The organism is Rhodococcus sp. IEGM 1366 (genome assembly GCF_033142425.1).
GTDB classification, from domain to species: Bacteria; Actinomycetota; Actinomycetes; order Mycobacteriales; family Mycobacteriaceae; genus Rhodococcus_F; species Rhodococcus_F globerula.
This window is the reverse complement of sequence record NZ_JAWLRZ010000007.1, coordinates 517,194-558,280: the sequence shown is the minus strand read 5'-3', so window position 1 is coordinate 558,280 and position 41,087 is coordinate 517,194. Positions and strand designations below refer to the sequence as shown.

Annotated in this window: 42 protein-coding genes (1 of these 42 only partly in view); 26 read left to right on the top strand and 16 right to left on the bottom strand. The window is 60.5% G+C overall.

The window, feature by feature from the left end; all coding sequences use genetic code 11:
- Window positions 1-106: 106 nt before the first annotated feature.
- The 5 genes from R4P64_RS23635 (at window position 107) to R4P64_RS23615 (ending at window position 5,548) form a co-directional block, all read left to right on the top strand.
- The gene (locus tag R4P64_RS23635; RefSeq protein ID WP_317822897.1) at window positions 107-1,699 is read left to right on the top strand and encodes an ABC transporter substrate-binding protein; all 1,593 of its coding nucleotides are present in this window, start codon (window positions 107-109) and stop codon (window positions 1,697-1,699) included.
- A 92-nt stretch (window positions 1,700-1,791) separates the two neighbouring features.
- Window positions 1,792-2,823, top strand: a complete 1,032-nt coding sequence (locus tag R4P64_RS23630) for an ABC transporter ATP-binding protein (RefSeq protein ID WP_051730854.1) — start codon at window positions 1,792-1,794, stop codon at window positions 2,821-2,823.
- Complete coding sequence (locus R4P64_RS23625; protein ID WP_051730853.1) at window positions 2,820-3,647, top strand: ABC transporter ATP-binding protein; 828 nt, start codon at window positions 2,820-2,822, stop codon at window positions 3,645-3,647. The genes R4P64_RS23630 and R4P64_RS23625 overlap by 4 nt, the downstream gene beginning before the upstream one ends.
- Window positions 3,647-4,588 (top strand): ABC transporter permease, encoded by a 942-nt coding sequence (locus R4P64_RS23620; protein WP_033237386.1) that lies wholly within the window; start codon window positions 3,647-3,649, stop codon window positions 4,586-4,588. Before R4P64_RS23625 ends, R4P64_RS23620 begins: the two co-directional genes overlap by 1 nt.
- Window positions 4,589-4,615: 27 nt before the next feature.
- Window positions 4,616-5,548: an ABC transporter permease gene (locus R4P64_RS23615; protein WP_051730852.1), complete on the top strand. Its 933-nt coding sequence runs from the start codon at window positions 4,616-4,618 to the stop codon at window positions 5,546-5,548.
- A 20-nt stretch (window positions 5,549-5,568) separates the two neighbouring features.
- Here R4P64_RS23615 and R4P64_RS23610 read toward each other — a convergent pair whose 3' ends face one another.
- The gene (locus R4P64_RS23610; protein WP_092805074.1) at window positions 5,569-6,351 is read right to left on the bottom strand and encodes an enoyl-CoA hydratase/isomerase family protein; all 783 of its coding nucleotides are present in this window, start codon (window positions 6,349-6,351) and stop codon (window positions 5,569-5,571) included.
- 494 nt (window positions 6,352-6,845) lie between these two features.
- On the opposite strand from R4P64_RS23610, the gene R4P64_RS23605 reads away from it, so the two are divergent.
- The 3 genes from R4P64_RS23605 to R4P64_RS23595 all read left to right on the top strand — a co-directional run bounded on the left by R4P64_RS23605 (window position 6,846) and on the right by R4P64_RS23595 (window position 9,697).
- Entirely contained in the window at window positions 6,846-7,838 is a 993-nt protein-coding gene (locus R4P64_RS23605) for a cyclase family protein (RefSeq protein WP_172937663.1), read from the top strand.
- Between the two features lie 185 nt (window positions 7,839-8,023).
- Entirely contained in the window at window positions 8,024-8,320 is a 297-nt protein-coding gene (locus R4P64_RS23600; protein WP_033237388.1) for a putative quinol monooxygenase, read from the top strand.
- A gap of 183 nt (window positions 8,321-8,503) precedes the next feature.
- Entirely contained in the window at window positions 8,504-9,697 is a 1,194-nt protein-coding gene (locus tag R4P64_RS23595; protein ID WP_172937662.1) for an NADP-dependent malic enzyme, read from the top strand.
- A 36-nt stretch (window positions 9,698-9,733) separates the two neighbouring features.
- Here the strand turns inward: R4P64_RS23595 and R4P64_RS23590 are convergent, their stop codons facing one another.
- From R4P64_RS23590 to R4P64_RS23570, 5 genes are read right to left on the bottom strand one after another with little or no spacing between them, the layout of a single operon-like run.
- The gene (locus tag R4P64_RS23590; RefSeq protein WP_317822895.1) at window positions 9,734-10,255 is read right to left on the bottom strand and encodes a nuclear transport factor 2 family protein; all 522 of its coding nucleotides are present in this window, start codon (window positions 10,253-10,255) and stop codon (window positions 9,734-9,736) included.
- Window position 10,256: 1 nt separating this feature from the next.
- Window positions 10,257-11,153 carry a TIGR03619 family F420-dependent LLM class oxidoreductase gene (locus R4P64_RS23585; protein WP_317822894.1) on the bottom strand — a complete coding sequence of 299 codons (897 nt, stop codon included), beginning with the start codon at window positions 11,151-11,153 and terminating at the stop codon, window positions 10,257-10,259.
- A gap of 44 nt (window positions 11,154-11,197) precedes the next feature.
- Window positions 11,198-11,554: an EthD domain-containing protein gene (locus R4P64_RS23580; protein WP_317822892.1), complete on the bottom strand. Its 357-nt coding sequence runs from the start codon at window positions 11,552-11,554 to the stop codon at window positions 11,198-11,200.
- 36 nt (window positions 11,555-11,590) lie between these two features.
- On the bottom strand, window positions 11,591-12,061 hold the full coding sequence (locus tag R4P64_RS23575) for a nuclear transport factor 2 family protein (RefSeq protein ID WP_317822891.1): 471 nt from the start codon (window positions 12,059-12,061) through the stop codon (window positions 11,591-11,593).
- A complete protein-coding gene (locus tag R4P64_RS23570) occupies window positions 12,058-13,719 on the bottom strand; it encodes a class I adenylate-forming enzyme family protein (RefSeq protein ID WP_317822890.1) in 1,662 nt (553 codons plus the stop codon). The genes R4P64_RS23575 and R4P64_RS23570 overlap by 4 nt, the downstream gene beginning before the upstream one ends.
- A 272-nt stretch (window positions 13,720-13,991) precedes the next feature.
- On the opposite strand from R4P64_RS23570, the gene R4P64_RS23565 reads away from it, so the two are divergent.
- From R4P64_RS23565 to R4P64_RS23555, 3 genes are all read left to right on the top strand, one after another.
- Complete coding sequence (locus R4P64_RS23565) at window positions 13,992-15,623, top strand: AMP-binding protein (protein ID WP_033236683.1); 1,632 nt, start codon at window positions 13,992-13,994, stop codon at window positions 15,621-15,623.
- Window positions 15,620-16,450, top strand: coding sequence for an SDR family oxidoreductase (locus tag R4P64_RS23560; RefSeq protein WP_317822889.1), 831 nt, complete (start codon window positions 15,620-15,622; stop codon window positions 16,448-16,450). The genes R4P64_RS23565 and R4P64_RS23560 overlap by 4 nt, the downstream gene beginning before the upstream one ends.
- A 410-nt stretch (window positions 16,451-16,860) precedes the next feature.
- Complete coding sequence (locus R4P64_RS23555; protein ID WP_255285241.1) at window positions 16,861-16,986, top strand: hypothetical protein; 126 nt, start codon at window positions 16,861-16,863, stop codon at window positions 16,984-16,986.
- A 66-nt stretch (window positions 16,987-17,052) separates the two neighbouring features.
- Here R4P64_RS23555 and R4P64_RS23550 read toward each other — a convergent pair whose 3' ends face one another.
- The 3 genes from R4P64_RS23550 to R4P64_RS23540 all read right to left on the bottom strand — a co-directional run bounded on the left by R4P64_RS23550 (window position 17,053) and on the right by R4P64_RS23540 (window position 20,352).
- Window positions 17,053-18,255 (bottom strand): ricin-type beta-trefoil lectin domain protein, encoded by a 1,203-nt coding sequence (locus R4P64_RS23550; protein WP_317822888.1) that lies wholly within the window; start codon window positions 18,253-18,255, stop codon window positions 17,053-17,055.
- Between the two features lie 279 nt (window positions 18,256-18,534).
- Window positions 18,535-19,074 (bottom strand): GtrA family protein, encoded by a 540-nt coding sequence (locus tag R4P64_RS23545; protein WP_138870431.1) that lies wholly within the window; start codon window positions 19,072-19,074, stop codon window positions 18,535-18,537.
- Window positions 19,075-19,140: 66 nt separating this feature from the next.
- Window positions 19,141-20,352 (bottom strand): enhanced intracellular survival protein Eis, encoded by a 1,212-nt coding sequence (locus R4P64_RS23540; RefSeq protein WP_317822886.1) that lies wholly within the window; start codon window positions 20,350-20,352, stop codon window positions 19,141-19,143.
- Window positions 20,353-20,463: 111 nt separating this feature from the next.
- Between R4P64_RS23540 and R4P64_RS23535 the strand changes: the two genes are divergently transcribed.
- Window positions 20,464-21,684 (top strand): fatty acid desaturase, encoded by a 1,221-nt coding sequence (locus R4P64_RS23535; RefSeq protein WP_317822885.1) that lies wholly within the window; start codon window positions 20,464-20,466, stop codon window positions 21,682-21,684.
- Window positions 21,685-21,693: 9 nt separating this feature from the next.
- Here R4P64_RS23535 and R4P64_RS23530 read toward each other — a convergent pair whose 3' ends face one another.
- Entirely contained in the window at window positions 21,694-22,146 is a 453-nt protein-coding gene (locus tag R4P64_RS23530) for a nuclear transport factor 2 family protein (RefSeq protein WP_317822884.1), read from the bottom strand.
- A 134-nt stretch (window positions 22,147-22,280) separates the two neighbouring features.
- Here R4P64_RS23530 and R4P64_RS23525 point away from each other — a divergent pair, with 134 nt between their 5' ends.
- From R4P64_RS23525 to R4P64_RS23500, 6 genes are read left to right on the top strand one after another with little or no spacing between them, the layout of a single operon-like run.
- Entirely contained in the window at window positions 22,281-23,447 is a 1,167-nt protein-coding gene (locus tag R4P64_RS23525; RefSeq protein ID WP_033236626.1) for an acyl-CoA dehydrogenase family protein, read from the top strand.
- On the top strand, window positions 23,444-24,391 hold the full coding sequence (locus R4P64_RS23520) for a bifunctional MaoC family dehydratase N-terminal/OB-fold nucleic acid binding domain-containing protein (protein WP_317822883.1): 948 nt from the start codon (window positions 23,444-23,446) through the stop codon (window positions 24,389-24,391). The genes R4P64_RS23525 and R4P64_RS23520 overlap by 4 nt, the downstream gene beginning before the upstream one ends.
- Window positions 24,391-25,506: an acyl-CoA dehydrogenase family protein gene (locus R4P64_RS23515; RefSeq protein ID WP_045064917.1), complete on the top strand. Its 1,116-nt coding sequence runs from the start codon at window positions 24,391-24,393 to the stop codon at window positions 25,504-25,506. Before R4P64_RS23520 ends, R4P64_RS23515 begins: the two co-directional genes overlap by 1 nt.
- Window positions 25,503-25,931, top strand: a complete 429-nt coding sequence (locus R4P64_RS23510; protein WP_033236629.1) for a MaoC family dehydratase — start codon at window positions 25,503-25,505, stop codon at window positions 25,929-25,931. The genes R4P64_RS23515 and R4P64_RS23510 overlap by 4 nt, the downstream gene beginning before the upstream one ends.
- On the top strand, window positions 25,931-27,109 hold the full coding sequence (locus R4P64_RS23505) for a lipid-transfer protein (RefSeq protein ID WP_317822881.1): 1,179 nt from the start codon (window positions 25,931-25,933) through the stop codon (window positions 27,107-27,109). The genes R4P64_RS23510 and R4P64_RS23505 overlap by 1 nt, the downstream gene beginning before the upstream one ends.
- 14 nt (window positions 27,110-27,123) lie before the next feature.
- Window positions 27,124-27,945, top strand: a complete 822-nt coding sequence (locus R4P64_RS23500) for a MaoC/PaaZ C-terminal domain-containing protein (protein WP_033236631.1) — start codon at window positions 27,124-27,126, stop codon at window positions 27,943-27,945.
- 114 nt (window positions 27,946-28,059) lie between these two features.
- On the opposite strand, the gene R4P64_RS23495 is transcribed toward R4P64_RS23500, so the two are convergent.
- A complete protein-coding gene (locus R4P64_RS23495; RefSeq protein WP_317822903.1) occupies window positions 28,060-28,857 on the bottom strand; it encodes an SDR family oxidoreductase in 798 nt (265 codons plus the stop codon).
- A gap of 184 nt (window positions 28,858-29,041) precedes the next feature.
- Between R4P64_RS23495 and R4P64_RS23490 the strand changes: the two genes are divergently transcribed.
- The gene (locus tag R4P64_RS23490) at window positions 29,042-29,803 is read left to right on the top strand and encodes an SDR family NAD(P)-dependent oxidoreductase (protein WP_033236632.1); all 762 of its coding nucleotides are present in this window, start codon (window positions 29,042-29,044) and stop codon (window positions 29,801-29,803) included.
- Window positions 29,804-29,808: 5 nt separating this feature from the next.
- On the opposite strand, the gene R4P64_RS23485 is transcribed toward R4P64_RS23490, so the two are convergent.
- The 4 genes from R4P64_RS23485 to R4P64_RS23470 are packed head-to-tail and all read right to left on the bottom strand — an operon-like array spanning window position 29,809 to window position 33,777.
- The gene (locus tag R4P64_RS23485) at window positions 29,809-30,537 is read right to left on the bottom strand and encodes a glycerophosphodiester phosphodiesterase (RefSeq protein WP_317822880.1); all 729 of its coding nucleotides are present in this window, start codon (window positions 30,535-30,537) and stop codon (window positions 29,809-29,811) included.
- A 2-nt stretch (window positions 30,538-30,539) separates the two neighbouring features.
- Window positions 30,540-31,913: an ABC transporter substrate-binding protein gene (locus R4P64_RS23480; protein WP_317822879.1), complete on the bottom strand. Its 1,374-nt coding sequence runs from the start codon at window positions 31,911-31,913 to the stop codon at window positions 30,540-30,542.
- Window positions 31,914-31,966: 53 nt separating this feature from the next.
- Window positions 31,967-32,821: a carbohydrate ABC transporter permease gene (locus R4P64_RS23475; protein ID WP_033236635.1), complete on the bottom strand. Its 855-nt coding sequence runs from the start codon at window positions 32,819-32,821 to the stop codon at window positions 31,967-31,969.
- The gene (locus R4P64_RS23470) at window positions 32,821-33,777 is read right to left on the bottom strand and encodes a carbohydrate ABC transporter permease (RefSeq protein ID WP_051730728.1); all 957 of its coding nucleotides are present in this window, start codon (window positions 33,775-33,777) and stop codon (window positions 32,821-32,823) included. Before R4P64_RS23470 ends, R4P64_RS23475 begins: the two co-directional genes overlap by 1 nt.
- Before the next feature lie 343 nt (window positions 33,778-34,120).
- On the opposite strand from R4P64_RS23470, the gene R4P64_RS23465 reads away from it, so the two are divergent.
- Both R4P64_RS23465 and R4P64_RS23460 read left to right on the top strand, forming a co-directional pair.
- Window positions 34,121-34,939, top strand: a complete 819-nt coding sequence (locus tag R4P64_RS23465) for a DeoR/GlpR family DNA-binding transcription regulator (RefSeq protein WP_045064910.1) — start codon at window positions 34,121-34,123, stop codon at window positions 34,937-34,939.
- Complete coding sequence (locus R4P64_RS23460; RefSeq protein ID WP_317822877.1) at window positions 34,939-35,628, top strand: HAD family phosphatase; 690 nt, start codon at window positions 34,939-34,941, stop codon at window positions 35,626-35,628. The genes R4P64_RS23465 and R4P64_RS23460 overlap by 1 nt, the downstream gene beginning before the upstream one ends.
- Before the next feature lie 56 nt (window positions 35,629-35,684).
- Here the strand turns inward: R4P64_RS23460 and R4P64_RS23455 are convergent, their stop codons facing one another.
- A complete protein-coding gene (locus R4P64_RS23455; protein WP_317822902.1) occupies window positions 35,685-36,782 on the bottom strand; it encodes a sn-glycerol-3-phosphate ABC transporter ATP-binding protein UgpC in 1,098 nt (365 codons plus the stop codon).
- Between the two features lie 156 nt (window positions 36,783-36,938).
- Here R4P64_RS23455 and R4P64_RS23450 point away from each other — a divergent pair, with 156 nt between their 5' ends.
- From R4P64_RS23450 to R4P64_RS23430, 5 genes are all read left to right on the top strand, one after another.
- On the top strand, window positions 36,939-37,577 hold the full coding sequence (locus tag R4P64_RS23450) for a hypothetical protein (RefSeq protein ID WP_033236690.1): 639 nt from the start codon (window positions 36,939-36,941) through the stop codon (window positions 37,575-37,577).
- 65 nt (window positions 37,578-37,642) lie between these two features.
- Window positions 37,643-38,662, top strand: a complete 1,020-nt coding sequence (locus R4P64_RS23445; RefSeq protein WP_317822875.1) for a serine/threonine-protein kinase — start codon at window positions 37,643-37,645, stop codon at window positions 38,660-38,662.
- 16 nt (window positions 38,663-38,678) lie between these two features.
- The gene (locus tag R4P64_RS23440; protein WP_045064904.1) at window positions 38,679-39,665 is read left to right on the top strand and encodes a hypothetical protein; all 987 of its coding nucleotides are present in this window, start codon (window positions 38,679-38,681) and stop codon (window positions 39,663-39,665) included.
- 28 nt (window positions 39,666-39,693) lie between these two features.
- Window positions 39,694-40,989 carry an adenylosuccinate synthetase gene (locus tag R4P64_RS23435; protein WP_317822873.1) on the top strand — a complete coding sequence of 432 codons (1,296 nt, stop codon included), beginning with the start codon at window positions 39,694-39,696 and terminating at the stop codon, window positions 40,987-40,989.
- Window positions 40,986-41,087, top strand: the start of a protein-coding gene (locus R4P64_RS23430; protein ID WP_317822871.1) for an NUDIX domain-containing protein. It continues 558 nt past the right edge of the window; only the first 102 of its 660 coding nucleotides appear in the window; the start codon lies at window positions 40,986-40,988; its stop codon lies beyond the right edge, outside the window. Before R4P64_RS23435 ends, R4P64_RS23430 begins: the two co-directional genes overlap by 4 nt.

Here is a 41,087-nt window from a genome sequence, read left to right as displayed (position 1 = left end):
ATGACGAAGTCGAGAAGATGGTCGAAACCAATGCCCGTGCCCTGCTGCACTTTCCCCGTACCTAAACCACTGCCGCGTACCTAACCCAATCGAGAGGAACACCAAGATGGTGATCACACGTTCCGTACGTATCGGCGTTGCCATTGCCGCTCTTAGCCTGGTGCTTTCCGCCTGTGGCAGTGGAAGTGCCGGCAATTCGTCCCCGGCGTTAGGTGGTGCCGTCGGCGCAGCGGCCGCTGACGCCGATCCGAACGGACATCTCCGGGTCGGCCACACTGTGGCGACACCGGCGCTGAACCCGCACAAGATGCCGTCTGCGCCGGCCGCGTACCCGTATCTGACTCCGGTGTACGACAGGCTCACCCAAATGGTCGACGAGGATGGGTCTCTCGCGATAGCTCCGATGGTTGCGACCGAGTGGGAGTTTTCCGAGGACGGCCGTGAGGTCGTCTTCACATTGCGTGACGGGATCACTTTCACCGATGGTGAAGTTCTCGATGCCGCCGCAGTCAAGGCAACGCTTGATCATGCGAAGACGGCGGCGGGATCGACTGTGGCGTCAACCTTTTCGATGATCGATTCGGTAGAGGTGGTCGATCCGAACCGGGTAAAGGTCATCGCTACCCGACCCGCCGCAGATTTGCCGTTTGTGCTCTCCGGTGTGGAAGCGGCATTGATCAGTCCGAAGGCTCTCGACAATCCGGATCTGGACATCAATCCGGTGGGTTCGGGTCCGTACGTCGCGACCTCGGTCCGGATAGGTGATTCGGTGACATACGAGCGTCGGGAGGGGTACTGGGATCCTGCAGCACAGTTGTCCAAGACGATCACGATCACCGGCATCGTCGACGACAATGCTCGACTGAACGCGCTGCGATCAGGTCAGATCGATCTGATGATATCCAAGATCGGTCAGTACCCGCAGGCATCGGCGCTCGGATCTGGATACGGGTTCTTTTCTTATCCGCCTGCACAGCTGTACACGATGGCCATGAATATCGACAGCCCGGAGTTCTCGGATGTGCGGGTGCGTCAAGCGCTGAACTTTGCCGTTGACCGGGAAGGTATCAACTCGTCGTTGCTCAACAATCAGTGCCAGGTCTCCGGCCAACCGCTTTCGGTCGGCGCGGACGGGCACCTTTCGGATCCGCAGATCGATTACACCTACGATCCGGATCGGGCGCGGGCTTTGCTCGCGGAGGCAGGGGTCAACGGTCTCACATTCAATACGCTTCTCGGTGCGGGACTTTCGCCGCAGGACGAGATCGCGTCGGCCCTGCAAGCGCAGTTCGCCGAAGTCGGTGTCACGATGAATGCCAAGCCGGTGGATCTGGTCGACATGACTGCTCAGTTTGCAGCGAAGGCACAACCGTCCATCGTCAGTGTGCGAGTTGGCGATCCGAGTTCTGCACAGTTCCTCAACCGCAACTACACAGTCCCACGCCTTTTTCCGGGAACACTTCCCGCGGAGTTCAAGAACTCATTGGCGCCGGCGTTTGATCCCAACGTGTCCGAGGTAGACCGTACTGCTGCTCTCGAAGCGACATCAGCCGTTGCGGTCGAGAACGCTTTCGACGTCTTCCTCTGTGCTGTAAGTACACAGTTTGCCTTCGCAGACAATGTAATCGGTGCTTCGAATATGGGCGTTTCGCATTACACCGGGGTGATGGACCTGCGCTACGTCGGTGTCGCGAAATGATTCTGCGCGAATAGTCGAAGTCTCACTCATATCCAGTTTGGGCGGTGCGCCCGTTGTCGCCGTCCACTACCTGACGCTAGGAGATCCTGTCCATGGCAACTGATCTACCGTTGTCGTCGCTCGACGCGACGGACAGCGATATCCTGCGGATCGAGAATCTCTCGGTCGACTTCGATACCGATCGCGGCTGGACTCGAGTCGTCGACGACGTGTCCTTGCGAGTAGCACCCGGCACGACGGTCGGGCTGGTGGGTGAATCCGGATCCGGGAAAACCGTAACTTCCTTGGCTGCAATGGGATTACTGCCTTCCCAGGGTTGTCGGGTAACTGGATCGATCCGTATCGCCGGCCGTGAGGTGGTGGGGTTGTCGGAGTCGGAGTTGTCCGGCATTCGTGGGGTCGACGTATCGATGGTCTTTCAAGAACCAAGGCGAAGTCTGTCTCCGGCATTCACTGTCGGGGATCAGATCGCCGAGGTTGTCCGTCGTCACCAAGGTTTGTCGAAGAAGGACTCGTTTGCCCGCGCTGTCGAGATGCTCGACGCGGTCGGTATTCCCGATGCACGCAATCGGGCAAAGGCATACCCGCACGAGTTCTCCGGTGGCATGTGTCAGCGCGTCATGTTGGCAATCGCAATGGTATGTCGACCGAAACTGCTCATTGCGGACGAACCCACGACCGCGCTGGACGTGACGGTGCAGAAAGAGATGTTGCGATTGATGAAGGATCTGCAACACGAGTTCGACGTATCGATTCTGTTCATCACTCACGATTTGGGGGTCGTTGCCGAGATGTGCGACCGAGTGGCGGTGATGTATGCGGGGCAGGTTGTCGAATCGACCTTGATCGATGACCTGTTCGACGACCCACGCCATCCGTACTCGGAGGGTCTGCTGGCAGCAATTCCCGACCCGAGGGCCAAAGGTATACGTCTGTCGTCGATTCCGGGTGCAGTTCCAGCTCCATGGGACTGGCCGCAAACGTGCCGGTTCCAGGATCGTTGCAACTACGCAGATGCTGGTCGATGCGATTCGGAACCGATAATACTGCACGACATCGCTCGCAATCGGTCAGTACGTTGCGTGCGTGAGGGCGAACTGAATCTGAAGGGACTTACCGGATGAGTCCGTTATTGGAGGTCTCCGGACTACGCAAGTCGTATCCGGTCAAGAGAGACTTTCTCGGTCGCGTGAGAGAGCGGTCCGTGGTGACCAACGATGTGAGTTTTACCCTGGAACGTGGTGAAACGCTCGGCATTGTGGGCGAATCCGGAGCGGGGAAGTCGACGATCGGACGTCAGGTTCTGCGTTTGATCGAACCCGACTCCGGCACGATCCGGTTCGACGGACACGATGTCCGTAAGTTCAAGGGCAAGGATTTGCTGTCCTTTCGGCGGCGCGCGCAGATGATCTTTCAGGATCCGTTCAGCTCGCTCGATCCGCATATGACGATTCGCAACGCGGTGGGCGAACCGTTGTCGATCCACTTCGGAATCGCTGGGGCAGAGCGTGATCGGCGTGTCGTGGAAATTCTGCAGAGGGTCGGTATGCGCGAGGACCAACTCGACAAGTATCCACGAGAGTTCTCCGGCGGTCAGCTTCAGAGGATCGCGATTGCCCGGGCGCTCACACTCGATCCCGACTTCATTGTGTGTGACGAACCTGTTGCTGCATTGGATGTTTCAATCCAAGCTCAAGTTCTCAACCTGCTGCTCGACCTGCAGGCCGAGCGCGGCTTGGCCTATATTTTCATCTCGCATGATCTCTCCCTCGTGCGATATCTCGCCCACCACGTCATCGTTATGTACCGGGGCGAGGTAGTCGAAGCCGGGACCGCGGAGGAGTTGTTCGAGAATCCGCAGCACTCGTACACCAAGATGCTGGTCTCGGCAGTTCCGGACCCGAGGAACCGTCGTCGCAGAGTTTCAGTACCGACGGGAGGGTCATAATGGCGAATCTGTTGGGAAAACGGGTGCTTTCGGCAATCCCACTGTTGCTGTTCCTCAGCTTCTTCGTTTACGTGCTGGTTGACTTCATGCCAGGAGACGCTGCAGCTGGGCTTGCCGGTGACAACGCAACGCAGGACGAAATCGCTTCGGTTCGCGAACAACTGGGTCTGGATCGGCCACTGCTGATCCGGTACGTCGAGTGGCTCGGTCACATCATTACCGGTGATTTCGGCACCTCGCTCTACAGTTCTCAGTCCGTCACTCAGATCCTCGCGGATCGGATACCGACCACTCTGTCCTTGACCGTCGTGACCATGGTAATTGTGATCTTGCTCGGTCTGCCGATCGGAATCATTGCCGCTATGCGTGCCAATTCGATGCTCGACCGCGCGTTGACGGCTGTGTCGTCGGTTGCGATGGCGGTCCCACCGTTCATTATCGGTTTGGTTCTGGTCATTGCCCTCGCAATCTCCGCGCCGGTTTTTCCGGCGACTGGGTACGCACCGCTCAGCGAAGGGTTTGGGGTTTGGCTTCAACACCTGATTCTTCCGGCTCTCGCGATTGCGGCCATTTCCACTGCGGAAGTGGCGCGCCAAACCCGTGCGGCCATGGTTGACACGTTCGCCAAGGATTTCATCCGCACTGCTCGGGCGAAGGGGCTGCGGACCAAGCAGATCGTGCTGAAGCACGCCCTCAAGGTCGCCGGAGTTCCGATCGTGACGGTCCTCGGTCTACAGGTCAGTCGAGTATTTGCAGGCGCGGTGACAGTCGAGTTCGTTTTCGCGCTACCTGGCCTCGGGACTCTTGCCGTGAATTCTGTTTTCAGCCGGGATATTCCGGTGATCCTCGGCATCGTCATGGTCATGGCGGTTGCCATCGTGATCATCAACCTGATCGTCGATATGGCCTACGGCTACTTCAACCCGAGGACCCGGGCCTGACCCGGTCAGCTGTCGAAAGGCATTTTCATGAGTGAAACCGGTATTGTTGCGGATCCCGATAACCCGCGGCGCGCGACACCATTTTCGAGCCGAAGCCGCTTCATGCACACACTGCGGACTTCACGTCCACTTCGACTGCTGCGCAGGAACATCCCGGCCATGATCTCGCTGGTTTTCTTAGTGCTGGTGTTTCTGGTCGCGGGTTTCGGCACCATGATTGCGCCCGATGATCCGAACGCGCAGAACTTGGGAAACAGTTTGGCCGGAATTTCCGGGGAGCACTGGCTCGGTACGGACGTCTATGGTCGTGACGTCATGAGCAGGTTGCTCGCCTCGGCAAGTGTCACCATGCTCGCGGTTGTCCAGGCGGTGGGAGTTGCGGCTGTGATCGGTATTCCCACAGGGCTGTTCGCGGGACTTGTCCGGGGATGGGCTGGGGGACTGATCAGTAGAATCTCTGATGCCCTGCAGTCCTTGCCGCCTCTTATCCTCGCCATTGCGATCATCGGAATTTTCGGTCCAGGATTGACCAACGCGATGATGGCGATCGGACTGGTTATGGCCCCATCGCTGTACAGGTTGGCACGAGGTGCTGCGGAGTCGGTGTCGACGGAAACGTATATCGAAGCTGCCCGAGCGCTGGGCTGCGGCAAGGGCAGGCTGCTGTGGAGTCATGTGTTACCAAACGCGGCTTCGCCTTTACTGGTGCAGCTTTCGTTCTCGGCGGGTGTCGCGATTGTCGCCGAGGCAAGTCTGAGTTTTCTCGGTCTCGGTGTTCAGCCGCCACAGACTTCCTGGGGTTCAATGGTGCGTGAGGCTTTCGACAATATCTACACAGCTCCGGAGCTGATTGCTGCACCGGCGATCATGATTGTGCTGACCGTCCTGGCATTCTCGACGTTCGGTGACGGTTTGCGGGATGCGCTCGAAGGTTCGGGTTCGATTTCAAACGACGAATGACGAGCGGCGAATCTGCCGCGTTATCGCGGCAGATTCGCCGGTATCCAGCACGCGTCACGCTTTTCCATGAACGCCCGCATTCCCTCACGTGGTTCCGGAGAAGTGTCGAGTGCGCCGAACATGGTTTCGTAGTCGAATTGCCCGTAGCGCTCGTTGAGCATTCGCTTGACCTGGGCTCGGGCTACAGGTGCGGTCTGCAGTACCTCACGCGCAGCCTCGAGTGCCGCAGTCCGAAGGTTCTCATGTGGCACAACTCGGGAGATCACTCCGAGCCGAAGCGCTTCTGCCGCATCGAACTTGCGCGCGGAAAACATCAAGTCGCGTGCTGCGGCGATTCCGATGTGTGCCGGCAGCACTGCAGCGAAAGTCGCATCCGGGATGCCTCGTAGAAGTTCGGGAACACGGAATGTCGCCCGGTCGCTGACGACAGCGATATCGGACATCATTGCAATCAGTAGTCCACCGGCCTGGCAGATTCCGTTGACCGCGGAAATGACGGGTGCGCGACTGTCTCGAATGGTTAGGAAGGGAACGATATCGATGCTCGAAAGGCCCTCCGGCAAAGCATCTCCCGGATCCGATCGCCTTCCCAGATCTCCTCCGGGGGCGAATACGTCGTCAACCCCGGTGATTATCAATGCCGACAGTTCCGGGTCGGAATTCACGAGGCGTACTGCTCGCTTCAATCCGTAGTACATCGCGGAGGTCAACGCATTTCTGGCAGCCGGACGGTCGATGATGCACCATCCGATCGAGCCTTCACGTTCGAATCGTAAACCGCTGGCGCCCAAGCTATTTACCATAAATGCAGCGTATAGCATTCTCCATGTCGTGGCCAGTGACGGCTTCGAAAGGTCACGATGCCTGCACATGGTTCGCCGGGGTTCAGATAACTGCATCGTGGATGCCTGGTCAACGGGATGTTCCGGCTAGCGGAATGGGCATGTCTGGGTCGCCCACGGGTGTATGGCGTCTGGGTAACGAGGCAGTCGGTTTCCGGACGAAACCTGGCACAGTTCAAGCTGATACACCTTTTGTGTCTACGACTGGCCATGTGATCGACGGAGTTTCGGTCTGGAGAGATTGCCTCGCTCGACTTCTTCGTTTGGGCGAGTATCTATGACAGAATCGAACAACAGGACCGGATGTGCCGATCGACATACCCAGTGTGTGAAGATGATTCGATTCAGTAGTCCCTGCAACTCAACCGCTGCATCGGGGCGTTGTCAGCCTGACGTTGCCCTTCGGAACGAATATCAGCTGATTCTGCCCCTCGGAAACGAATATGGAGAAACGAATGACAGTCGACGACCTGGAAACAGATCCCCTCGCCCCGTGGCTCCGTAAGATCAAGGACGAGCACGATTCATCACGACACGTGGACGGTGTGCAGTGCCGCGGTTCCGTGGACCTCATCGATGAATCGGCCCGCCTGCGCGGCGTTTCCGCTGTCAGATACGGGAAAGCCATCTCTCTCGAACGTGAGGTGGAAACCCGCCCCGGCCGCCTTGCCGATGGTCGAGCTGTGGCGGAACTCGAGGCAGCGCAGTGGGAAAAGCTGGGGCTTGCCGAGATGCCTTCTGGCCACGGATCAGTAGAACTCGATGTACAGGTCGGCGTTCGCGGTATGCGCTCGGCCCACGGCGGTGACGTGATCAAGTACGACGCCCATGGAGTCCACAACACACACATGGACGGTTTGGCGCACATCGGTGCCGAAGGGTCTTGGCACGGGCCGATTCCCGCCGAGGCGTCCCTGACTGACGAGGACACCATGGTGGCGTGGGCGAACCATGGAATCGCCACGCGTGGTGTAGTCCTCGATGTCGCCGGAGCGCGAGGGGTCGAGTGGATCGACGCCGAACACCCCGTTACCGGCGAGGACTTGGACGCAGCGCTCGCGGCAACCGGAGTCACCCTCGAGCCTGGCGATGCGCTGATCATCTACCAGGGGCGCGATCGCTACGAGGCGGCCGGCAACATCTACCCGAGCGGCGCCGCAGCAGTGGCGCGCCCAGGTATCGGTGAGGACGGTGCAGTCTGGATCGCATCGAAGGATCCGGGCTTGGTGCTGTGGGACTTCCACGATGCCCGGAACAACCCTGCCGGCTCGTTGGAAGTGCACAACCTGATCTATGCGATCGGTTTGTGTCTGGTGGACAACTGCTTACTCGGCCCGGCCGTGGCGGCGTTGAAGCAGACAAATACGTCGACAGGTCTTGTCGTAGCGGCTCCGACTGCCATCCACCGTTCGACGGGTGTCCTGATCAATCCGTTGTTCCTTTACTGACCTCTCGACAAGGTTGTCGCTATCGGTTCGGCACACTCTCGGACATCAACAGTTTGTCCGAGAGTGTGCTTTCGGCAGTCTGAAGTCTGTCGGACGTGCGTTGTGCACCTTGGAGTTGTGCACCCTGGAAAACGTGGGTGCTCCTGAATGATTCGAATTCACCCCCTGAGAACAAGGAGTTTTCTGTGACGATTTCCGCGATTCTGGACCTGCGACTCAAGAAAGAGAGTCTTGCTACCGCACGCGAGGTGGTGGGACGAATCTTGACTGAGACCCGTGCTTTCGAAGGTTGCGAAGGTGTCGACGTATTGATTGATGCCGACGACGAAACGCACTGGCTGTGTTTCGAGAAATGGTCTACTGCCGAGGCGGATGCCGCATACCGCGAATGGCGCGCCGGCCCAGGCATGATCAAGGATTTGGGACCGCTTCTCGCAGGGGCGCCAGGACTGGCCAAGTACACACTCGACTCTGCGATCTGACCTATTTGTTTGTCCAGATGGGGCGTGTCCTTCGTGAACAGTGCCGAAGAGCACGCCCCATACTTGTTGCCCTTACGCGAGCACCTTCGGCAGTAGGGGATGCAGTTCGGCGTCGGCTTTCTTCGACCCCCCACGCAGCTTGTCAGTTATCGCCAGTATCTCGAACTTTTCAGGAGTGTCATTGTGTCCCTTGTGACTGAATCCATCAACGTACCCAAGGTCGAGTTGACCGACGAAGAAATCTTTGCCGCTCACGTCGGTGGCAAACTGTCGGTCGAGACCACCGCGCCGCTCGATACGCAGCGCGCTCTGTCGATCGCGTACACGCCGGGTGTGGCTCAGGTGAGCCGCGCCATCGCAGCTGACGAGACCCTTGCCGATCGCTACACGTGGACCAATCGACTGGTTGTCGTCGTCAGTGACGGCACGGCGGTTCTCGGTCTGGGCGATATCGGACCCCGCGCATCGTTGCCCGTCATGGAGGGCAAGTCCGCTCTGTTCAAGAGCTTTGCCGGACTGAACTCCATTCCGCTGGTGCTCGACACCACCGATCCCGACGCGATTGTCGAGACTCTGATCCGTCTGCGTCCGAGCTTCGGCGCGGTCAACCTCGAGGACATCTCGGCGCCGCGTTGCTTCGAGATCGAAAAGCGTGTCATCGAGGCACTTGACTGCCCCGTCATGCACGATGATCAGCATGGCACCGCGATTGTGGTTCTTGCTGCGCTCAAGGGCGCCGTGAAGGTGCAGAGCCGCGACATCACCACGCTCAAGGTTGTCATCTCCGGTGCGGGTGCAGCGGGTGTCGCGTGTGCGAACATTCTGCTCGCCGCCGGTATCAGCGATGTCGTCGTGCTCGACTCGAAGGGCATCATCTCCAGCGAGCGCAGCGACCTCAACGAGATCAAGGTAGAGCTGGCGTCGCGCACCAACCCGCGCAGTGTCCACGGCGGTGCCGTCGAGGCTTTGGCCGGAGCGGACGTCTTCCTCGGTGTCTCGGCGGGCAAGATCCCCGAAGAGCTCATCGCGTCGATGGCTCCGGAGTCGATCGTGTTTGCGCTCTCGAACCCGGATCCGGAGATTCACCCCGAGACCGCGTCGAAGTACGCGGCGATCGTGGCTACGGGCCGCAGTGACTTCCCGAACCAGATCAACAATGTGCTTGCCTTCCCCGGTGTGTTCAAGGGCGCGCTCGACGCCGGTGCCCGTCGCATCACCGAAGGTATGAAGCTCGCTGCCGCCGAGGCGATCCTGTCGGTGGTCGGCGACGAGTTGGCCGTGGACAAGATTGTTCCGAGCCCACTCGACCCTCGCGTGGCGACCGCAGTTGCGGAAGCCGTCGCGGCCGCAGCGCACGCTGAGGGCGTGACCAGCTAAGAGGATTGAACCTGCCGGTTCAAAGACTCGCGGGGTTCACGCAGACTGGATGGGGAGAGTTTTTCGTAAGGCGGCCAACGGATCTGAATCGTCGCGTCGTCCTCGGGGGCCGGCGCTCTCGGGATTCACGAAACGGCCTTCGTCGGAGCGGGTCCATTCGCGTACGGCCCAGCGCTCCTTGATTGCCCAATGCCCGTTCCGGCGCTCCATGTGGTCGATGAAACGTGCGCCGCTGGTGAAGTTGATCATTCCGACGCCTTCGGGTCCGCCCCAGTGGGTGGACATCGAGTACGCCTCGCTGATCGCGTGGTCGCCGTGCAGTTCGACGAGGTGGTTGCCGATGTGATGCATGGTGCCGCCGATGACGGAGAGTTTGGGCTTCACCCAGGCAATGTATTCGTCGATGTTGCCGTCGAATCCGGTGTGATGATCGATGGCGTCGGGGTGATAGGCGCTGCGAACGAGATCGAAATCGAGCCGGTCGATGCCTCGGGCATACGTCAAAACGACTTCACGAATAGCCTGCTTGTCCAGCAGATCCTGCAATTGCTGTTCCATTTCAGGACTCCTTGACACTGATCATCCAGTCGAGCAGTTCCGGTAGTTCTTCGCTGGCACAGTCGAATACGACCGGACGGAAGACGACGACGGATGCGCCGCGGTGGGACCAGTCGTGAGCCTTCTCAGCGGTGGCTTCGAGGTCGACGGTTCCGTTGTCACGACGAACCGGCGATGCAGACACCTGCACGCGCGCGGTATCGGGATCACGATCGTGAGCTTCGAATGTGTTGCGCAGCAGCACAACACTGTCGGTGAAGGTCGCCAAATCGGCAGGGTTGACGGTCCAACCGTCGGCGACACGTGCGATGCGGTCGAAGTTCCGTTGGCTGGGCCCGAACCCGAAGAGGACAGGAACGCGGTCTTGGGTCGAGAGCGGAATGCTGTGGTAGTTCTCGAAGGAGAAGTCGCGCCCCTTGAAGTTGGCGGGAGCCTGTGTCCAGAGTTCACGGCACGCTGCGACGGTTTCCTCCATGCGCCCGAATCTGGCATCGAATGGCATGTTCGTCGCGGTGTATTCGGCCTCTTGCCAGCCGACTCCGAAGCCCATGGTCACTCGTCCGTCCGACAATGCGTCGAGGGTGGCGACTTGTTTGGCGAGCAGTGCCGGTGGGCGAACTGTCGCAATGAGAACCGACACTCCGAGGCGAGCGCGTTCGGTGACTGCAGCAATTGAGGAGAGCAGTGAAATCGGCTCGTACCAAGGATGATCCAACGGAAAGAGGAAGTTGTGCTCGCTGACGCGCTGCGCATGAGCGTCAGCATTGAACCCGAGGTGATCGCCGGTGCAGATCAAGTCGACGCCGGCCCGATCGGCGGCAGCGGCGAAATCGAGAACCGGTCTGATCTTTCCCTCGAACAGTGCCTCGAGGCCCAATACGTTGACACCGATTTCCATGCAAACAGTCCTTTCCGAAAATCTACGGGAACGACGGGCGAGTCTCAGCTGTGCGGCAATTCGCGCTCGTCGGTAACAAACTGAATGATCTTGCTCTGATCGAGAAAGTTGGATTCGTCGGCCCGGATTCGATCGCCGACCTCCGGGCGGGCATGAGTGGCGAGCATGTCTTCGTACCCGGCCTTGTCGTGGAACCACATTTCGGTGATGACATCGAAAGCCGGGTCGGGGACGCCGTCTGCGCGCAGAGCCTGAGCGAGATCGGGGTAATTCCGCCGGTACTCGATGATCGACGGGAAGGTTGCGGCAATCAGTGGGGCATGGTTGTTCTCGTAGTAGTCGATGAACTCTTCTTTCGTGAGTCCCGGCTTACGAGTGAGTAGCGCGATTGCCTTGAACATCGTTCGTCTCCCCGTTGAAGGTGCTGCGAGATGTGCTCAGAGTGACCGGTTGGCATGAGCAGACATATCACCCATGTTGTCCATGCAGAAAAGCCGTGATGCAAACTGCCACGATCCCTCGACGCACGTGAATCGATCGAAGTACCGTCCCGACAAAATGGGTTGCAGGGCAAAATCTTCGGTGCCCTGGATAACCGTGATGTAGGACAGCGCCGACGCCTCGTTTCCGTCGACCGAGATACGGGTATTGGTCAGCAGGTGTTTGGTTCGCGGGACCGCGGGAGTGCCGTACATCCGGATGAAGCTGCTGCACGCGGCGAACACAGCGTCGGCATCGGACGAAATCAGAGTTGTTGCAACACCGTCCGCGCCGCACTGGCCGTAATCGGAGTGCGCAAATAATGCTGCGACATCACGCAACCTACCCTGATCGATCAGGTGCGTGTACTCGCAGAGCAGGTCACGGATCGCCGACTCGGCGACGATCCGTGACAGCTCTTCGGTCATACCGTGATCTCGCGGCGAACCATCTTTCCGGTTGCGTTGCGGGGCAACAGATCGCCGGTAATACGCCACTTCGAGGGCACCTTGAAGTACGACAGACGCTCAGCCGCGAATTCGCGGAGGTCTTCCTCGGTCGTGACTGCACCGGAGCGCAGAACGACGACGGCTGACACTTCCTGGCCGAGGTCCGGGTGAGGCGAACCGATGACGGCGCATTCGATGACGTCGGGATGCTCGTCGAGGGTCTGTTCGATCTCTGTGGGGTAGACGTTCTCGCCGCCACGCAGAATGAGATCCGACCGGCGTCCCGTCAGACGGAGGCGACCGTTCTCGATCACGCCGAAATCGCCGGTGCGGAGCCAGCGTCCGGGAGAAATTGCCGAAGCGGTGGCTTCTTCGTTCTCCCAGTAACCGAGCATCACGAACGGGCTGCGCACGCAGACCTCACCCTCGATGCCGTCGGGCAGCCATTCACCGAAGGGGTCACGAATTTCCATGGACACGGTGATGATGGGGCGTCCGAGAGTCCCGGGGAACTCTTCGAGCTCAGCTCCGACGGCAACGGCGATAGCCGTGCTGCACTCGGTGAGCCCGTAGCTGTCGACCAGGGCGTTGCGGGCGAACGGTACCTGCTCCTTGAGGCGTTCCTTGAACGCGGGCGACGACGGCGCCGATGCCAGGGAGAATGCCGTCAGCGAGGACACGTCGTACTTGCCGATGTTGCCGTGTTCGAGCAACCGCGACGCCATGGTGGGAACCGCGCCCCAGTTGGTGATGCGTTCGCGTTCGACCAATCCGAGCACCTTGTCCACGTCGAAGCCGCCGTCGATCATCACGACAGCGCTGCCGGTAGCCAGACGCGGGATGACCAGGTTATGGAGGCTCGCGATGTGGAACAGGGGAGAGGTCAGGAGGTAGCGGAGCGGGCTGGGCTTGGAGCCGTCGTACTCGCGGCCCGTGAACGCAGCGCCGATTGCGTCGCTGTACTTGTGGTAGTCGACAACAGCCATCACGTTGCGGTGTGAGTGCAGGGCGCCCTTGGGGCGGCCGCTGGTGCCACTGGTGAACAGGATGACAGCCGGATCGTCCTCGTCGATGTCCGTGGCGGGTACATCTGCGCCGGCGTATTCGGCGATGAGTGCGGGCAGATCCTCTTCCATGGTCAGAACGGTGATGCTTGCCGGCAGTTCGGGAAGCGCAGCGCCGCGCTTGGCGTCGACTACCAGCACCTTCGGGCTCGACAGCTCGATGCCGTGTGTCACCTCGCGCGGAACCCACCAGCCGTTGAGACCGACCGCGATGGCGCCGAGTGCCTGCGTCGCGAAGAAGGTCATGACCCATTCAGGGTTGTTGGCGGCAAGAATTCCCACTCGATCGCCCTTGCGGACGCCGTACTTGTCGCGCAGCGCAGTCGCCAGCGCGGCTACCGCGTCGGCATGCTCCGTGAACGAGATGCGGCGGTTGCTCGTGACGAGATAGTCGCCGTCGCCCCAGGCCCGGGACGCGGAGATGAGCTCACCGATGGCATGTCCGCGATTCTTCATCACGGGCATGACGGTGCCGAGAACCTCTTCTTCGACGATCTCGAACGGCCCACCGGGACCGGTGAGGCGCGAGACCGCCTGGTCCAGGAGCAACTGCGGATCTGCGGGGGCAGTCATGGAATGGCCTTTCGTATTGTGGCGCTTTTCACGTCACAAAATGTCACGGGACAATCCTATCTGTGGGGCGGTTACCACTGAGCGAGACTGAGCGGGTTACTGACATAACGCGCAGTTAGCGTTCCGAAAGAATCGCAGCCGAAGGAATGAGCGTGAGCGCACACGAATTCCCTCCCTCTCGAGTAGGACACAGGATCACGATGACGAACACCGCCACCGAAGCACCTCCGAGCAGTTCCGTTGCCACTCCGCAGCGCGCGGACGTCGCACAGATGTTGATCGATCGTGTCGGTGATCAGCATCTGGGACTGCGGACGCGTACTCAGGACTGGACGTGGGACGAGGTTGTCCATGAAAGTGCCGCCCGCGGTTCGTACGCCAAGTCGCTTCGCGCGCCGGGCCCCTTCCACATCGGTGTTCTCCTCGAGAACGAGCCCGAGTTCCTGTTCTGGCTCGGCGGCGCCGCACTGACGGGCGCCACGATCGTCGGAATCAACCCGACTCGTCGCGGTGCCGAACTCGAAGCCGAGGTCCGGTATGTCGATTGCCAGATGATCGTCACCGACAAGGCAGGCCACGAGAAGCTCGCTGGTCTCGATCTCGGTCTGACCGACGACCGCTTCATCCTCGTCGACGACGCGTCGTATGCCGAAACCGTTGCTGCGCATCGCGTCGAGACGCCGCAGATCGACCTGGGCGTCGATGCGTCGACGCTTTTCCTTCTCCTCTTCACCTCCGGCACTACCGGTATGTCGAAGGCTGTCCGATGCAGCCAGGGTCGTCTGACGCGTCTGGCATACGCGAACTGTGCCAAGTACGACATCGATCGCGATGACGTCTGCTACTGCTGCATGCCGCTCTTCCACGGCAACGCGCTGATGGCACTGTGGGCTCCCGCGCTGTCACAGGGCGCTACGGTCTGCCTCGTTCGCAAGTTCACGGCTTCGGGCTTCATGCCCGACGTCCGGTTCTACGGCGCAACATATTTCACGTATGTCGGCAAGGCACTCGGCTACCTGATGGCGACGCCGGAGCAGTCCGACGACATCGAGAACACCCTTACACACGGTTTTGGTACCGAAGCGTCGCCGGGTGACAAGGCCGAGTTCATTCGTCGCTTCGGCGCACAGCTTTTCGAGGGCTACGGCTCGAGCGAAGGCGCCGGTTCGGTGGTTCTCGATCCGAACCAGCCCGCGGGAGCGTTGGGACGTCCGGCTAACGAGAACATCGTCATCGTCAATCCCGACACCAAGGAAGAGCGTCCGCGCGCGATCCTGGACGAGCACGGACACGTGCTCAACTCGGACGAGTCCATCGGCGAAATGGTCGACAAGGCAGGTTCGCAGAAGTTCGAGGGCTACTACAAGAACGAAGACGCCATGGCGGAGAAGATCCGTGACGGTTGGTACTGGACAGGCGATCTCGGTTACGTCGACGAAGCGGGATTCATCTACTTCGCCGGCCGTAAGGGTGACTGGATCCGCGTGGACGGTGAGAACACGTCGGCTCTGATGATCGAGCACATTCTGCGTCGCCACCCCAAGGTGATCGCAACCGGTGTGTTTGCCGTACCTGACCCGCGCTCGGGTGATCAGGTCATGGCGGGCATCGAGGTTGCGGATCTGGCGGATTTCGACCCCGTCGAATTTGCGGCTTACCTTGCCGCACAGGCAGATTTGGGAACAAAGTCGGCGCCGCGCTTCATTCGCGTATCGACCAACCTGCCCGTCACCGGTTCCAACAAGGTGCTCAAGCGTGACCTTCAGGTCGATCGCTGGCGGACCGACGAGCCGGTGTACCACTGGGTGGGCCGCGGCGCTCCCGAGTACACGCTGATGACGGAAGCTGACATCGAAAGCCTCGAGAAAGAGTTCGAGACTCACGGTCGTTCGAGGTTCCTGTGAACCGAGTTGCGCTGGTAACCGGCGCTTCTCGCGGTATCGGCCGCGAATGTGCACTGGCATTTGCTCGCGCCGGGTTCGATGTCGCGATCACTGCCCGCACCGTCCGTGAAGGTGAAGGCAGAGCCGCACCGCGAACGCGCGACGGCGAGCAGGTTATCCCTGTTACCGGAAGCCTCGAGACGACAGTTTCCGAAATCGAGGCCTGCGGCGTGCGGGCCATGGCCGTTCCGATGGACCTCCTCGATCGGGCATCGGTTGTTGCGGCCGGTGAGCAGGTACTGCGCGAGTGGGGCCGTGTGGATGTGCTGGTCAACAACGCCTATGCACAGACCGTCGGCAACATGGACCGGATTCTCGACATCGAGATCGACGATGCCCAGGCAATGGTTGTCGGAAACTATCTGCACCAACTTGCATTGGTCCAGGCGATTCTTCCGTCGATGATCAAGAGCGGCAACGGTGTTGTCATCGGTCTCGCATCGGGTTCGGCCACTATGGACCCACCGGCACCTCCCGGTGAAGGCGGCTGGGGCCTGTCGTACGCCGCGTCCAAGGCCGGCTTCGGGCGCATCGCCGGTGCGATCAACTCGGAGTACCGCGGCGCCGGTATCAAGGCATTCAACCTGAGTCCGGGGTTTGTGATCACGGAATCAGGTAAGGCTCGCGGCGGTGCGGACGCGATTGTGGACGCAGGATTTGCCGCCACACCGGCGTCGGTTCCGGCAGCCGCTGCAGTCTGGCTTGCTACCGACCCCGATGCCGACCGCTTCCTCGGCCGAGTGGTGGACGGTCCGAAACTGATGGCGACGCTTCACGAGAAGAAATGAAGCTTGGGGTTCATCGACGAGAAGGCCGAATACTCGAGCAGTTGACGGCTAATTCGTAGCACCCCACAGCTCTCGATCACGGTGTTAGCATCCGATGGTGCCCGGGTGAACAGCTCGGGCACGAGCGATGTTTGCTGTCTTTGGCCAGCGAAAGCGCAAGTACAGCAACCCTTCACATAAGGAGTTTCACATGGGATCGATCGCCGATCTTCTTGCCCAGAGCCAGGCTTTGGCTGCGTTCAAGTACCTCCTCGGTGTGCTCGGTGGAGCGTTCGGTAGCTGATAGCGCGCCCGGACTGCGGTGACTACCAGTAGTCGCCACCGCACTTCAACGTGCGCTCTATCCGAGCGCGATCAATTTTCTCGAAAAGGCCGGTTTCTTCGGCCTGGTCCAATCATGGAGGCACACAATGGGTTCCCTTTCGACAATTCTCATGATCCCGGTCGGTAGCGCAGACCTCGTCCTCAAGGGCGTGTTCGAATCTCTGACGAACACCGTGAACAGTCTCGTCGTGGTTTTCGGTGGGTTGAGCTAGTTCCGCATCGAATCGACCGAGAAGGTCCGCGCGCCTCTGGCATGCGGACCTTCTCGGGTTTTGAGGTTACGGCCGTGCGCTCGTGTCGTAGGCATAGACCGAGACCCAATCGAGCATCAGGTTCCCGTTGCTGGTTCCCGTGCCTTTTGTCTCGGTCTGCAACTGCCAGCGCATCGGGGTGGACGGAACCCAGGACGTGCTTTCCAGGACTACCTGGTTGTCGAGTAGATATTTGATCCGCCCGGGCGACCACTCGATCGTGTACGTGTGCCAGTCGGTGAACCGCGCTCCGATGTCCGTTGCGAGGTCCTGACACCCGCCTACGCAAGAACCCGCACCGGAGTAGTGGTGGAAACCGCCTGCAGTGCCGGACAGTCCACCTTCGGGGAAGTCGAATTCACCATCGCGCGGCCATACTTCGGACTGCGGCCACAACAACCAGGCAACGTAATATTCGTTGAGATTCGGGTTGTCGACCTTGAATCTCGCAGAATAGCGGCCGTAGGTTTGATTTTGATTCTGGCCGTTGATGACGGGTGACGGGCTTGCCCCCGCCGGTTGCCCGTTGACATTGTGCAGATTGAAATTGAGGACGCCATTCTTGACGCTGAGAACTTGGTCGGCGCGATACGGCCGCTGTTGATATGTATCGAGATAACAAGACGGGTATGTTCGCCACTTTTGCCCTTGTGCGCCGGTGTAGACGATCTTGTTGGGATCACACGTATTTGCCCACGTCCCCAGCGCAGCGTCTTTTGTGAAGTCGTCGTAGAAGATCTGACGCCATCCGTTGAGATTGCCGACCGGTACCGAAACTCCTGACGGAGAGGGAAGCGTCACGATGGCTCCGGCGTACGACCAACTCTGAGCCTGCGTGCCATCGCATACCCGTACCACCGCTGGATTTCCGTTTGCGTTGATGCCGTCACGATTCTCGACGCAGAGTCCGTTGACCTGGCTTCGAACGGTACCTCCGGGGCCGGAGGTCCATTTTTGGAAGGCTGCGCCCGTGCAATTCGATATGACCAGGGCGGTGCCTGCGACCAGAGAACCGCCCTGAGGGCCCAGGCATTTTGTCTGCACACGAACGGTGCCATCGCTTTCAACGCTCCAGATCTGTGCGGCCGAGCCGTTGCAGTCGTAGATCTGAACCGGGTTGCCGTCCGATGTCACGCCCCACTTGTTTTCCAGGCATCGCCCACTGGGTGTCTTGACCGCGCCGATCACGGCAGCCTCGGACACGGCCGGAGAAACTACCAGTGCGCCCATCGCCATGACGATGGACGCGATGAGAAAACAAACGGTCTGTTTCGAATGTCGATTCTTTGTTGACGATTCCCCCGAAATATACGAAAACACAGTCACTCTCATTGTGATTCCATTCTTTTGTGCGGCGAGAACCTAGCCCGGTGGAAACAATTCCACAGGCTTTGTTGGCGAAATGCTACACAAAAGGATCGGGGTTATTTGCACCTTTCGGGAAGGTTGAAATAGTGCAGATATTGACGAAATTCGCCGATGCGTGATGCTCTTCGGTTGCTGCCGGCGTCAGTCGAGTGAAGGAGCGTCTGTGGCTTCCGCGTCGAGGATCATTTCGCCGTTCGTGGACTCTTCAGGGAAGACGAATTTGCGCATCGCCCACCAACGGAAGGCCGTTGCGAGCAGCGTGCCGATGATGGAGCCACTGATGAAGTCGGCGAAGTTCTCCATCAATACGGAGACGTTTGGCTGGCGGAGGTCGAATACGTAGCTCGAGATCCAGAGTGGCACCTGGTTGATGGCCAGGCCGATACCGGCGACGATGAAGAACAGTGCCGCCTCGTGATGACGTTGTCGTCCACCCCGTTCAGCGAACGACCATTCCCGGTTCAGTACGTACGACAGGACCGTCGCGACCAGGACCGCGATGATGTTGGCGGTAACCGGATGTTGCGGCAGTACGGTCCACTTGATGCCGAAGAACAACACCGTGGTGACGATGAAGGCGATGCCGCCGACCACCAGAAACTTGAGCATCTCCGCGTGCGGTAAAACCCGTACGAGAATCTTCTCAGGAAGCCAATTGACCAGTTTTCCTACAAACGCCATTGGTCGAGGCTAACCGTGCCGGTGCCGTTAGGCATAAAAATCGCCCGCGCCGGAGCGTTCGGAAAGTCAGAAACCATACCCCATCACTGCCGGGCGAGTGGTGCCGAAAGCGAAGTCGAAGTCGCGTATCTCCTGAGGGGCCGAGGCCTGCACGCGCCCTGCTGCCGCGAAGACTCGAGCCTGGTGCGAACCCAGGTAGATGCTGGACAAGATATCGGACGGCATCGTGATCTGTGCGTCGGCGTCCGTGGGTCGGCAGGTGGCCTTTCCACCCCGAATGCTGAGCGCGAACGTACCACCGGAGTCGAGGAACGGATCCTCGATCTTGATGACAGTGTCGAGGTCAGCGACATATTCACGAGCTTCGAGCGCTGCTGGGACATCCATGATCCGCAGCCACAGACGGTCGGATCGACGGGTTGTCCGCACCGAACGGTAGTCCGTCAGCATCAGTCGCAGCGGATCTTCAGGGTGTTGCTCGGCTTCGATGCGGGTCACGAGATCGAGCCCGCACATTGTCCGCCACAACGCGGCATACGCGTCGTCGTTGATCGCAACGAACTCGGCGATGTCGACGACGCTGTCGGAGCCGTCACTTCGGTGGCGGTAGGAAACGTAGCCGTCGGGATGTGTCAGAAAGAACAGTCCCGAGGCACCGGCGCGATGGTCGGACGGGTCGGCAAATGTGAAATCCCAATGTGCTTGCGGACGCCTTTGCGCGCCTGGAGTGACGAGGCGCCAGCGGTCGTAGATTGCGGGCAGTAGCGTGGCTGCGGTCTGCGCGTCGGTGATCCGCACGCCGCTTCCGGTTGGAGCCTGCGGGCGGAAATCGGCAAAACGCCGATCGATCGTGATGCTCTCGCTGACGGTTGCGGGGCCGTAGCCGAACCGGTTGTAGATGCGCGCGTCGCTGGCCGTCAGAGCTACCAGCGGAGCACCCGTCGACGCGATGTGGTGGTGCAACCGGACGAACATCGAGCGCAGGATTCCGCGGCGACGGTGCGTCGGGGCGACGGACACCCAGGTGATTCCGCGAGTGGGTAGCTGGTTCCCGCCCGGAACCGTGATTTCCATGTCGAACTCGATGGCCAGTCCGACAACTTGATCACCTTCTGTCGCGACGACGATGTCCTCGGGGCGATAGAGCGTCCGAGTGAGTGTTTTGTCGGCGCTCGACGGATGAAACCCGAACCCAGTCGAGTCGAGCAACTGGATCGCCGGCCAGTCGGCTTCAGTGGCAGTTCGGATGGTGATCTGGTTGTCGGTGCTCACGCTCATTGATGCTGGCACAGATTGCGCGGTGACGCACGTAGCGCGCGAGTCGACGTTTCACCGGTGATTCATGGGGGTACCGTCCGACGAACCGGCCCCGCGACGGGAGTGAATACAGTGGCGATCACCGATATCAAGGAATATGCGCACCTCACCGAGGAAGACGTCGAGGCACTTGGGCGTGAATTGGACGCTATTCGGCTCGACATCGAGGAGAAGCGCGGTGCGCGTGACGCTCGATACATTCAGCGAACTATCGCGTTTCAACGCTCTCTCATGGTGGCCGGTCGTGTCGTCCTGTTTGCCAGCAAGAAGAAGCCCGCATGGATCCTGGGAACAGCGCTTCTGGGGCTCGGCAAGATTATCGAGAACATGGAACTCGGCCACAACATCATTCACGGTCAGTGGGACTGGATGAACGATCCCGAGATTCATTCGAGCAACTGGGAGTGGGACAACACCTGCCCATCGTCGGGTTGGAAGCACTCGCACAACTTCACCCATCACAAGTTCACCAATATCGTCGGTCTCGACAATGACGTGGGCTACGGCATCATGCGCGTCACGCGAGATCAGAAGTGGCACGCGGACTATCTATTCCAGCCGATCACCAATTTCGCGTTGGCAACACTGTTCGAATGGGGCGTCGCACTTCACCATCTAGAGACAGACAAACTTCGCAAGGGGCAGGTGAAGTGGTCCGACAAATCCGAGATGGCAAAGGAAATCGGCAAGAAGATCGCACGGCAGGTGACCAAGGACTACATTCTGTTCCCAGCTCTGACCGGCCCAGCGTGGAAGACCACGCTGACGGCAAATATCGTCGCAAATCTCATTCGCAATTACTGGAGTTACGCAGTCATCTTCTGCGGGCATTTTCCCGACGGAGCCGAGAAGTTCACTCTCGAGGAATTCGAGAACGAATCGCGCGCGCAATGGTACCTACGACAGATGCTCGGCTCGGCCAACTTTCACGCCGGACCGATCATGGCATTTATGAGCGGCAACCTCTGCTACCAGATCGAGCATCATTGCTTCCCCGACTTGCCGAGCAACCGATACTCGGAAATCGCTGTGCCACTTCGTGAATTATGTGACAAGTACGATCTCCCGTACACAACAGGTCCGCTGTGGAAGCAGTACGGACTGACATTGCGCACCATCTGGAAGTTGTCGCTCCCCAACAGGTTTCTCTCCGCCTCCCAGGACGACGCACCGGAAACGCACTCCGAGTTGAAGTTTCGAGTTCGTGGCGGCATCAAGGAAGTATTCGGAGTCGATCCGCACACGGGTAAGCGTCGTGGGTTGCGAACGGCCATCGCCATGATGGCGAGTTGACGCTCGCCTTTAACTGCCGAGCAGAATGACCGGCACGTCCTCAGCGAAGTCCACAACCAATTCGCGACGAGAAAACAGCCAGGTGCCGTCGACCTTCTCGAAACTGTCCTGGTACCGGATCTCGATTCGGTTGTTCCGGTATCCCTCGCCGCGGGGATAGATGTGGTGCGCCGAGCAGTACGCCTCGCCGTGGGCCGTGGTGGCGCTGTCCTGATCGAGGACCTGCTGCTCGACGATGTGCCGCGTCGAGTGCAGGTGTGCGACGGCGCCGACTATCGAATCGGACAAAGTCACCCTGCCCTGAATCTCAGTCGGTCCGTCGGTGCCGTTCAATGCCGGCGGCAGGACAAACGTGGCATTTTCGGTGAACAGGGCTGCGAGAGCAGCCGGATTTCGTCGGTCGACTGCCTGCGCGTACCTGGCAGCCAAGTCGGTGAGGGCGATCCGATCCGAGGGTTCCATGGCAGCATTTCACCTTATGTGACGGCGCTCATGTTTCGCCTTCCCGCTCAACGAGACACATTCAGCGCCCAAAGATGCATCTAGTTAGCGTCCAGATCAAAGTTGCTAGCCATGAATGCCATAGGAGAACCGCGATGGATCTGAGGGAATCGCCCGAGCAGCAGGAGCTCCGCAAGGAGCTGCGCGCGTACTTCGCGACGCTGCTGCCGGAGGAGAAGCGCCGCGCTGCCGGTGAACAGGGTGTTGGCGGCGAATACTTCCGTGAAATCGTGAAGTTGCTGGGCAAGGACGGCTGGCTCGGTATCGGCTGGCCCAAGGAATTCGGTGGCCAGGGACGCTCCATCGAAGAGCAGTTCGTGTTCTTCGACGAGGTTCAGCGCGCTGGATTGCCGTTCCCCTTCGTGACGGTCAATACCGTCGGGCCGACATTGATGAAGTACGGCACCGAAGAGCAGAAGGAACGATTCCTGCCGGGCATTCTTGCCGGCGACATCGTTTTTGCCATCGGCTACACCGAGCCGGAGGCCGGAACGGACTTGGCTTCGCTCAAGACCCGTGCAGTTCTCGACGGTGACGAGTGGATCGTCGACGGCAACAAGATCTTCACCAGTGGCGCCAACACTGCCGACTACGTGTGGCTGGCCTGCCGCACCGACGCGGACGCCCCCAAGCACAAGGGCATCTCGATCCTGATCGTCCCCACGGAGGACGCGGGCTTCGAGTGGTCACCGATCAACACCGTCGGCGGCTTGATGGTGACGTCGACGTACTACTCCGGCATTCGCGTTCCGTCGAAGGACGTTGTCGGCGAGGTCAACGGCGGCTGGCAGCTCATTACCGCTCAGCTCAACCACGAGCGAATCGGCCTGGCGGCCATCGGTGGTCGCACTTACGGTCTGTGGAACCTGGTTCTGGACTGGGCCAAGGAAAACGGCGCCATCGACATCCCGTGGGTGCAGCAGGACTTCGCTCGTACACACGCCAAGCTCGAGGCCATGCGACTGCTGAACTGGAAGATGACGGCAGCCGTCGCACAGGACACGCTCTCCGGAGCCGACGCCGGCGCTACCAAGACATACGGGACCGAGACTCACGTCGACGTCTACCGCACCCTGCTCGGAATTCTCGGCTCCGCCGGACGCATCCGTCCCGAGTCTCCGGGCGCTTTGCTTGCCGGTCAGATCGAGCAGATCTCGCGTCAGGGTGTCGTGAACACCTTCGGTGGCGGCGTCAACGAGGTTCTGCGTGACATGGTCGGCACCATCGGCTTGGGACTCGTTCGCGAAAAGAGGGTCAAGTGAGCGACATTTCGGCGCAACTCGACGCTTTTGTCGGCCAGACGCTTGTTCCCACCACCTGGGGACCCGACGAGGTCAACATCCCCATGATCCGGCATTGGGCCGAGACCATGGGCGATACCAACCCCGTCTACCTCGACGACGAAGCTGCCCGCGCCACCGGCCGTGACGGCGTCGTCGCTCCGGCTCAGATGCTCCAGGTCTGGATCATGCGGACGTTCACCGACAAGATGGCGGGCAACGACCCGTCGCAGGTGTGGACCGATCTGATCGCCACCCTCGACGCTGCGGGCTACAGCTCCGTCGTCGCCACCGATTCCGATCAGGAGTTCTTCGCTGAACTGCGTCCCGGCGATCGCGTGAACTACACCGAGGTCATCGAGTCGATTTCCCCGGAGAAGAAGACCGGACTCGGCGTCGGACACTTCGTGACGACGCTCAAGACGTACCGCAACGGCGACGACGAAGTTGTCGGCACCCAGCGGTGGCGGACACTGCGATTCAAGCCGCAGGAAGCCAAGGCCCCGGAGGCTCCGCGCGCTTTGCGTCCGCGTCCGGCTCTCAACGCGGACAACGCTTTCTGGTTCGAAGCGGCCAAGGAACACCGTCTGGTGATCCAGCGCTGCACGTCCTGCAAGACGTTGCGTCATCCCACCGGACCGATGTGCGGCGAGTGCCAGTCACTCGAGTGGGACACGATCGATGCGTCGGGCCGTGGCACGGTGTACAGCTTCGTGGTCAATCACCATCCCAAGATCGACGCTTTCGACTACCCGCTCATCGTTGCGGTCATCGAACTCGAAGAGGGAACCCGATTGATCGCCAACATGGTGGGTATCGCGCCCGAAGATGTCGTGGTCGACATGCCCGTGGAACTTGACTGGATCGACGCCGACCCGGATTTGACGCTTCCCGCGTTCCGGCCGGCCGCACGCGAGGAGCACTGATGGACTTCAATTTCAGCGAAGAGCAGGACGCAATTCGCTCACTGGCCGACGAGGTCTTCACCAGCAAGGCCACGATCGAGCGCACCAAGGAGATCGAACTCTCCGCCGAGCGCGTCGACCGTGAACTGTGGCGCGAACTCGCGACCACCGGCCTGCTCGGTATCGCCCTGCCCGAGGAGTTCGGCGGCGGTGGACTCGGCTTGTCCGAGCTGTACACCCTGCTCGAGGAACAGGGCCGCCACGTTGCGGCCGTGCCGATCTGGGAGACTGCGCTCGCCGCGTTGGCGATCAACGAGTTCGGTTCCGATTCCCTTCGCGCAGAGCTCCTTCCGAGTGTTGCCGACGGCAGTCGATTCCTCACGATCGGGCTCGAGGAATTCGGACCGTACACTGCCGGCGACCCGCTGACCACGGCTGCCGAGGATACCGACGGTAACTGGACGCTGACCGGTGAGAAGGCCGTTGTGCCGATCACGAACATCGCGAACCTCGCGCTCGTCTCGGCAACCACGTCCACGGGAACAGCTCTGTTGCTGGTGGATCTGAATGCAGACGGTGTCACGGTGGAGCAGACGCAGTCCACCAACCACGAGATCTGTGCCAACCTCACGTTTGCCGGTGCCCCCGCGCAGCTGATCGGTGCGGCTGACGGCACCACGGTTCCGTGGCTGATCGACCGAGTTGAGCTGGCCTTGGCCGCAATTCAATGGGGCGTCGGCTCCGGCGCCGTTGCGCAGGCTGTCACGTACCTGAACGGCCGCATGCAGTTCGGCCGTCCGCTCGCGACCTTCCAGGCGGTCAACCACCAGCTCGCGGACTGCTACATCGATCTCGAAGCGATGCGCGTGACACTGTGGCAGGCTGCATGGCGCATCTCCGAGGGACTGGATCTCGGCACCTCGGTACTCGTCGCCAAGTGGTGGGCCACCGACGGCGGACAGCGCGTCGTGCATCGCACCACGCATGTCCACGGTGGTATGGGCGTCGACACCGACTACCCGGTTCACCGTCACCTCTTGTGGGGCAAGCAGATTGCTGCCACCCTCGGCGGTTCCAGCTCCGATCTCGCGCGTCTGGGTGCGCAGCTCGCATCCGGTGTGGAGGTGCTCGCATGACCGTTCTTGCCGGTCGTAGCTACGCAGACGTCGTTGTCGGAGAGGCATTGCCCGAGTTGGCGATCCCGCTGACCCGCACGTTGATCGTCGCCACGGCAATCGCCACTCGCGATTTTCAGGACGTGCACCACGATCCGAGCCTGGCCCAGGAGCGTGGCTCGAAGGATGTCTTCATGAACATCCTCACGAGCAACGGTCTCGTCGGCCGGTACGTCACGGATTGGGCTGGATCGGCATCGACCCTGCGTCGCATCGCCATTCGTCTCGGCGCGCCCAACTACCCGGGTGACACCATGACGATGACCGGTGAGGTCGTGTCCAAGGAAGACGGTGTTGTCGTGGTCAAGGTGCAGGGCGCAAACAGCCTCGGCAACCATGCATCCGGCACCGTCACAGTTGCTTTCAAAGAAGAGGGGAAGCCCTGATGGCGATCAGCCCGCTCTCGGGAGCCGCTGCCATCGTCGGCATCGGATCCACCGAGTTCTCCAAGAACTCCGGTCGCACCGAACTGCAGTTGGCCTGTGAGGCCATCGTCGCGGCACTCGCTGACGCGGGTATCGCCCCGTCCGAGGTTGACGGACTTTCGACCTTCACCGCAGAAACCAACGGCGAAGCCATTGTGGCTCGCAACTGTGGTCTCGGCGAGCTGAAGTTCTTCTCCCGCATCGGTTACGGCGGTGGCGCCGCATGCGGCCCCGTGCAGCAGGCAGCCATGGCCGTTGCGACGGGTGTCGCCGATGTCGTGGTCTGCTACCGCGCTTTCAACGAGCGCTCCGGTGAGCGTTACGGCCTGGGTCAGCATGATCGCCCGATGGCAACCACAGCGGACCGCGCGGCGTATGCGTGGATGACCCCGCAGGGCCTGTCGACTCCCGCTCAGTGGGTCGCTATGTTCGCACGGCGGTACATGCACCAGTACGGTGCGACGAGTGAGGACTTCGGACGAGTTGCAGTGGTGGCCCGCAAGCACGCTGCCAAGAACCCGGCTGCCTGGTTCTACGAGCGTCCGATCACACTCGAGGATCACCAGAATTCCCGCTGGATCGCCGAACCGCTGCACTTGCTCGACTGCTGCCAGGAAACAGACGGTGGCCAGGCGCTCGTCGTCGTCTCCGCTGAGCGCGCCAAGGATCTGGCCAACAAGCCGGCCTTCATCAAGGCCGCTGCTCAGGGCAGTGGCAAGGATCAGCACATGATGACCAGTTACTACCGACCCGACATCACGGGTATCCCGGAGATGGGTCTGGTCGGCCGTCAGCTGTACAGCCAGAGCGGCCTGACACCGGACGACATCAACGCGGCGATCCTGTACGACCACTTCACTCCGCTGGTCCTCCCACAGCTCGAAGAACTGGGATTCTGCAAGCCCGGCGAGGCCAAGGACTTCATCCGCGAAGGCAACCTGGAACTCGGTGGACGCCTGCCGGCGAACACTCACGGTGGTCAGGTCGGCGAGGCGTACCTGCACGGTGTCAACGGTGTTGCCGAAGGTGTGCGGCTCATTCGTGGCACGTCGACCAATCAGCCCGATGGTGTCGAGAACGTATTGGTCACTGCCGGAACAGCAGTACCTACCAGTGGTCTCATTCTCGGCGTGGTGTGAGAGAGGAATTGAACGTGACTACTTCGGAAACTGCGAAGACTGCCGGCGATTGGCGCGGAGCCGATCTCGGTACCCGCACCGTGTCGTACACCGAGCGCGACGCGATCCTGTACGCGCTTGCCGTGGGCGCCAAGGCAACCGAGTTGGACCTCGTTTTCGAGGATCAGCTTCGGGTGCTGCCGACATTTGCTCTGACACTGGCGCAGTGGGCTCCCGACGCTCTGGGCTCGGCGGGCGCTTTCGACACCTCGACGGCACTGCACGGCTCGCAAGAGTTGAAAGTGCTTGCTCCGCTGCCGCGTAGCGGTGAGGTGACGCTGAAGGCTTCGGTCGGCGAGGTGTGGGACAAGGGTGCTGCAGCCGTCTTCGAAGTGAAGGTGGAGTGCGAGTACTTCGTCGCGACCTGGTCGCTGTTCGCTCCCGGCGCCGGTGGATTCGGCGGAGAACGTGGGCCGTCCCGTCCGGCAGAGCCGACGGGCGAGCCTTCACTCACCGGTGTGCTGACCACGGCGGAGAATCAGACGGCGATGTATCGCCTGCTGGGCGACATGCACCACATCCACATCGATCCAGAGGCCGCGGCACGGATCAATCAGCCGCGCCCGATCATGCACGGCCTGTGCACGTTGGCTGCCAGCACGCTCGAGCTTGCCCGGGTCGCCGGAGTGCATCCGGCAGACCTCGTGAGCCTCGAGGGTCGATTTGCGGCGGCTATTCATCCGGGTGAGGCGCCGTCCATCGTTGCGTGGGGTACTCCTGACGACCTGGCCTTCCAGGTGCACAAGGACGGTCAGGTAGCGATTTCCGGTGCGCGAGTGAGCTTCTCCGCTCGCTAGCACCCGCAGACTCAACTGCGGGGCGCTTGACCCCCCCGTCGCGCCCCGCAGTTGTTCACACAAAACGAGGAAGCCCTCGAGCAATTGCTCGAGGGCTTCCTTGGTTGCTCGGTCTTACGAGCTGGTTCGCGAAAACAGCTCGGGGTGGGTAGCAAGGTAACGGGCCGGGTATTCGCCGCCGCCGTGGACGGCGATATCTGTCCCCGTCACGTACGACGAGAGCGAACTTGCCAGGAACAGGCAGGAATTCGCGATGTCCGACGGTACGGCCATGCGCTCCATCGGGATGATCTCGGTGACGGCCGTGCCGCCGTCTGCGCCGTAGACCTCTGCGGCTGCTTCCGTGCGGATCAAGCCGGTCGTGATGTGGTTGATGCGGACCTTGGGGGCCCATTCGAGCGCCAAAGCCTTTGTCAGGACCAACAGTCCGGCCTTGGCGGCGCTGTATGCCGCGGTGCCGGGCTGCGGGTCGATGCCCGAGACACTGCCGATGTTGATGATGGCGCCGCCGTTGTCCTGTGTCTGCATGACGGCGTTTGCAGCCTGAGCAACGTTGAAGGGGGCCAGCAGATTCAGCGCCACGATCTTCTCCACGAAGCGCGGGGAGACGGTGGCTGCGTCGGCGTCGGGGGAGCCGCCGGCATTGTTGATCAGAACGTCCAGTCGGCCGAAGCGATCGACGGCATCCTGGACGAGCGCTGCGGCGTCTGCAGGATCGCGGACGTCCGTGGCTTTGAATGCTGCAGTGCGTCCGTCAGCCGACGGGAGCTTTTCGGGCTCGTTTCGGCCACAGACCAGTACGTTTGCCCCGGCAGCCAGGAAGGTTTCGGCGATGACAAAGCCGATGCCCTTGGTGCCGCCGGTGACGATCACCGAGCGTCCGCTGAAATCGACGGGGTTGGGGAGTGTCACGGTGGAGCCTTCCTGATGTTGGGGCCGAGCCGATTTGCCGCCCAGTGTGATTGACGCGACAGTGCCGGTCGTCATAGGGTCAAGCAAATGCTTGGTTGCTTAGTTCGTTGAGTGTAGACGACCAACACCGGCAGTCACCAGAATCGACCAGTCCCCGCAGGCAACAGGACATTGGAGCAATCACATGGGCACGCTTGACGGCAAAGTTGCACTCATCACCGGTGCAGGTCAGGGAATCGGGCAAGGCATTGCCTTGGCATTGGCGAAAGAAGGCGCCGAGATCGCGGTAGCCGGTCGCACCGAGTCCAAGCTCCACACCACGTGCGGGCTGCTCGCCGACATCGGTGCCCGCGGCGAGGTAGTTGTGTGTGACGTCAGCAAGAAGGACGACATCACCGCCGCCGTGGACCGTACCGTCGAACTGTTCGGCGGAATCGACATCCTGATCAACAACGCCAACGACTGCAAGCCCGGCCCGCTGCTCAGCGTGCTCGACGAAGACTTCGAACGCTCTTTCGCGACGGGACCGCTCGCCACCCTGCGCATGATGCAGGCGTCGTATCCCCACATGAACAGCCGCGGCGGCGGCGTCATCATCAACATGGTCACCTCCGCGGCCGTGCGCTGGGATGCCAGCAACTACGGTGCCTACGGCTCCATCAAGGAGGGCATGCGCGCACTAACCCGCGCTGCGGCCTGCGAGTGGGGCAAGGACAATATCCGTGTCCTCAACGTTGCGCCACACGCGCAGACCCCGGCGCTGCAGTGGTGGATGGACAAGAACCCGGAAGAAGCGGCAGCCTTTGTCGCGGGAATCCCGCTGGGTCGCGTGGGTGATCCCGAAACCGACATCGGACGTGCCGTCGTCTTCCTGGTCGGCGAAGATGCCGGTTACCTGACCGGCGCAACCATCCCCCTCGACGGTGGACAGTCGCGCTGGGGGTAATTCCGTCAGGTGCGGTCGAGCCACTCCCTGGCGTCCGCCGGGAAATCCGTGGTCGTGCCGTCCACTCCGAGTTCGAGGGCTCGTGCTGCATCTGCCGGAGTGCGCAGGGGCCATGCGTGAACCTGCAGTCCGGCTTCATGGAGGTCGCGGACCAGGTCGGCCGTCAGGCCGTCCCAGCCGCAGTAGAACGCGCCGGAACCGGTGGCCGCAAGAACGGATTCGATACCAGCCGGGTGAGCGTCGGCGCTTGGATACGCCGACACGATCAATCCGCGCGGGATGAACGGTGCTGCCTCGGCAACTGCGAGCAGAGCCTCGGCGGAGAAGCTCGTGAACTGAATGCGCTGAGCGTCTTCCGGCCGCGCCGCCACGATCCGTCCGAGTTCCGGCACCACCTCGATGGCCTTGATCTCCACCTGCAAGGTCACCGTGGTGTTGTCGAGCGCTTCGTCGAAGGTCAGGACGCCGCGTCCGGAGTCCAATTCGATGTCTTTGATCTGGTCGAACGTGAGTTCCGCAACGGGGCCGAGCCCACTCCCGGAATCGTCGGCGGCGGTGCGATCGAGCGTCGCGTCGTGGAGCACGATCGCAACGCCGTCGGCGGTCAAGCGCACGTCGAGTTCGATCTCGTCGACGCCCATCTCCTCGGCGAGACGAAATGACGCAATGCTGTTCTCGGGTGCGTGAGCCATGGCGCCGCGATGGCCTACCAAGGTGAATGATTCGGATCGCATGGTCAGGCCACTTTGCTTTCGTAGAGTTTGCGCACGGATTCCGTGTCTGCGCGCAATTTGGTTGCCGTTGCCTTCAAAGTTGCGCCGGCGTCGGCATTTTCGGTGTACAGCTTCTGAATTGCGGTGCGCATTTCCGTGATGGTGCTCTGGACGTACCGTCGAACCGCGTCAGGCTGGCGGGCGAGCTCGAGTTGGTCGACGGCCAGTTTGTAGTTCGGATTGTCGGACATGACCTGACGCACCTTGGTGGAGTTTGCCGCGGAGACTGTCGACGGCAGGTAGCCCGTTCCGACGGTCCAGGTCGACGACGCTTCCTCGCCGGACAGATACGCGAGCACCTGGGCGGCGGCCTCCTTGCGTTCCGGGCTGGCATTCTTCATGATTCCGAGTCCGGCACCACCGGTCGGCACGCCGTGTGTGGTCTGTTGAGGCAGGAAGCCGGCACCGACTTCGAACTGGGCGCCCTTGATCAGTCCGGTCAGCGATCCGGTGGAGTTGGTGATGGTTGCGACCTGGCCGTTGATGAAATCGTTGTTGATTTCCTGTGCGAGGTACGCGATCTTGTCGTCGTTGATCACGGCTCGGTCGAACTCTGCGGCGGCAATTGCAGCTGCAGAGTCCACGGTGACGTCGAGTCCGTCGGAGATCGATCCGCCGAAGTTCCAGAGCAGTCCCTGCATGTACCAGTCGTCGGCACCGGTGTATGCGCGCATCTTCAGAGAATTGCCATTGTAGTTCTGGCCGGTGATTTGTTTTCCCCACGAACGGAATTCATCCCAGGTGGCGGGGGCGCGATCCGGCAAACCTGCGGACGAGAAGATCTCTTTGTTGTAGTAGAACAGTGGTGTCGATCGGCCGAACGGGATCCAGTAGGACTCGCCGCGGACAACGCCCTCGGTGAACAGGCGCTCGTTGAACGTGCTCGGCCCGAAGTTGTTGTCGAAGTATCCGCCGAGCGGTTCGAGTGTGTCGTTGAGGAAGAACTTGTTCCACGACACGTCGGAGAAGACGCCGATGTCGGGGATCTGCCTGGCCTGGAGTCCGGCGGCGATCTTCTCGGTGACGCCGTCGTACCCGTTGAACTGCTGAACTTCTGCGTAGATATCGGATTGTGAGCGGTTGAATCCGTCGACCACTCCGGTGAAGACCTCGTGGTTGTTGCCTGACCACGGACTCCAGATGACGACGTTGGTCCTCCCGGCAAATTCGCTGGGGGCCTTGACGTCCGGTGCTGAGAACGAAGCCGTGCCGCCGGCGTTTCCGCACGCCGCGAGTACGGGGAGTGCGATCGCGGTCATACCGGCAGCAGTGAGAAAGCTGCGGCGAGAGATGTTCACAGGCTTCTGCGCGGAGCCTGATCGGGCAAATAACGACATGATGGGTATCTCCTGGAGGATGCTGAACTGGCAGGGGAAGGTCGGAAAACTGATCAGCGTCGAACGGACGCTCCGGCAAGCCCGGCAACGATGAACCGCTGGGCAAAAAGAAAGAGCAGCAGCATGGGGAGGACAACCATGGTGGTGCCGGCCATGATCGCGCCCCAGTTGTCAACACCCTCACTCTCTTTGAGTGCCATCAAACCGATGGGAAGAGTGCGCATCTGAACGGAATTGGTGACGAGAAGAGGCCAGATGAAGTCGTTCCACTCGTCGATGACAGCGATCAGCGCAACGGTGACAACCGCCGGAACTGACATCGGTAATGCAAAGTAGAACAGCTTGCGGATGTGTCCGGCGCCGTCGAGCTCTGCAGCCTCCATGACTTCCTTCGGGAGACTCAGAAAGTGCTGGCGTAGAAGGAATGTTCCGAATGCGCTTGCGAGTCCGGGCAGAATGATTCCGGCGTACGTGTTGATCATTCCGAGATTGCCGATGGTGATGTAGTTGAGCAACAGTGTCACGTGCCCCGGCACCATCAGGGCTCCCAGGACCGCGAGGAAGATCCACTTCTTGCCGGGAAAGGGAAGGAAGGCAAAGGCATAGGCGCTGAACACTGCCAAGGTGACCTTCGCAGTGGCACCGACGATCGTGACGATCAGTGAGTTGACGAAGAAGTCGCCGAACGGAACGGCATTCCACGCGTGGCTGAAGTTCTCCCACGCCAGACGGCTGGGGACGAATTGCAGTGGCCACTGGTAGATCTCGCTCTCCGGCTTGAACGCCGACGAGATCATCCAGTAGAACGGGATGGCAAAGACGAGGCCGACAACAACCAGTCCGATCCAGGACAGGCGAAATCGAATGCGCGTCTTGTTCGGGGTTGTCGTTCTGCTGGGTGCGGACATCAGTAGTGCACTTTCTTCTCGACGAATCGCATTTGGAACACTGTGACGCCCATCAGGACGACAAACATCACCATGGATCCGGCGGCGGCAGTGCCGGCACTGAAGGCCTTGAATCCTTCTTGGTAGATGAACCAGCTGAGAGTGGTTGTGGCGCCTGCGGGTCCGCCGCTGGTCATCATCGCGATGACGTCGAAGGACTGAAAGGCGCTGATGACCTGGGTGATCAGGAGGAAGAACGTTGTCGGTGAGAGGAGCGGCATGGTGATGTGGCGGAATGTCTGCCACGCCCCTGCCCCGTCGAGACGTGCCGCCTCGAGGACGTCGGCCGGCATCGACTGAAGCGCAGCTAGATAGACGATGGCGACAAAGCCGACACCTTTCCAGATCGAGACGATGATCAGCGCGGGCATCGCCCATGAACTCGAGGTTGTCCAGTGTGGTGAATCTGCTCCGAACAACCCGAACAGCGCTCGGGACAGTCCGTAGTTCGGATCGAAGATGAACAACCAAATCGCGGCCACCGCCGCGCCCGAGAGGATGTGCGGCGAAAATGCCAAAGCGGAAACGGCTGCGCGTCCTCGTGATTGGCGATTGAACAGGCACGCCAGGGCCAGTCCCACGCTCAGGCTGATGCCGACAATCGCAACAACCCATACCAAGGTCAGGCGTAACACCCGGAGAAACGCAGGATCGTGCAGCAACTTCGTGTAGTTGTCGACGCCGACGAACAGCGGCGTCGGCGCGATCATGTCCCATTCGGTGAGGCTGAGGTAGATGTTGCCGATAACGGGCCAATATGCGAAGACCGCTATCAGCAGCAGGTTCGGGAATGTGAAGAGCACAAAGAGCTTGTAGCCCTTGCGTTCACGCCTTCGGGTAGGGCGACCCCGGGTTGATCCGCGACTCACAGGGGCGGAGACCGTCGGCGGTGCCGGGCGTTGAGTTGTCAACGACATGTCGAGACCATTTCTTCCGGGGGTGTCGCTTTCTTGATGCGAGACGGTGAAGATCACATCGACGGTGTTACGTCTTCGTTGATCGCAGTGATCGTTTCACTCGTGCGGATGGTCGTCAAATGGACAAAACGGGTAGATCGCGCGAGTGTGAAATGTCTACGTGACGTGTCAAATATGTTGTTAAACAGTGGATTTAGTCGATAATGCGTCTGCGGTTCTGGCGGTGACCGAGCTGAAGTTTCAGTTTGTCATGCCTAAGCTTCTCGACTCGTTCATCGAGCATTCATATCAGGAAGAGTGATATAAATGACTCGTAATCACACCAGCTACAGCAAGGTCTTGGATGAGTCGACGATTGATCACCCACACCAGGCAAGAACGGCTGGACGGCATTCTCGAATGCTTGATGGCAGATGAATCGGCGTCCGCACAATCGCTGGCCGCTCACTTCGACATGTCGTTGATGACGGTCCACCGTGATCTCGACGAACTTCAACGCCGCGGAATAGTCCGAAAGTTCAGGGGCGGAGTCAGCATCGAACGAACCAGCAGTTACGAGATTGCAGCACCGTTGAGGCGTCGCATCGCCACCGAACAAAAGTTGGCGATCGGCGCTGCTGCTGCCACCGAGGTTGCTCCGGGGCAGGTGATAATGCTCGACGATTCCACCACCGCCTCCCACATGATCCGCCACTTGATCGAGATCGAAGAACTTCGGGTTGTGACGAACTATCTGCCCTCACTTCGTGAACTGTCCGAAGTGACCGGCATTTCGGTGACCGCTATCGGCGGCGACTTCGACTCCGGTCATGAATCGTTTGTCGGCGAGGGTGCAGCCAAGGCCGTGCGCGAACTGCGCGTCGACGCTCTGTACTTCTCGACGTCGAGTGCTGATCGGGACGGCATGTACCACCAGGAAGAGAAAGTCGTTCGCCTCAAATCGGAGATGATCCGGTGTGCGGGCCGGCGGGTTCTCCTGATGGACAGTTCCAAATTGGCGCACACCTCGCTACATCGAGTGTGTGGTTGGGACGTGATCGACGAGTTGATCACCGATGACGGTGCACCACTGGGGATTATCGAGGATATCCGTGCACAGGGTGTTGTGGTGCGCGTCGTTGGATCCGATCGTGTTGAGCTACAAGAGGAAGGAAAGTCCTGATGCTGCAAGCGGTCTTCTGGGACATGGACGGCACACTGGTGGACACCGAGCCGAGTTGGTTTGCGGCGGAGCGTGCCTTGATGTCGCGGTACGGGGTGGAGTGGTCTGACGAACAGGCAACAGCACTGGTGGGGAAGGCCTTGCCCGACTCTGCTGCGATCCTTCGCGCGGCGGGGGCGGATCTCACGATCCGCGAGATAGTCGATGAACTGGTGGCCGCCGTCGTGGCGGGTGTTCGGGAGTCGATCGAGTGGCGTCCGGGTGCCCGTGAGTTGTTGGCGCAGGTTCGCGACGCCGGAATACCCAGTGTGTTGGTGACGATGAGCGAGGCGCCGTTGGCGGAGGCTGTTGCGAGCGCGCTCCCACCGGGAACATTTCAGTTGATGGTTACCGGAGACATGGTCGAGCACGGTAAGCCGCACCCCGAGCCGTACCTGCGAGCCAGGGCAGATCTTTCGGCCCTGACCGGCCCGATCTCCATGGATCAGGTTGTGGCGATCGAGGACTCGATTCCGGGATTGGCGTCGGCGATTGCCGCGGGCGCCGTCGCAGTGGGCGTGCCGAACATGGTGAGTCTGAAGGAAGATCCAGGCGTTGTCCTGTGGGCGACGTTGGCCGGAAAGTCGGTCACGGACCTCGAGGAGTTGGTGGCTGGGCGAGCAGCGTCGCTCGAATTGCAGTCGATCTGAAGACGTGAAGGTCCCGCCGCACACGAAACTGCGGCGGGACCTTCGTGATTCAGTGCTTACACGTGCACAGCGGTGTCATCGGTGGACAGGCGGGTGCCGGTGGTCGGGTCGAAGAGGTGCATGCTTTCGGCTACGGGAAGAACGTCGAATCGTGAGCCGATCGGCGGCGCACTATTTCCTTCCTCGCGAATCACCAACTCGTGGCGCTTGCCGTTGATCATGGTGTGGCCGTAGACAAATGCGTCGGCGCCCAGTTCTTCGACAACGTCGACAACGACGGTAATTCCTTTGTCCACCCGCACAAACGACTCCGGCCGGATACCCACTGTGACGTGGGGAGTCAGTGAGGCATCGGCGACGGAACGTGGAACGCGGTACGCCGTCCCGCCGAGTGACATCTCGCCGTCGTCGAGGTCGAGATCGATGAAGCTCATGGCGGGTGAGCCGATGAATCCGGCAACAAAGATGTTGGCGGGACTCGTGTACAGGCGGCGAGGCGTATCTACCTGCTGCAACACACCGTCTTTGAGTACCGCAACACGATCACCCATGGTCATCGCTTCGACCTGGTCGTGGGTGACGTACACGGTGGTGACACCGAGTCGGCGGGTCAGGGAGGCAATCTGCGTTCGAGTCTGCACTCGCAGTTTGGCGTCGAGATTGGACAGCGGCTCGTCCATCAGGAAAACCTGGGGATTGCGAACAATGGCCCTACCCATGGCAACTCGTTGGCGCTGTCCACCCGAGAGTGCCTTCGGCTTGCGGGCGAGGTATTGCTCGAGATCGAGTACTCGTGCGGCTTCGAGGACCCGTGCTTCCCGTTCCTGCTTCGGCACCCCGGCGATCTTGAGAGCAAAGCCCATGTTTGCTCCCACGCTCATGTGTGGATAGAGCGCGTAATTCTGGAAAACCATCGCGATATCGCGATGCTGAGGTTCGACGTCGGTGACATCACGATCACCGATCAGGATGCGGCCCGAATCAACAGGTTCGAGTCCGGCGAGCATCCGCAGAGACGTCGATTTCCCGCAGCCCGACGGTCCGACGAGTACAAGGAACTCTCCGTCTGCGATATCCAGCTCGAGTTGGTCGAGTGCGGGTCGATCGGTTCCCCCGTACGAACGAGTTGCGCGGTCGAAAGTAACGCTGGCCATGGTGATTCCCTTCACGGGCAGGAACGTGCCCGACGATCCGAGTGAATGAGTGAGCGAGAGTATCGCCTCTGCAACTGAACACGAGCCGGGTGAACGGAGTGTGGCGCACAGCAGAAATGCCGGGTATCGCACTTCCATTGAACTACAATGCAGCGCATGCTGATTCATCCGACACTTCGCGTACAGTCCTGGGGCTTCGTGATCGGATCGACGCTCTTTGCGCTTGGTTCAGCCCCCTACTTGTCGTCGCTTTTCGGAGCAACGCTCGTGAATCTTCTCTTCTTTGTCGGGTCGTGGTTCTTCACCGCAGCGGCGATTGTTCAATTGGCGCTCGCCGGTCCCGTCATCATCACTGATTCGGGTAGGCCTGCGGTACGCGTTGTGTGGTTGTCTGCAGCGGTGCAATTGCTCGGCACCATCATGTTCAATATCAGCACCGGATCAGCTATGCGCACGCTCAATGTTCGTGGAGAGATCAACCTCGTGTGGAATCCCGACGCCGAGGGGTCGATTGCGTTCTTGGCGTCAAGTTTTCTGGCGATACTCATGCTGTGGCGCTCGAATACGCGCTGGGCGTCTCGATCGGCGGAATGGCAAAGTGTGTGGCTCAATGCTCTCGGATCTATCGCATTTGGCGTGTCCGCAGTCGGTTCGTTCATTCTGAAAGACGGGAACACGCTTGATCCCAACGTGGCGAACATCGGCACCTTTGTCGGCGCACTGTTCTTCCTGTTCGCTTCTGCGGTATTCCTCGGAAGAAGTCGCCCCGGTGCGCTAGTGGCGGAACCGGCCTAGCAAGACTGTGCTGCTCGGAAGGAGCCGTCTTGCGCGATCAGTTTTAGTCACTTAGACTAAAACTTATGAACACGGTGAAGAACGATCTCGAAACTGTCGAGGCGGCAACAACCTCGACCGAGCTGTTCGGAAGTGCCACCACGGATTCGGAATCGCGCCGGCGGGCGAAGCGTCAATTCCATTGCTTGGTTGCTGCGATCCATCCGGATCGGGCGCAGGCGAGGGATATTGCGCGATACGCTGCCGCAACAACTCGGTTGAATGAGCTGTACCGCAGTTGGGTGGCGGAAGCCGAAGCAGTGCAATCATCCGCGACATATGTCGGGGACAACAACGAGTACGTGTTGGGTGATGTCCTCGCCCGAGGTTCGGTGGCAACTCTCTACCGTGCTCAGGACCGATCCGGGGCATCTGTTGTGGTGAAGATCCCTCGGAGTCGGCGAGCGAACCCGCTGATGGAGACTGAGAGGTCGGCGCTCACCGACATCCGCGGCGCGCCGTACGTCCCGACGCTGGTCGACCGCATTTCGGCGGCCGACCCAGCTTCGGGGGAAGTTCGCCGGATCAATGTGCTCGATGATCTGTCCACCGGCTTTGTCACCCTCGCCGATGTTCGCCGCGCTTACCCGAACGGCCTCGATCCACGAGACTGGGCCTGGATGCACCGACGCCTGTTGCGCGCACTTGCGGCAGCCCACCAGGCGGATTGGGTCCATACAGCGATCGTCGAGGAAAATGTGCTGATACAGCCCGAATTACATGGCGTGGTGCTGGTGGGCTGGTCGTTTGCGACTCGTTCGGGAATGCGGCCGGCAGCAAAGATCAGTTCCTGCCGAAGTGCCTATCCGCCGGAACTTGGCGAAGCAGCTTCCCCGGAGTGGGACGTCTACATGGCGCATCAGTTGATGACGACCATGCTCGGCGACCGAATCCCCAGTCGCATGAAGACTTTTGCACTGGGCTGTATGCAAGACAATCCACGACTACGGCCCGACGCCACTGATCTCCTCGGCGAGTTCGACGAACTCCTCGAGCTTCTATACGGCGAACGCACCTTTCGGGCGTTTACCGTCCGCCCAATCTGAAAGGCAGTGATTTATCATGGGATACGGATATTGGGACGACAACACATACCTGGCGGGCAAGACATTCCGTGCCGCGCGCGGTGTCGACGATTTCGGGTACACCGACACGCTACGGTCGCGTCCGCGAAACAGTTGGAAAGCAGATCCCACTCTCGATCCGTTCGGTGTAGACAAACGAGAATGCCGGGATTCGGATGGACACCCTGATTCTTTGCCTATTGCAGTGCTTTTCGACGTCACCGGTTCGATGGGTGCCGTTCCGCGCATTATGCAGGACAAGCTCGGGAAGCTACACGGATTGCTGCAACGCAAAGGATATGCAGACGACCCGCAGATTCTGTTCGGTGGAATCGGCGACGCGGATTCCGATCGGGTTCCCCTGCAGGTAGGGCAATTCGAATCGGGTAACGCGATGGACGAGCAGTTGCGCACCATCTTCCTCGAAGGAAACGGTGGTGGTCAGAAATCGGAAAGCTACGAACTGGCAGCATATTTCATGGCGCGTCACACGAGCACCGACGCTTGGGAGAAGAGGGGCCGCAAAGGTTACCTGTTCATCATCGGCGACGAATTGAACAAGCCGCGCCTGTCGGGTCGTCACATTCGCGACGTGATCGGTGACAAGGTTCGGCGCGATATTTCCGTTCCCTCGGTGTATCGGGAACTGGAGCAAAAGTGGAACGTCTACTTCGTGTTGCCCAATCAGTCGTCGTACTACAACGATCCGGAGATCGCGGACCACTGGACGGATCTCCTGGGTGAACGCTTCCTCAAGCTCGACGATCCTGCCGCCGTGTGCGAACTCATCGCCCTGACCGTGGGGATCGGTGAAGACCGCATCGACTTGAGTGACGGATTGGCCGACCTTCGCGATGTGGGATCGACAGCCGAAGCCAAGACGGTGCACAAGGCACTGGCGAGAATCACGAGAAGGACGCCCGCACGGGTGGCTGCATTGCCGAAGGATCTCGGAACAGGCTCGGATGACGTCGATTTCGACTGAGTTAGGACACAGACTGAGGGAGGACACAATGGACGCTCGGAGTGACATTATTGTAGTCGACCTCGGCTTCGGTGACGCCGGAAAGGGCGCCACGGTCGACTGGCTCTGCTCACCGCAGGCAGATATCGATGTGGCAGCAGTGGTTCGATTCAACGGAGGTGCGCAGGCCGCTCACAATGTCGTGAACGGAGAACGCCACCACACCTTCTCGCAATTCGGATCGGGGACGCTCAACGGTGTCCCCACGTTTCTCTCCCAATTCATGCTGGTCGAGCCGATCTCTTTGGCGAGGGAAGCGCGAGCGTTGGAAGCTGTTGGCGTGCAGGATCCATTCGACCTGTTGACCATCGACGGGCGGGCACTGTTGACCACGCCGATTCACGTTGCGGCCAATCGAGCGCGTGAGGATGCGCGAGGTGACAATCGACATGGCTCGTGTGGCAAGGGAATCGGTGAGACGGCGGCGTATGCGCTCGAGCGCCCTGATGCGCCGACTGTCGGGGACTGCCAACGGCCGGATGTGCTCGCTCGCAAGCTCGAGAACATGGCGGCGTACTACGGACCGTTGATCACCGACAGTCGTCATGGGGTTCCAGAGATAGTGGACATGGTCGACATGTACGCGGAATGTGCTGCAGTAGTGGATATCGCCGGGCCTGGGGCGCTGGAGTCCATCGGTGCACGTGGCCGATTGGTCTTCGAAGGTGCGCAAGGTGTGCTCCTCGACGAGTGGCGTGGATTTCACCCGCACACCACGTGGTCGACGGTGGAACCGTCCAATGCCCGCGCAATGGTCTCCGAAATAGGCAGGGAGAGTTATGTGCTCGGCGTGACCCGCACGTACACCACGCGTCACGGTGCCGGGCCCCTTCCGACGGAGGACAGCGCGCTCGGGGCGGTCCTGCCGGAACCGCACAACGGCGTCGGCGAGTACCAGGGGTCATTTCGGGTAGGGCACCTCGACACACTGCTGCTGCGGTACGCGATCGAGGTCTGCGGCGGCGTCGACGGGTTGGCCCTCACGCACCTCGACGCGCTGGAGCGTGCGACAACGGCGGGAACCCCGATCCAGGGTGTGGACAGGTATGACGGGTGCGCGGGTATACCCGTCGGAAAGATCCCTGTCGGAGAGTGGAAGGATCTCGAACACCAGGCAGCGTTGACGGAAGCGCTGCGGGCCATATCGGCTGTGAGACGGGACGTTCCGGCAGAAGCCGAGCCGTTTATCGATTACCTGGGTAGCGAGGCCGGCGTTCCGGTAGTGCTTACTTCGGACGGACCGGACCGGGCCGACCGTCGGCTTCGCGCCGGCGTGCCTGCATGATGGATGGCGTGGAACAGTCACTTGTCTCGATCGACGTTATCGCTCTGCGTTTCGGCAATCCGGAACCGGGCAAGTTGCGTTTTGCCGTCGCGCAGCGG

Bases quoted from the DNA above. Each gene is read 5' to 3' on its own strand.
- R4P64_RS23635 (WP_317822897.1), top strand. From the start codon at position 107: ATGGTGATCACACGTTCCGTACGTATCGGCGTTGCCATTGCCGCTCTT.
- R4P64_RS23630 (WP_051730854.1), top strand. From the start codon at position 1,792: ATGGCAACTGATCTACCGTTGTCGTCGCTCGACGCGACGGACAGCGAT.
- R4P64_RS23625 (WP_051730853.1), top strand. From the start codon at position 2,820: ATGAGTCCGTTATTGGAGGTCTCCGGACTACGCAAGTCGTATCCGGTC.
- R4P64_RS23620 (WP_033237386.1), top strand. From the start codon at position 3,647: ATGGCGAATCTGTTGGGAAAACGGGTGCTTTCGGCAATCCCACTGTTG.
- R4P64_RS23615 (WP_051730852.1), top strand. From the start codon at position 4,616: ATGAGTGAAACCGGTATTGTTGCGGATCCCGATAACCCGCGGCGCGCG.
- R4P64_RS23610 (WP_092805074.1), bottom strand. From the start codon at position 6,351: ATGGTAAATAGCTTGGGCGCCAGCGGTTTACGATTCGAACGTGAAGGC.
- R4P64_RS23605 (WP_172937663.1), top strand. From the start codon at position 6,846: ATGACAGTCGACGACCTGGAAACAGATCCCCTCGCCCCGTGGCTCCGT.
- R4P64_RS23590 (WP_317822895.1), bottom strand. From the start codon at position 10,255: ATGGAACAGCAATTGCAGGATCTGCTGGACAAGCAGGCTATTCGTGAA.
- R4P64_RS23585 (WP_317822894.1), bottom strand. From the start codon at position 11,153: ATGGAAATCGGTGTCAACGTATTGGGCCTCGAGGCACTGTTCGAGGGA.
- R4P64_RS23580 (WP_317822892.1), bottom strand. From the start codon at position 11,554: ATGTTCAAGGCAATCGCGCTACTCACTCGTAAGCCGGGACTCACGAAA.
- R4P64_RS23575 (WP_317822891.1), bottom strand. From the start codon at position 12,061: ATGACCGAAGAGCTGTCACGGATCGTCGCCGAGTCGGCGATCCGTGAC.
- R4P64_RS23570 (WP_317822890.1), bottom strand. From the start codon at position 13,719: ATGACTGCCCCCGCAGATCCGCAGTTGCTCCTGGACCAGGCGGTCTCG.
- R4P64_RS23565 (WP_033236683.1), top strand. From the start codon at position 13,992: ATGTTGATCGATCGTGTCGGTGATCAGCATCTGGGACTGCGGACGCGT.
- R4P64_RS23555 (WP_255285241.1), top strand. From the start codon at position 16,861: ATGGGTTCCCTTTCGACAATTCTCATGATCCCGGTCGGTAGCGCAGAC.
- R4P64_RS23550 (WP_317822888.1), bottom strand. From the start codon at position 18,255: ATGGGCGCACTGGTAGTTTCTCCGGCCGTGTCCGAGGCTGCCGTGATC.
- R4P64_RS23545 (WP_138870431.1), bottom strand. From the start codon at position 19,074: ATGGCGTTTGTAGGAAAACTGGTCAATTGGCTTCCTGAGAAGATTCTC.
- R4P64_RS23540 (WP_317822886.1), bottom strand. From the start codon at position 20,352: ATGAGCGTGAGCACCGACAACCAGATCACCATCCGAACTGCCACTGAA.
- R4P64_RS23530 (WP_317822884.1), bottom strand. From the start codon at position 22,146: ATGGAACCCTCGGATCGGATCGCCCTCACCGACTTGGCTGCCAGGTAC.
- R4P64_RS23525 (WP_033236626.1), top strand. From the start codon at position 22,281: ATGGATCTGAGGGAATCGCCCGAGCAGCAGGAGCTCCGCAAGGAGCTG.
- R4P64_RS23515 (WP_045064917.1), top strand. From the start codon at position 24,391: ATGGACTTCAATTTCAGCGAAGAGCAGGACGCAATTCGCTCACTGGCC.
- R4P64_RS23510 (WP_033236629.1), top strand. From the start codon at position 25,503: ATGACCGTTCTTGCCGGTCGTAGCTACGCAGACGTCGTTGTCGGAGAG.
- R4P64_RS23505 (WP_317822881.1), top strand. From the start codon at position 25,931: ATGGCGATCAGCCCGCTCTCGGGAGCCGCTGCCATCGTCGGCATCGGA.
- R4P64_RS23490 (WP_033236632.1), top strand. From the start codon at position 29,042: ATGGGCACGCTTGACGGCAAAGTTGCACTCATCACCGGTGCAGGTCAG.
- R4P64_RS23485 (WP_317822880.1), bottom strand. From the start codon at position 30,537: ATGCGATCCGAATCATTCACCTTGGTAGGCCATCGCGGCGCCATGGCT.
- R4P64_RS23480 (WP_317822879.1), bottom strand. From the start codon at position 31,913: ATGTCGTTATTTGCCCGATCAGGCTCCGCGCAGAAGCCTGTGAACATC.
- R4P64_RS23475 (WP_033236635.1), bottom strand. From the start codon at position 32,821: ATGTCCGCACCCAGCAGAACGACAACCCCGAACAAGACGCGCATTCGA.
- R4P64_RS23470 (WP_051730728.1), bottom strand. From the start codon at position 33,777: ATGTCGTTGACAACTCAACGCCCGGCACCGCCGACGGTCTCCGCCCCT.
- R4P64_RS23465 (WP_045064910.1), top strand. From the start codon at position 34,121: ATGAGTCGACGATTGATCACCCACACCAGGCAAGAACGGCTGGACGGC.
- R4P64_RS23460 (WP_317822877.1), top strand. From the start codon at position 34,939: ATGCTGCAAGCGGTCTTCTGGGACATGGACGGCACACTGGTGGACACC.
- R4P64_RS23455 (WP_317822902.1), bottom strand. From the start codon at position 36,782: ATGGCCAGCGTTACTTTCGACCGCGCAACTCGTTCGTACGGGGGAACC.
- R4P64_RS23450 (WP_033236690.1), top strand. From the start codon at position 36,939: ATGCTGATTCATCCGACACTTCGCGTACAGTCCTGGGGCTTCGTGATC.
- R4P64_RS23445 (WP_317822875.1), top strand. From the start codon at position 37,643: ATGAACACGGTGAAGAACGATCTCGAAACTGTCGAGGCGGCAACAACC.
- R4P64_RS23440 (WP_045064904.1), top strand. From the start codon at position 38,679: ATGGGATACGGATATTGGGACGACAACACATACCTGGCGGGCAAGACA.
- R4P64_RS23435 (WP_317822873.1), top strand. From the start codon at position 39,694: ATGGACGCTCGGAGTGACATTATTGTAGTCGACCTCGGCTTCGGTGAC.